Below are 55143 nucleotides of genomic sequence, written 5' to 3' on the forward strand. Positions count from 1 at the left end.
CTCGTGGAACGGCAGGACGACGATCTCGCCGACCCCGCCCGGCAGGGTGTCCGCCGCCCACAGCCGGAACAGCAGGTACGCCGTCGACCGCTCGCTCGGCACCGCCACCGTCCGGCCGGTGAGGTCCAGGCCCGCCTCCCGGGTCAGCACCAGCGGCCCGCAGCCCCGCCCCAGCGCGCCCCCGCAGGGCAGCAGCGCGTACTCGTCGAGGACGTACGGCAGGACGGCGTACGACACCTTCAGCACATCCAGCTCACCGCGCTCGGCCAGGCCGTTGGTGATGTCGATGTCCGCGAACGTGACGTCCAGCGCGGGCGCGCCCGGCACCCGGCCGTGCGCGAGGGCGTCGAAGACGAAGGTGTCGTTCGGGCAGGGGGAGTAAGCGATGTCGAGGCTCATACCGTGTTCCAACTCTCCAGTACGGGTGCGAGCTTCCCGAAGCCCTCCGCCAGGGCTTCCAGCGCGTCGCCGATCCGCCAGGCGGCGCGGTCGCGCGGGCCGACGGGGTTGGAGACGGCCCGGATCTCCAGCACGGGCACCCCGTGCACCGCGGCGGCCTCGGCGACCCCGAAGCCCTCCATCGCCTCGGCGAGCGCGGTGGGGTGACGGTCCTTCAGGAGGGCCGCGCGGGCGGCGGTGCCGGTCACGGTCGAGACGGTGAGCACGGCTCCGGCGCGGGCCCCGGTGGCGGCGACGGCATCTCGTACGAGTGCTTCCGGCGGACGATGGCTGACGGTACCGAAGCCCAGTTCGGTGACCGGCACGAACCCGTCGGCCGTCTCCGCGCCCAGGTCCGCCGCGGTGATCTCGTCGGCGACGACGAGCGACCCGACGGGCGCGTCGGGGAGGAAGCCCCCGGCGATCCCGGCGGAGACGACAAGGCCGTGAGGGGCCGCTGCGAGGGCGGTGGCGGTCGCCGCGGCGGCGCGGGCGGGGCCCACCCCCGCCGCGATCACCTCGACGTCCCTCGCCCCCGCCAACGCGCGAGCCACCGCGTCCCGTTCGACCAGGACCGCGGTGGCTACGAGGATGCGCATGGCGTACGACGGCTCAGGCGTCGGCGTTGACGAGCTTGAAGTTCCAGACGCCCTTGTACTTCTCGCTGGCGCCGCTCTTCGTCTTGTCCTGCTCGACGATGCTGATGTACAGCGTCTTCGGGGCGGCCTGGCCCTGCTGGTCGGCGAAGAGGTCGACGCCCTGGAAGGAGTAGTACGTCTTCTTGTAGACCGTCGTGACCTGCTGGCCGTTGATCCACAGCGCCCAGCCGGTGTCCGCGATCTTCGGGTCGACGCCGATGCGGAGGGTCTCGCTCTGGGCGACCTCGATCGAGTCGGACGCTTTCTTCAGGGCGCACTTGGTGGCCTTCTCCTGGCCGAGGTTGTCACCGTCCTCGTAGCAGGTGGCCTCGGCGCTGATGGAGTTCTTGCCGACCGTCACGGTCGCGCGGGGCGTCGGCTTGTCACAGGCCGACAGGACGAGCAGTCCGGCGGAAACGGCGCCGAGGACGGCGACGGCGCGGCGGCGTCGCACAGCGGCTTGCATCGTGGTCATGGCCGAAGGCTATCGGGCAGGTGCGGCAGTCTCTTTATGCGGGGTACGGCGTGCCCTGTTCGTTACGCCACGCGCGCGCCCGGACGGCCCCCGTGGCGGGCCGAGCTCAGCAGCCCCTTCACCGTCGCCAGCCAGCCCACGGCGATCACCGCGGCGGCCACCGCGAGGCCCAGGGTGCCGTTGAGGGGCATCACGATGCCGACCGCGCCGCCGAACACCCAGGCCATCTGGAGCATCGTCTCCGAGCGGGCGAACGCCGAGGTGCGCACCTGTTCGGGCACGTCCCGCTGGATCAGCGCGTCCAGGGACAGCTTGGCGAGGGCCAGCGAGAAACCGGCGATCGCGGTGAGGACGGCGACGAGGAACGCGCCGAAGAAGACCGCGGCCGTGATCGCCGTGCCCAGCACCACCACCAGGACGGTCACGATGATGATCTCCGGCGCGCGGGAGCGCAGCCCGGCGCCGACCGCCGTGCCGAGCGCGTTGCCCACCCCGGCCGACACGGCCACGATCCCGAGCGAGACGGCCGCGCTCTCCCCGGTCAGGGGGTGCTCGCGCAGCAGGAAGGCGAGGAAGAACGTGAGGAACCCGGACAGCCAGCGCAGGGACGCGTTGGCGGCGAGGGCGTGGGTGACGGCGATACCGACGGTCCGCAGCCCCGGCCGCTTGGCCGACTTCCGGTGGGGTCCGTGCAGATGCTCCTCGTCCGCCGCGAGCAGCGCCACGTCCTCGCCCTTGGCGGAGTCGACCTTGGGGGGCAGCGTGAAGGACAGGAACGTCCCCGCGATGAAGATCACGAAGGCGCCGTAGAGGGGCCAGCGCGGCCCGAGCGCCTGGAGCCCGGCCCCGACGGGCGCGGCGACACCGGTGGCGAGGAGCCCGCCGAGCGTGACCCGGGAGTTGGCCTTGACGAGGGAGAACTTGGGCGGCAGCAGCCGGGGCACCACGGCGCTTCTGACGACCCCGTACGCCTTGGAGGAGACCAGCACCCCCAGCGCCGCCGGATACAGCTCGATGCTGCCCGTGACCACCGCCCCGGACAGCACCAGGGCCAGCAGGGCGCGGGCCAGCATGGCCCCGGCCATGGCGGCGCGGCGCCCATGGGGCAGCCGGTCGAGGAGCGGGCCGATCACCGGGGCCAGGACGGTGAAGGGGGCCATCGTGATGGCGAGGTACAGGGCGACACGCCCGCGTGCCTCGTCGGTGGGGACGGAGAAGAACACGGTCGAGGCGAGCGCGATCGTGATCATCACATCGCCCGCGCCGTTCACACCGTGCAGCTCGATCAGCTTGCCGAGGCCGGATTCCCCCGCCCCGTGGGCGTGTGTGGCCTTGCGGATGCCGCGCGCGGGGCCGGTCACCGGGAAGTGCAGGGCACGCCCGACGGAGCGCAGAGAACCTCGCGTCCGGCCGTTGCCCTTGATCCCGGTGGCCCCATGGGGCGTCTTAGCGGTTGCCACGACGTTCATAGTGCCCCGAGTGAGGCGTTCGTAGTGCGGTTACCGCGCGTATGTCCGTGCTTTCGTGAGGTGCTTTCGTGCCGTGCCGAGTCGGATGGGTGGGGGTAAACGTCCCGTCGGTGTAGGCCGTACGCACGCGAGCAGGTAGCGTGCGTATCTCAGCCATCCCGCAGAATGGATGGACAGGTGCGCCCGAGTGCGAGCGGGCGCGGACGTCGACGCGGCCCTCCGGTCCGCTCCGTCCGCCCCACCGCGCGTTCAGGCAGGCGCACCAGAGAGACGGCGTAGGAGAGAAGCGATACCTGTGAGCGCAGCGACCACGCGAAGCCGCACCCCCGACCGCCTGTGCGCCGAGGCCGTCGACCTCGCCCGCGCCGCAGCCGAGGAGGCGGCGGCGCCCGGCGTAGTCGGCGAGCACACGGGTGCGGTCTCCGAGGGAGACCGGGTCGTCACGCACTTCTTCGAGTGCAAGGAAATGGGTTACCGCGGCTGGCGCTGGGCGGTGACGGTGGCGAGGGCGTCGCGCGCCAAGAACGTGACCCTCGACGAGGTCGTCCTGCTGCCCGGGCCCGACGCCCTCCTGGCCCCGGAATGGGTCCCCTGGAGCGAGCGCCTGCGCCCCGGCGACATGGGCCCCGGCGACCTCCTGCCCACCGACGCCGAGGACCTCCGCCTGGAGCCCGGCTACTCCGGCGAGGACGAGCCGATCCCGAGCTCGGCGGTCTCGGAGGAGATGGCGGAGCTGGTGGAGGCGGAGGACGCGGAGGTGACCGCGGGCACCCCCTCCCACCTCCCGGTGGCCCCCACCCGGGGCACGATCGCCGCGCTCGCCGAGGAACTGGGCATGCGCCGCGCCCGGGTCCTGTCCCGCTACGGCCTGCACAGCGCCGCGGACCGCTGGGAGGAGTCGTTCGGCTCCAAGACCCCCATGGCCCAGGCGGCCCCCGCCACTTGCGTCAGCTGCGGCTTCCTCACCCCCATCGGCGGCTCCCTCGGCCAGGCCTTCGGCGTCTGCGCCAACGAGTTCGCCCCCGCGGACGGCAGGGTGGTCTCCCTCTCCTACGGCTGCGGCGGCCACTCGGAGGCGGCGATCATGCCGAAGCCGCCCCGCCCGGCGCCCCCGGTGATCGACGAGACGAAGGTCGACGCCTTCCCCCTCCGCCCGGCGGCGGACTCGGGTTCGGTCCCCGATGTCTCGGACGAGGCGACGGCGGAGCTGGGGCACTCCTAGGGGCGCCGGCTCAGCTTTCGTAGCGGGGCAGGCCCTCCGTCGAGATGGTCCAGTCGCCGATGGCCGGTGGCGGTGCGGGGGTCGAAGACGTAGACGGGGATGCCCATCAGGGGGTGGTCGCGCATCGGCGCCGGGCCCTCCGAGGTAGGGCGGCATCCTCCCACCGGCTCAGCGGCGCCGCAGTGACGCGTCCAGCAGGGCCGGCGGGGTGTTGAACTTCTCGTGGGCCGCCAGGTCCGTGCCGGGGGCCACGATCGCGTCGATCGCGTCCAGGACGTCGGCCGGCAACACCGTGTCCGCCGCCTCAAGCTGGGACGCCAGGTGTTCCGGCGTACGCGGGCCGATCAGCGCGCTCGTCACCGCCCGGTGCGCGGTCACGAAGCGCAGCGCCAGTTGGATCAGGGTGAGGCCCGCGTCGTCCGCCACCTCGGCCAGCCGTTCCACCGCGGCCAGCCGCGCCTGGTTGTACGGCAGGCTCAGGTCGAAGCGGTCCGGCATGAACGCCGAGCGGTTCGTGGTGACTTCCCGGCCCTCGCGGACCGCGCCCGTGAGCCACCCCGACGCCAGCGGGCTCCACACCAGCACCCCCAGCCCGTACTCCTCAGCCACCGGCAGGACGTCGGCCTCCACACCCCGCTGGAGGACTGAATAGCTGGGCTGCTCGGTGACGTAGCGGGCGAGATGCGCCGAGCGGGACGTCCACTGCGCCTGCACCATCCGGTACGCCGGGAACGTCGACGACCCGAAGTAGCGGATCTTTCCGGCCCGTTGGAGGTCGGTCAGGGCCGACAGGGTCTCCTCGTCGCTGGTCTCCGGGTCCCAGCGGTGGATCTGGTAGAGGTCGACGTGGTCCACGCCCAGGCGGCGCAGACTGTCGTCGAGGGCCTGCGTCAGCCAGCGGCGGGAGGTGCCGCGGTGGTTGGGCCTGTCCTCCGCCATCGGCATGGCCGCCTTCGTGGCCAGTACGACGTCCTCCCGGCGGCCCGCTATCGCCTTGCCGACCATCTCCTCCGACTCCCCGCCGCCGTACCAGTCGGCGGTGTCGATCAGGTTCACGCCCGCCTCCAGTGCCGTGTCGACGAGGGCGGCGGCCTCTTCCTGGGTGGTGCGTCCGATCGCGCCGAAGTTCATGGCGCCGAGCGCCAGGGTGCTGACCTGCACACCGGTGCGGCCCAAGGTGCGGTACTGCATGAGCGTTCCTTCCGACGGAGAAACGGAACCATGTTCCGGATCTGGCATGACGAAACGATACGGAACCATGTTCCGTTTCTGCAAGCGTCCGCCTCCCCATGTCGTACCGTTGGTCCGTGAACGACCCCGACGCCCCCGCCCCGCCCCGGCGGAAAGACGCCCGGCGCAACCAGGAGACGCTCCTCGACGCCGCCGCCACGGTCTTCGTCGCCAAGGGCGTCGACGCGCCCGTGCGGGACATCGCGACCGAGGCCGGGGTCGGGCTCGGCACCATCTACCGGCACTTCCCGACCCGCGCCGACCTCGTCATCGCCGTCTACCGGCATCAGATCGAGGCCTGTGCGGAGGCCGGGCCCACCCTGCTGACCGAAGGGCCCACGCCGTACGCCGCCCTGGTCCGGTGGATCGACCTCTTCGTCGACTTCCTCGTCACCAAGCACGGCCTCGCCGCCGTGCTCCAGCCCGGCAACGCCGACTTCGAGGCGCTGCACACCCACTTCCTCGACCGGCTCGTGCCCGTCTGCGCCGAACTGCTCGACGCCGCGGCCGAGGAGATCGGCTCCGAGGTGACGGCGTACGAGCTGATGCGCGGCGTCGGCAACCTCTGCATCGGCGCGGACACCGACCCCCGCTACGACGCGCGCCGCATGGTCGGGCTCCTCGTCGCGGGCCTGCGCCGGCCGCGAGGCTGACGGGAGATCCCGTCGAGGGCCCAAGACCAACTCGCGGTACCTTCGTCGCACGCAGACGAGGAGAGCCATCGTGAGCAAGTTCGTGCGGCCCGCAGCCGAGGGAGCCGACCCGTTCGGGACCGCCCGTCTCAGGCGGGGCGTGCTCGACGCCTGGGCGACCAGTCCCGCCCGGTTCCGGGAGGACGCGAACGCCGAGGAGGACCTCGTCCTCGGCGGATACCGGGACCGGCTCGTCGTCGAGCTCGCCCAGAACGCCGCCGACGCCGCCGCCAGAGCGGGGGTGCCGGGACGGCTGCGCCTGACCCTGCGCGACGGTGTCCTCGTCGCCGCCAACACCGGTGCCCCGCTGGACGCCGCCGGTGTCGAGTCGCTCTCCACCCTCCGCGCCTCCGCCAAGCGCGACACCCCCGCCGACGCGCCCTCCGAGGGGGCGTCCTCCGCCGGTGCGTCCTCCGTCGGGCGTTTCGGCGTCGGTTTCGCCGCCGTCCTCGCCGTCACCGACGAGCCCGCGGTCGTCGGCCGCCACGGAGGCGTGCGCTGGTCCCTCGCCGAGGCGCGCGACCGCGCCTCCGAGACCGCCCTGCGCAGCCCGGGCCTGGGCGACGAGATCAGGCGGCGCGACGGGCACGTCCCGCTCCTGCGGCTCCCCTTCGCCGCCGAGGGCACCGCCCCCGACGGCTACGACACCGCCGTCATCCTGCCGCTGCGCGACACCGCCGCCGCCGATCTCGCCGAGCGGCTCGTGCACGCCGTCGACGACGCCCTGCTCCTCGCCCTTCCCGGTCTTGAGGAGGTCGTGATCGAGGCGGGCGCCGATGTCCGCACCCTCCGCCGCCGCACCGACGGCGCCTTCGTCGTCGTAGCGGACGCGCGGGACGGTGAAACCGGCGCGACCACCTGGCGGGTCACCTCCGCGCACGGGCCGCTCACCCCCGAGCTGCTCGCCGACCGGCCCGTCGAGGAGCGGCTGCGGCCGCACTGGTCGGTCACCTGGGCCGTGCCGGTGGACGCGGAGGGGGCGCCGGTCCGGCCCCGCACCAGCCCCGTCGTCCACGCCCCCACCCCCAGCGACGAGCCGCTCGGCGTGCCCGCGCTCCTCATCGCCTCCTTCCCCCTCGACCCCACCCGGCGGCACGCCGCGCCCGGTCCGCTGACCGACTTCCTCGTGCAGCGGGCGGCGGACGCCTACGCCGAACTGCTCGCCGCCTGGCGGCCGGTGGGCGTCGGGATCATCGACCTCGTGCCCGGCCCGCTGGGCAAGGGGGAGCTGGACGGAGCGCTGCGGCAGGCCGTGCTGGAGCGGCTGCCGCGCACCGCCTTCCTGCCGCCCGTCCACGAGCCCACCGACGAACTGCCCGAGGCGCTGCGGCCCAGGGAGGCGGAGGTCGTCGAGGGCGCGGGCGCGGACACCGTCCGGGTGCTAGCCGAAGTGCTGCCGACCCTGCTCCCCGCCGGCCTCGAACGCCGCGTGGAACTGCGGACGTTGGGCGTCGCGCGGGTGCCTCTCACCGACGCGATCGACCGGCTCGCCGGCCTGGAGAAGGAGCCGGAGTGGTGGCGGCGGCTCTACGACAGCCTCGCCGGCGTCGACCCCGACCGGCTCTCCGGGCTGCCCGTGCCGCTCGCCGACGGGCGGACGACCATCGGCCCCCGGCAGGTGCTGCTGCCCACGCCCGACAGTGCCGCCGTCGATCCCGAAGTCCTCGCCCGGCTCGGGCTGAAGGTCGCCCACCCGGACGGCGCCCACCCCCTGCTCGAGAAGCTGGGCGCCCTGCCCGCCTCCCCGCGAGCCGTCCTCACGACCCCCCAGGTACGGGCCGCCGTCGCCGCCTCGCTGGACGACGAAGGCCCGCTCGACTGGGAGCAGGACACCCTCGACTCCGAGGAACTCGCCGACACCGTCCTGGCGTTGGTCCGCGACGCGGGCCTCGAACCCGGTGACGAGCCCTGGCTCGGCGCACTGGCCCTTCCCGACGAGGACGGCGAACCCGCCCCCGCCGGTGAACTGGTCTTCCCCGGCAGCCCCTTCCACCAGGTCATCCGGGAGGGCGAACTCGCCACTGTCGACGCCGAGTTGGCGGACCGCTGGGGCGAACAGCCGCTCGCCGCCTGCGGTGTGCTCGCCGGCTTCGCCCTCGTCCGCGCCACCGACGTCGTCCTCGACCCGGATGAACTGGAGCCGCGCGACGGGGACTTCGCAGAACCCGACGACGCCGGACTGCTGGACGCCGTGGACGTGTGGAGCGAGGACGTCCTCGACCGCTTCCCCGACTCACCGGTCCCGCCGGTCGCCACCGAGCTGGTCGCCGTACGGGACCTGGAACTGGTCGACGAGGAGCGCTGGCCCGAGGCCCTCGCGCTGCTCGCCCGTCCGCCGCTGCGGGACGCGCTCACCCAGCAGGTGCGGATCCTGCTGCCGGACGGCACCCATGAAGTCGTACGGCCGTACACCGCATGGTGGTTGCGCGGCCACCCGGTGCTCGACGGCCGCCGCCCGGCGGGTCTGCTGGCGGCGGGCGGCGACCCCCTCCTGCGCGGGCTGTACGACGAGGCCGACGCGACCGGGTTCGACGACGAGCAGGTGCTGCGGGCGCTGGGCGTACGCACGTCCGTCGCCGCGCTGCTCGACGAGCCGGGCGGCGCGGCCGAGCTGCTGGACCGGCTGGCCGACCCCGAGCGGGAGGTCAGCGGGGCCCAACTGCACGCCCTCTACGGGGCCCTGGCCGAACTCGACCCGGAACAGGTGACGCTGCCCGAGGAGTTGCGGGCCGTGGTCGACGGGCATGTGGAGGTCGTGGACGCCGCCGACGCCGTGGTCGTCGACTCGCCCGACCTGCTGCCCTTCACCTACGGGGTGCCGCTGCTGCCGGTGCGGCCGAGCCGGGCCGCCGAGCTGGCCGAGCTGTTCCAGGTGCGGCGGCTGAGCGAGTCGGTGACGGGGTCGGTGGACTCCGAGGGCACCGAGCACGACGTACCGGACTCGGTGCGGGTGCTGCTCGGGGCGCGGACCCCGGCGTCGTACGTCGAGCACGAGGAGCTCGTCGTGGACGGCGTGGAGATCGACTGGCGGCTGACCGGCGACGGGATCCTGCACGCCGCGACCCTGGAAGGGGTCGCCGCCGGGCTGGCCTGGGCGGCGGGGCAGTGGCCCCGGCGGTTCGAGGTGGCGGCGCTGCTGGAGGACCCGTCGCGGACGGAGGAGCTGGCGCGGGATCGCTGGTTCGACTGACGCGGAAGGCGCTGTCCGGCCGGTCTGGAAAATTTCCGAACAAATTTCTTACCGGCCGTACAACCATTCCCATGCGCCGTGAATCTGATCAGCTGAGTCAACAGACTCACCGATCACTCTGGGCCCAGGCGTGCTGACACGACCGTGGGGGACGATCTCCGTCGGGGCCCCTCTTCACGTGGGGAACGCATGCGCATTCGAGTCCTCGGGGCTGCCGTCACCGGCGCCCTGGCCCTGTCCGCCCTCGCCGTGCCGGCCGCCCAGGCCGACACCATCGAAGGCGACACCACGATCTCGAACGTCGTCGTGAACGGCGGCAAGGCGGTCGTCGTCGGCGCGACCACCACCAAGACCGTCTCCGTGACCTTCAAGGTCACGGACGCCTCGGGCGTCAAGGACGCCATGGCCATCCTGTGGCACGGCTCGGACTTCGACAGCTCCGACAGCGGCGCCGTGGCCACCAGCAACGACGGCTACGCCACCTGCACCGCGACCAGCTCCACCACCGCGAACTGCAAGGCCAGCTACGAGTTCGAGCCGCAGTACAACGCCGTCAACTCGGTCGCCGGCACCTGGAAGGTCTGGGGCATCGCCTCCGGCAAGGACGCCGACTACGTCCAGAAGGACAACGTCAAGACCTTCCAGGTCCAGCGTCTGTCCAAGCTGACGGTCAACGCCTCCCCGGAGCCCGTGAAGAAGGGCAAGACCATCACGGTCACCGGCAAGCTGACCCGCGCCAACTGGGACGCCGCGAAGTACTCCGGCTACTCCGCCCAGTCGGTGAAGCTGCAGTTCCGTAAGAAGGGCTCCAGCACCTACACGACCGTGAAGACCATCAAGTCCAGCTCCACGGGCGGTCTGAGCACCACGGTCACCGCGTCGGCCGACGGCTACTACCGCTACAGCTTCGCGGGCACCTCGACCACCCCGGCGGTCTCCGCCACGGGTGACTACATCGACGTGCAGTAAGCACCCCTCGCACCACTCTCTTTCCTTTCTCACCTGAGGAAACACATGCGTATTCGCGCCACCGTGGCCGCCGTCTCCGGCGCCCTGGCCCTGTCCGCCCTGGCCGTCCCGGCCGCGCAGGCGGACGGCTCGTCGTACAGCAAGGACGACCTCGTCAAGGCCGCGCAGTCCGCGCGCCAGGCCGCGGACGGCAAGTCCGCGTACGCCGCCGCCGACGACGGCGTTCCGTACACCCTCGACCTGTCCTTCTCCAACGTGAAGGTCAACAAGGGCAAGCCGATCGTCGCCGGCATCGCCAACCAGGTCACCGTGCCGGTCACCTACACCGTCACGCACGCCGAGGACATCGACCTCAACGCCTCGGACTTCGTGTTCGACGTCGAGATCTACCGCGGCACCTACGACGAGCCGAAGAACATCCTGTGGGGCGACGACTGGCCGACGTGCACGCAGACCTCGGCGACCACCGACAGCTGCACCGGCACGATCGACGTCTACCCGGGCGACGAGCTGGTCAACGCCGACGCCGCCACGTGGAAGGCGATCGGCTACGCCATCGACTGGAACGACCAGGACCCGATGTCCGACGACATCGACTGGAGCAAGGTCGGCTACGTCGACCAGGACGCGCTGACCACCACCAAGCTCCAGCGCTACTCCAAGCTCACGGTCAACGCCTCCCCGGAGCCGGTCACCAAGGGCAAGACCATCACGGTCACGGGCAAGCTGACCCGCGCCAACTGGGAGACCCACAAGTACGCCGGGTACACCGGCCAGTCGGTGAAGCTTCAGTTCCGCAAGAAGGGCTCCACCACCTACAGCACCGTCAAGACCATCACGACGAACTCGACGGGCAACCTGAGCACCACCGTCAAGGCGTCGGCCGACGGTTACTTCCGCTACTCCTTCGCGGGCACCTCGACCACCCCGGCGGTCTCCGCCGCGGGTGACTTCGTCGACGTGAAGTAGACAGTACTTTCAGTGCTTTCCACGCAGGCCGGTCCCGGGAGCCATCCGGGGCCGGCCTTCGCGTTTCCGTCATGCGCACCCCATACGACGATCAAGCACCGCGCAGGGAACGACAAAGTCGGCAAAGTTCGCACCGGCTCCTACAACTCCCCCCGGCGGCAGTGGATCTGATCCCCTGAGTCAACAGACTCCTAGATCGACTCTCCCTCTGGGGAACGCACATGCGCATCAGAGCCACCGTGGCCGTCGTCTCCGGCGCCCTCGCCCTCACCGGCCTCGCCCTTCCGACCGCCCAGGCCGCCGACTCCGGCACCCCGTACACGCTGGACGTCAGCTTCTCCAACTTCAAGATCGCCTCGTCGGTCAAGGTCGGCACCTCCGCCGTCGTCAGTACGAAGGTCACCTACACGCTGACCCACGGCTCGGACGTCGACCCCACCGCGTCGGACTTCTTCACCGACCCGTTCCTCTACCGGGGCACCTTCGGCGCCGACAGCACCCCCCAGCTCTACGGCGACGACGCGGCGACCTGCACGGTCACCTCGGCCACCACCGCCACCTGCACCGGCACCATCGACATCCACCCGGCCGACGGCGACCTGTCCAACGCCGACGCCGGTACCTGGAAGGGCGGCGCCGAGGCCGTCGACTTCAACGGCCAGGACCCCTCCAGCGGCAGCCTCGACCTCAGCAAGGTCGGCTACAAGGACCAGGGCGACCTCGCCTCCATCAAGGTGCTGCGCCTGGCCAAGCTCACCGTCAACGCCTCGCCCGAGCCGGTCAGGAAGGGCAGGACCATCACGGTCACCGGCAAGCTGACCCGCGCCAACTGGGACGCCGGCACCTACTCGGGCTACTCCGCCCAGTACGTGAAGCTCCAGTACCGCAAGGCGGGCACGACCACGTACACGACCGTGAAGACCATCAAGACCAGCTCCACGGGCGCCCTCAGCACCACGGTCACCGCGTCGGCCGACGGCTACTACCGCTACAGCTTCGCGGGCAGCGCGACGACGTCCTCGGTGAACGCCACCGGCGATTACATCGACGTCCAGTAGGCAGTAGCCCTCTTCTACGCGGGCACGCGGCGGTCGACCCATTTCCACGTCACTTCCAGGGCGGCCGCCGCCACCACGGAGATGCCCACCGCTATCCACGGCATCGTCACCCCGACGAGCCTCAGCGCGAAGAAGTCCTGGAGCCACGGGACGGCGAGGACCAGCAGGAACCCCGCGCCCATCGACGCCACCAGGACCACCCGCCACCAGGTGTACGGCCGGGCGATGATGGCCAGCACCCACATCGAGATCAGGAACAGGGTGAGGGTCGCCACGCTCGTCTCGGCGTCCAGGGAGTCCTTCCCCGTGTAGTGGTGCCGGGCGATCAGATACGTCACGAAGGTCGCCACCCCCGCGACCACCCCGCCCGGGATCGAGTACCGCATCACCCGCCGTACGAAGTGCGGTTGAGCCCGTTCGGTGTTGGGGGCCAGGGCCAGGAAGAACGCCGGGACGCCGATCGTCAGGGTGGAGAGCAGGGTCAAGTGGCGGGGCAGGAAGGGGTATTCGACCTGCCAGCACACCACCAGCAGCGCCAGCAGCACCGAGTACACCGTCTTCACCAGGAACAGCGTCGCCACCCGCGTGATGTTCCCGATGACCCGGCGCCCCTCCGCCACCACGTCCGGCAGCGTGGCGAAGCTGTTGTTCAGGAGCACGATCTGGGCGACCGCCCGGGTCGCCTCCGACCCCGAGCCCATCGAGACGCCGATGTCGGCGTCCTTCAGCGCCAGGACGTCGTTCACGCCGTCGCCCGTCATCGCGACCGTGTGCCCGTGGGACTGCAACGCCCCCACCATGTCCCGCTTCTGCTGCGGGGTGACCCGCCCGAACACCGTGCCCTCGTCGAGGGCGTTCGCCATCTCGTCCGGGTCGGAGGGGAGGCGGCGCGCGTCGATCGTCGTCCCCTTCAGGCCCAGCTTTCCGGCCACCGCCCCCACCGACACCGCGTTGTCACCGGAGATGACCTTGGCGCGGACGTCCTGCTCGGCGAAGTAGCGCAGGGTGTCGGCCGCGTCGGGGCGCAGCCGCTGCTCCAGTACGACGAGGGCGGCGGCAACGGCTCCGCGGGCGACCTCCGGATCGTCGAGGTCGCCCGTGGCCCGGGCCAGCAGCAGGACGCGCAGACCCTGTTCGTTGAGCCGCTCGGTCTCGGCCAGCGCCGGGTCGTCGGCGCCCAGCAGCACGTCCGGCGCTCCCAGCAGCCAGGTGCTCGACTCCCCGTTGCCCTCGCTGAAGCTGGCGCCGCTGTACTTGCGGGCGGAGGAAAAGGGGAGCGACTCGGTGCAGCGCCATTCCTCGGCGTCGGGGTAGGCGTCGATGATCGCCTGGAGGGACGCGTTCGGGCGCGGGTCGGACTCCCCGAGGGCGCCGAGCACCTTGCGTACGTACGTCTCGTCGCTGCCGCCCAGGGCGTGCAGCTCGGTGACGTCCATGCCGCCCTCGGTGAGCGTGCCGGTCTTGTCGAGGCAGACGGTGTCGATGCGGGCGAGGCCCTCGATGGCCGGAAGTTCCTGGACGAGGCACTGTTTTCGGCCAAGCCGGATCACGCCGATCGCGAAGGCGACGGAGGTGAGCAGGACCAGGCCCTCGGGGACCATCGGGACGATGCCGCCGACCGTGCGGGCGATGGACTCCTTCAGGTCGTGGCTCTTGACGACCAGTTGGGTGATGACCAGGCCGATCGCGGCCGGGATCATCATCCACGTCACGTACTTGAGGATCGTGGAGATACCCGTCCGCAGCTCGGAGTGGACGAGGGTGAACCGGGACGCCTCCTCGGCGAGTTGGGCGGCGTACGCCTCGCGCCCCACCTTGGTGGCCCGGAACGCGCCCCCGCCCGCGACGACGAAGCTGCCGGACATGACCGGGTCCCCGGGCCGTTTGACGACCGGGTCGGCCTCGCCGGTGAGCAGTGACTCGTCGATCTCCAGGCCGTCGGCCTCGACGCACACCCCGTCGACGACGGCCTTGTCGCCGGGTCCGATCTCGATCAGGTCGTCGAGGACGATCTCCGACGTACTGACCTCCAGGGACTCGCCGCCCCGTCGGACCGTCGGCTTCGCCTCGCCGATCACGGCGAGGGAGTCGAGGGTCTTCTTCGCCCGCCACTCCTGGATGATGCCGATGCCGGTGTTGGCGATGATCACGTACCCGAACAGGCTGTCCTGGAAGGGCGCGACGAACAGCATGACCAGCCAGAGCACGCCGATGATCGCGTTGAACCGGGTGAAGACGTTCGCGCGGACGATCTCGGCGAGCGACCGGCTGCTGCGCACCGGTACGTCGTTGACCGCCCCGCGTGCCACCCGCTCGGCCACCTCGGCGGTGGTCAGCCCGCTGTCGGCCTCGGGGGCGGGCACAGGCACGGGGTGCACGGGGTCGAGTTCGGCGCCCGCGTCGATGTGCGTCATGCATTCGACGGTACGTGCGGTTTTGCGGCTTCACCCGCCGAGTGGGCGGAAGTTCCGACCTGGGGAGGAGAGTCGGCGGGGCCGAGTGGTGCCCAGGTAGTACGGCCCTACTCGGCTTCCCGTAGAGTCCCGGCGGCCTCGGCCCGTTTGATGGCGGCGTCGCGCCTGCGGACGTAGTAGATGCCGATCAGCCCGAGGCCCGCGCCGGCCAGGCAGGTCCACACCCACCAGGCGTGTCCGCGGTCGTCGAACCAGCCGTAGAAGGGGAGCTGGACGAGGAAGAGGACGAACCAGAGGATCGTGCCGCCGATGATCGTCGGCACGATCGGGCCCTCCAGGGGCTCCGGTGCTTCGTGCTGCGGGGTCCACTTCGCCATGGGCACAGCTTACGAGGCGATCGCGGCGCGGCCGGAGGGGTGGGCGGGCACGCCGGTCTACGCGCGGAGATAGGCATCCCGGCTCTCATATGTTCATACTGAAACTGTTTGCGTCTGTCCACTTCTCATCGTAGGAACATCCAATGTCGACCGCCCTTGACCGTTACTTCAGGATCTCGGAGCGGGGCAGCACCCTGCCCCGGGAGATCCGCGGCGGTTTCGCCACCTTCTTCGCGATGGCCTACATCATCGTGCTCAACCCGATCATCCTGGGCAGCGCGAAGGACATGTACGGGCACCAGCTCGACAACGGCCAGCTCGTCACCGCGACCTGTGTCACCGCGGCCTTCACCACGCTCCTCATGGGCGTCATCGGCAACGTGCCGATCGCGCTGGCCGCCGGTCTCGGCGTGAACTCGGTCGTCGCCCTCCAGCTGGCGCCCCGGATGTCGTGGCCGGACGCCATGGGCATGGTGGTCCTGGCGGGCTTCATCGTGATGCTGCTGGTCGCGACCGGTCTGCGCGAGCGCGTCATGAACGCGGTGCCCTTCGGCCTGCGCAAGGCCATCAGCATCGGTATCGGCCTGTTCATCATGCTGATCGGGCTCGTCGACTCCGGCTTCGTCTCCCGCATCCCGGACGCCGCGCACACCACCGTCCCGCTCCAGCTCGGCGCCGACGGCCACCTCAACGGCTGGCCGGTCCTGATCTTCATCCTCGGCGCGCTGCTCACCCTCGCGCTCATCGTCCGCAAGGTCCCCGGCGCGATCCTGATCTCGATCGTCGCCATGACCGTCCTCGCGATGATCATCGACGCCGTCGCCACCATCCCGTCCTGGGGTCTGACGACGCCCGAGTGGCCCGGCAACCCGGTCGCCACCCCCGACTTCGGTCTCATCGGCGAGGTCAGCCTGTTCGGCGGCTTCGACAAGGTCGGAGTGCTGACCGGCATCCTCTTCGTCTTCACCGTGCTGCTGTCGTGCTTCTTCGACGCGATGGGCACGATCATGGGCGTCAGCGACGAGGCCAAGCTGACCGACGCCCAGGGCCAGATGCCCGGCATCAACAAGGTCCTCTTCGTCGACGGCCTCGCCGTCGCGGCGGGCGGCGCGAGCTCCTCCTCCGCCACCACGGCGTTCGTGGAGTCCACGGCCGGCGTCGGCGAGGGTGCCCGCACCGGCTTCGCGAACCTCGTCACCGGCGGCCTCTTCACCGTGGCGCTGTTCCTCACGCCCGTCGCCACGATGGTCCCGTCCCAGGCGGCCACCCCGGCGCTGCTCGCGGTCGGCTTCATGATCCTGGCCAACTCGGTCAAGGAGATCGACTGGGCCGACTACACGATCGCCATCCCGGCCTTCATCACGATGGTGATGATGCCGTTCACCTACTCCATCACCAACGGCATCGGCATGGGCTTCATCACCTTCGTGGTGCTGCGCCTGTCGGCGGGCCGCGGCAAGGAGATCCCGGTCGCGATGTACGTCGTCTCCGCCGTCTTCGCCTTCTACTACCTGATGCCGGCGCTGGGTCTGACGTAAGGCTCTCTCACGTCAGTCCGTAGAACTTCTCCGTCTCCTCGACGGCGGTCTGGAACCGCTCGTCGAAGTCGTCCCGAATGAGCGTCTGGACCACATAGTCCTGGACGCTCATTCCCCTTTTGGCCGCATGGTCCCGGAGCCGGTCGAGCAGCTCCCCGTCTATCCGCAGGCTGAGCACGCTGGTCCCCATGAGTACGAGGGTCGCCGCACAGAACTGACCGGTGTGTCACTTTCCGGAACCGGCTCACTCGTACGGGTGATGAAGGGGTTCAGTGAGGGGAGTCACGGGCATCTGGGCCTGATTCGCCTGGTCCTTAGTCAGGGTAATGAGTTAACCTAAAGAACATGCCGGACCTTACCCATGGCGACGACGTAGCCGCCGTGAACTCCCTCCGCTCCGCCGTGATGCGACTGTCACGCCGACTCAAGCACCAGCGGGTCGACGAGTCGCTGAGCCCTACCGAGATGTCGGTCCTGGGCACCCTCTCCATCTGCGGCAAGGCCACCCCGGGCGAACTCGCCCGCAAGGAGCACGTACAGCCGCCGTCGATGACCCGCATCGTGGCACTGCTGGAGGCCAAGGGCCTGGTCCGGCTTGAGCCACACCCCGAGGACCGCCGCCAGAAGGTCGTCACGAAGACGGAGCAGGCGGAGGCGATGCTCGCCGAGAGCCGCGCCAAGCGCAACGCCTTCCTGGCCGCCCTGGTCGACGGTCTCGACGAGGACGAGTGGGCGAAACTGCGCGCCGCCGCCCCCGTGCTGGAGAAGCTCGCACACCTGTGATCCGTCTTGAGGAGGCGAACCCTTTTGAGTTCGGGACCCGGAGCAGACTCCGCCCCCGCACCGTCCACTCCGACCCTTGAGGACCCTGGCAAGTCCTCGATGTTCAGCTCGCTCAGGAACCGCAACTACCGCCTCTTCTTCCTGGGGCAGGTCGTCTCCAACACCGGTACCTGGATGCAGCGCATCGCCCAGGACTGGCTCGTCCTCAGCCTCACCGGCTCCGCGACCGCCGTCGGTGTCACGACGGCACTCCAGTTCCTGCCGATGCTCCTCTTCGGCCTCTACGGCGGCGTACTCGTCGACCGTCTCCCCAAGCGCCCCACCCTCCTGGTCACCCAGTCGGCGATGGCCCTCACCGGCCTGGCGCTCGCCTTCCTCACCCTGACCGGCCACGTCGAGGTCTGGCACGTCTACGTCGCCGCCTTCGCCGTCGGCCTCGCCACCGTCGTCGACAACCCGGCCCGGCAGACCTTCGTCTCCGAGATGGTCGGCCCCGACCAGCTCCAGAACGCCGTCAGCCTCAACTCCGCGAACTTCCAGTCGGCCCGCCTGATCGGCCCGGCCGTCGCCGGTCTGATGATCACGGGCGTCGGCACCGGCTGGGCGTTCCTGGCGAACGGCCTCAGCTTCATCGCGCCGATCGCCGGCCTGCTGCTGATGCGCGCCCGCGACCTGCACGCCGTGCATCGCGCCCCGCGCGGCAAGGGCCAGCTGCGGGAGGGGTTGCGGTATGTGGCCGGGCGCCCGGACCTGATCTGGACGATCGTGCTCGTCGGCTTCGTGTCGACCTTCGGCTTCAACTTCCCCGTGTACCTGTCCGCCTTCGCCGACGACGTCTTCCACGCCGGCGCCGGCTCCTACAGCCTCTTCAACACCGTCATGGCGATCGGCTCCCTCGCGGGCGCCCTCCTCGCCGCCCGCCGCGGCACCGCCCGGCTGCGGGTGCTGGTGGTGGGCGCGGTGGCCTTCGGCGCGCTGGAGATGGTGGCGTCCGTCGCCCCGTCCCTGTGGCTGTTCGCCCTGCTGATGATGCCGATCGGCATGTTCGGCATGACGGTCAACGTCACCGCCAACAGCAGCGTCCAGCTGAGCACCGACCCGGCCATGCGCGGCCGGGTGATGTCCCTCTACATGATGGTGTTCATGGGCGGCGCCCCGCTGGGCGCCCCGATCGCGGGCTGGATCACCGACGCGTACGGAGTGCGGGCGGGCATGGCGGTGGGCGGCGCGATCGCCGCCGCCGCCGCGATCGTCATCGGCCTGGCCCTGGCCCGGCTCGGCAACCTGCGGCTGTCGGTCGGCTGGAACCACGGCCACCCGCACGTCCGCTTCGTGCCGCGCGAGGCGGCGGAGCAGTTGGCCACGGCGGCGTAGCTGCTGCCCGCCGCTGGCTCGGGGGGTCAGACCCTCCGGGCCAGCAACTGCCCCGGCCACCGCTGCTCGCCGACCGTGAAGGCCTCGACGCGGCTGAAGCCGTTGTTCTCGTAGTAGCGGACGAGCTTGCCGTCGTCGCCCGCGTAGCAGTCCACGCGGAGCAGTCCGACCCCTGCCCGCCGGGTCTCCTTGGCGGCGTGCTCGATGAGGGCGCTCCCCGCCCCCTGGCCCTTGAAGCGGCGCTCCGAGGCCAACCAGTGGATGTACCGCTCGGGTTCGCCGGGCGCCGGGAGATGGGCCAGATAGGCGCCGGGCGCGTCGGTGAGGCTGAGGGTGGCGGCCGGTACGCCGTCCACCTCGGCGATGTAGGTGACGCCGTCGTCCATGTACCGGGTGACGGACTCCACGGTCTTCGGGCTCTCCGACAGCGGCTTCGACCCCCACTGCCCGGTCCGCCCCTGTGCGACCAGCCACTCCACACAGCTGTCCAGCATGCCGAGTATCGCGGGGATGTCGTCGTGGTCGCCGTTCCTGATGGTGATCGCCATGACGGCAGCGTAGATCTTTGCCAAGGTGAGCGACATGAGACTTTTCGCCGCCGTGCTGCCGCCGGAGGACGTGGCCGAGGAACTGGCCGCCGAGTTGGATGCGTTGAAGCGGCTGCCGGGGGCGGATGCGCTGCGCTGGACCGGGCGGCCCGGGTGGCACTTCACGCTGGCGTTCTACGGCGAGGTCGACGACGACGTCGTACCGGAACTGTCGGCCCGGCTGGAGCGCGCGGCGGGGCGTACGGAGGCTTTCTCGCTGGGCCTGCGTCGGGGCGGGCAGTTCGGGCGGGGTCGGGCCCTGTGGATCGGGGCGGACGGCGACATGGCGGCGCTGCGGCTGCTGGCGGAGCGGGCGGAGGCGGCCGGGCGCAAGGCGGGCGTCGACATGGGGGAGCACCGGCGGTACAAGGCCCATCTGACCGTGGCGCGGAGTCGGTCGGAGGTGGATGTGCGGCCGTACGTCACGGCGCTGGCCGGCTTCGAGGGGCGGCGGTGGACCGTGGGTGAGCTGGCGCTCGTGCGGAGCAGCCTGCCGAGGTCGGGGGTGCCGGGGGAGCAGCCTCGGTATGAGGTGGTCGGTCGGTGGGGGTTCGGGGCGGCCGGTTAGGCTCGGGGGTGTGGACCCGAAGACCCGGAACCGGATCATGGCCGTTGTGCTGGTGCTGATGTTTGGCGTTGTCGCGTTGGCGGCGGCGCTCGGTAAGTAGTGCGGGGCGGGGCCGGGGAACTGCGGGTTTGGTTTTGGCTGCGGGCCGGATGTGGCTGGTCGCGCAGTTCCCCGCGCCCCTGAGGGGCGATTGCCCTAACCGGTGATTACCAGGCGAAGGCCTCGGGGGACGGGCCCGGGCCCGGGAAGATCTCGTTGAGGTCGGTCAGGAGTTCTTCGCTCAGTTCCAGCTCTGTGGCGCGGATCGCTGAGGCGAGCTGGTCTGCGGTGCGCGGGCCGACGATCGGGCCCGTGACGCCGGGGCGGGTGAGGAGCCAGGCCAGGGCCGTCTCGCCGGGTTCCAGGCCGTGCTTGTCGAGGAGATCCTCGTACGACTGGATCTGCGCGCGCACGGCCGGGTTCGTGAGCGCCTCCGCCGTACGGCCGGACGTGCGGCGACCGCCCGCGACCTCCTTCTTGATGACCCCGCCCAGCATGCCGCCGTGCAGCGGCGACCAGGGGATTACGCCGAGGCCGTACTCCTGGGCGGCCGGGATGACCTCCATCTCGGCGCGACGCTCGGAGAGGTTGTAGAGGCACTGCTCGCTGACGAGGCCGATGGTGCCGCCGCGGCGGGCGGCGATCTCGTTGGCCTGGGCGATCTTGTAACCCGGGAAGTTGGAGGAACCGGCGTAGAGGATCTTGCCCTGCTGGATCAGGACGTCGATCGCCTGCCAGATCTCCTCGAAGGGGGTGGCACGGTCGACGTGGTGGAACTGGTAGACGTCGATGTGATCGGTCCGGAGCCGCTTGAGCGACGCGTCGACGGCACGGCGGATGTTCAGCGCCGAGAGTTTGTCGTGGTTGGGCCAGGCCTCACCGTCGGCGGCCATGTTGCCGTAGACCTTGGTGGCGAGGACGGTCGCGTCGCGGTGGGCGGGGTTCTTGGCGAACCAGTTGCCGATGATCTCTTCGGTACGGCCCTTGTTCTCGCCCCAGCCGTAGACGTTGGCGGTGTCGAAGAAGTTGATGCCCGCGTTCAGCGCCGCGTCCATGATGGCGTGGCTGTCGGCTTCGTCTGTCTGCGGGCCGAAGTTCATGGTGCCGAGGACGAGCCGGCTGACCTTGAGTCCCGTGCGTCCGAGCTGCGTGTACTTCATGACTTCTTAGCCAACGGCGTGGAGTGCGCTCTAGGCAAGCGACTTCAGGAAGGTGGACCAGGTGGTGGGGGTGAGGTGGAGGTGGGGGGCGTGGGGTTCGGGGGTTTTTGAGTCGCGGAGGTGGATGGTGGTGGGGGTGAGGGCCACTTCGAGGCACTCGCCGCCCTGGCCGCTGCTGTAGCTGCTCTTGAACCAGTTCAGGTCCGTGCTCATAGGCTGCCTGCCACCTCGCTGATCAACTGAGCGGACTCCTCGGGATTGAGGGCCTGCGCTCGCAGAATGCCATACCGTGCGAACATCTGGCCCAGCTCCGGCTGTTGGCTGACGAAGTAGCCGTTGTTGGGGCCCTCGACGTAGGTGATGCGGTCGGGTTCGTCGGTCTCCAGCAGGATCATGGGGCCGTCGAGACCGGCGTGGTCCTCGCGGTGGGTCGGCATCACCTGGATCTCGATGTTGCGGCGCCTGCCGACGTCGAGGATGTGGCCCAACTGCTCTTTGAGTACCTGGTCGCCGCCGAGCGGGCGCCTGAGGATGTGCTCCTCCAGCACGAAGGCGACGACCGGGGTGGGCTTGCGTTCCAAGGCCTGTTGCCGGTCGAGGCGGGCGGTGAGCCGGGCCTCGATCTCCTCGTCGTCCAGGGACGGACGGTGAACCTCGAAGGTGGCCCGTGCGTAGTGCTGCGTCTGGAGCAGGCCCGGGATCACGTGGTTGGCGTACATGTAGATCGCGCTGGCCCTCGCCTCCAGCGCCGCGTAGTCCTCGAACCAGGACGGGAACCTGCTGACCCTCAGCTTCATCCCAGCCGCGATCAGTGCACCTTGTGCACCCAGCGCCTCGTCCGCGATCTCGATCAGCTGGCCCTTGGGTGCCCGCTCGGCCCTTTCCACCATGGCCACTTGGGACTTGGAGTACCCGACGCGATGGGCGAGTGACTCCTGTGTCATCCCGGCCCGCTCTCGAAAGAACCTCAGCAACGAGCCGAACATCTCCAGGTTCCCCGACCCTTGATCGCCTGCGTGCACAACCGCCTCCCCAAGTGCACAGCCCTGCACCACCCTTGAGTACCCCTGGTCACAGTATGTGAGCGCCCGCCACGATTTGCGGCATGAACGAGAGAATCGACGCCCCCTGGATCCCGCGCTGGATCCCCGACGCCGGTCACGCACTACGCCTCGCCGGCGTGCACTTCGACGCCGTCCGTATGCGGGAACCGCTGGCCGAGCGCGTCGCCTCCGAGCTGCTGCGCTGTACGGACTTCGACGCGGGCCCGATCGTCAGGGAGTCGACCGGCGACCGGAACATGTACTTCCTGTTGCCCCCGCAAACCGGCGGTGGCTATGCATGGCCACCCGGGGTGAGGGTGCTGACGCGCAGTCACGGAGGGATGGCCTACGTGGGTGTGCCCGCGCTCACTACTTAGTCCCGGGGGAAATCGTCGGTCTTGAGGACGAGGTCGGCCGGGGTGCAGGTCAGATCGACCTCGTAGCCGAAGGAGTATGTGAGCTGGTTGGCGTAGTCGGAACCGCTGTCCCCCTCCTTGGGCTGGGTGTAGAGGTGGCACTGGCCTTCGTAGGGATCCACGATGAGATAGGCGGCGACTCCGGCTTCCGCATATGCGGACTTTTTAGCGTGGTAGTCGTTCTCGGCAGTGCCCTTGGAGATGACCTCGGCGACAAACTCGACGTCCTCATAGCGCCAACCGCGCTCGTGGCTCCACACCGCCTCATCCTGTAGTTTCGCCACGTCAGGGCAGAAGCCGTTCTGGTGTCCGGGGAAATCGATGCGGACGTCGGAGAGGACCATCACATCCATGCCGAACCTGTCTTCCAGGGCTCGGACGATTCGGCGAATGATCTGCCAGTGCGTGCTCCGTTGCGGCGTCATGAAGACGGCTCCCCCGACAATTTCGACTCGGTAGCCTTCGAGGAAGTGGTCTCGCCCGAGCGCTTTGAACATTACGTCCAGGGCATTCCTGTCGCCGCTCTCAGCCATCTCGATCCTGTCGGTCTCTACGACGGTCATCGTGGCGCTCCTCCCCGGCTGCCCCACGGACAGGTGCAGCCGCGCAGTACAACGATACGCACGGTGATCGAGGTACGCCGATATTCAGTCAGTCTGTTCCGGCCTCGTACGTCTGTCCCCATCCCCACGCCTGGTACATCGCCTCCGCGAACGCCCCCGCGATCTTGTGCTCACCGTCGGCGTTCGGATGCGTCCCGTCGTACGTGTCGACCGTGAAGTCGTACGACTCCGGCGGCGACGCCAGCAGCAGCGGCGAGCGCGGCTCGTCGAGGTCGGCAACCGCCTTCGCGAGCAGCTCGTTGAAGAGGGTGACCTGGGCGGCGAAGTCGGCGTCCTCCTGGACGCGGACGTTCGTGAGGACGGGGAGGACGACCATTCGGACCCGCGGGTTCGCTTCCCTCGCCGCCGCGACGAACGCGCGCGCGTTCTCCGCCGTCTGCTCCGCGTTCGTATAGAAGCCCAGGTCGATCAGGCCGAGCGAGACGAGCAACACATTCGCCCGGCACGACCGCACCGCCTCCCCGATCAGCGGCGTCATGTGCAGCCACCCCTCGCCCCAGCCCGCCAGATGGGCGCTCGGGAAGTCCGGGTCGGCGTACTCGTACGACGTCGGCGCGTCCGTCGCCTTGTCGTGCAGGGTCTCGCGCGGGCCCACCACGGCGAACGGGCCGCCGTACGTATCGCGCAGGTGCTGCCACATCCGGTAACGCCATGTGTGTTCGCCCGCGCTTCCGATCGTCATGGAGTCGCCGACGGGCATGAACCTGAGCATCCGCTCATGATGAACGATCACGGCGAGAGGTGGGGTGTGACAGTCACCACGTGATCACCATCCCTCCCCATCCCGGGATGGCAAGCTTGACCGCATGCGTGCGCTACTGGGTGTCGTCGGAGCCTCCGCCCTGCTCCTTCTCATGGGCGCGGCCCCCGCCGCCGTCGCCGCCGACGGGGACGGCAAGGGTGACAAGGACTTCACCATCGAGGACTCCCGCATCACCGAGTCCAGCGGCCTCGCCGCCTCCCACCAGCACCCCGGCATCTACTGGACCCACAACGACCAGGACACCGGCAGCTACATCTACGCCGTGGACAGCGCCACCGGGAAGACCGTCGCCCGCGTCACCCTCGCCGGGGTCGGGCAGCAGCGGGACGTCGAGGCCATCGCCATCGGGCCCGACAACCAGATCTACGTCGGGGACATCGGCGACAACGACGGTGTGAGCTGGCCGTACGTCTGGATCTATCAGCTTCCCGAGCCGAAGCACCTCACCGACCAGACCGTCCGCGCCAAGCAGTACGTCGTGAAGTACACCGACGGCTCCCGGGACGCCGAGTCGATGATCGTCCATCCCAAGACGGGGCGCGTCTACATCATCGACAAGCAGGAGGACGGCGGGCATCTCTACGAAGGACCCGCCAAGCTCTCCACGTCCGGCACGAACGTCTTCGAGCCCGTCAAGTCCGTCGACCTCTGGGCCACCGACGCCGCCTTCTCGCCGGACGGTCAACAGCTCGCCGTACGCGGGTACTTCGGCGGCATCTGGTACGACTGGAACGGCGGAGACCTGAAGCGGAAGGGGCGGCTGAGCGTGCCCCTCGGGCAGGGGGAGTCCGTCACCTACTCCGCGGACGGCACGAAGCTCATGCTCGGGAGTGAGGGCGAGGGGAGCGAAGTGGTGGCGCAGGACGCGCCCGGTGACGGCGGATCGTCCAAGTCGCCTTCGGGTGGCGGTAGTTCGGCCTCAGGTGAGGGGGATGGCGGCGGCAACGGCACCGTCAAGGTCGGCGCCCTCGCCGTCGCGGCCGTGGTCGCCGTCGTCCTCGGGTTCCGGAGGCTGCTGCGCCCGCGACGCTGAATCGTCGTTGCGTCCGATGTCTTGACGTGTCCATGTGGCTTGACTTCCATATGAGGTGCGGGTGTGGGAGCGCTCCCACTCGGTTCCGGGCCCGTATCCCCTAGAGAAGGCAGCGACATGTTCCGCACCTTGCGAAGAGCGCTGTGCGCGGCGGCGCTTCTGTTACCGCTCCTGGTCGGTGTGCAGCCCGCGGCCCAGGCGGCCGCGGCCGACGCCGGTGCCGGGTACTGGCACACCAGCGGGCGGCAGATCCTGGACGCGAACGGGCAGGCGGTCCGGGTCGCCGGGATCAACTGGTTCGGCTTCGAGACCGGCAACTACGTCGTCCACGGCCTCTGGTCCCGCGACTACAAGTCCATGATCGACCAGATGAAATCGCTGGGCTACAACACCATCCGTATCCCGTACAGCGACGACATCTTCAAGTCGGGAACCGTCCCCGCCAGCATCGACTTCAGCAGCGGCAAGAACGCCGACCTCCAGGGGCTCAACTCCCTCGGCGTACTGGACAAGATCGTCGCGTACGCCGGACAGGACGGGCTCAAGGTCATCCTCGACCGGCACCGCCCGGACTCCGGTGGCCAGTCCGCGCTCTGGTACACGAGCGCCGTGCCGGAGTCGACGTGGATCGCCAACCTCAAGGCCCTGGCCACCCGTTATCTCGGCAAGGACACCGTCGTCGGCATCGACCTGCACAACGAGCCGCACGACCCGGCCTGTTGGGGCTGCGGCGACACGGCCACCGACTGGCGGCTCGCCGCCCAGCGGGCCGGCAACGCGGTGCTCTCCGTCAACCCCGACCTGCTGATCTTCGTCGAGGGCGTGCAGACCTTCAACGGTGTCTCCGGCTGGTGGGGCGGCAACCTGATGGGCGTCGGCCAGTACCCGGTGAACCTGAACGTCGCCAACCGGGTCGTCTACTCCGCCCACGACTACGCCACGAGCGTCGCCCAGCAGAGCTGGTTCAGCGATCCGTCCTTCCCCGCGAACATGCCGGGGATCTGGGACAAGTACTGGGGTTACATCTTCAAGCAGAACATCGCCCCGGTGTGGGTGGGGGAGTTCGGGACGACGCTCCAGTCGACCGTGGACCAGAAGTGGCTGGCGGCGCTGGTCTCGTATCTGCGGCCGACCTCGACCTACGGGTCGGACTCCTTCCACTGGACCTTCTGGTCGTGGAACCCCAACTCCGGTGACACGGGCGGGATCCTGAAGGACGACTGGCAGACCGTGGACACGGTGAAGGACGGGTATCTGGCGAGCATCAAGGCGCCGGGCTTCCCGAGTGGCGGGGGCGGTCCCACGGACCCCGGCGATCCGGGCGGGGGCACGGCGGCCTGCACCGCCGCCTACACCGTCAGCAGTGACTGGGGCAGTGGCTTCAACGCCGAGGTGAAGGTCACCAACTCCGGTACCACCGCGATCGGTTCCTGGAAGGTGACCTGGACCTGGAGCGGGTCCCAGAAGGTCACCAACATGTGGAACGCGTCCTACACCCAGTCCGGGGCGACGGTCACCGCGACCAACGCCGCGCACAACGGGGCGGTGGCCGTCGGTGGTTCGGCGAGCTTCGGGTTCGGCGGTGCGCCCGGGGGCGGGGGTGTGCCGACGGTGAGCTGCACGGCGAGCTGAGCGGTGGGGCGCCCGGCGCGGGGTGTGCCGGGCGCCCTCACCGTCGTACGGGATGAGGGTCGGCATCGGCCTCGGCGCGTTCGTCGAACTCCTGGCGGGCCGCCCGGATGGTGTCGATGTTGGCCTGTGACCAGTCGGTGATGTGCTGGATCAGGGTGCCCATCTCCCGGCCGAGGGCGGTGAGTTGGTACTCCACGCGTGGCGGGACGGTCGGGTGGACCGTGCGGGTCAGCAGGCCCTCGCGTTCCAGGGAGCGCAGGGTCGAGGTCAGGACCTTCTGGGTCACGCCGTCCAGGCGGCGGCGCAGCTCGGTGAAGCGCATCGGGCGGCCGTCCTCCAGGGCCACCAGTACCAGCATGGTCCACTTGCTCGCGATCACCTCCAGCACGGCGCGGGTGGGGCAGTCGCGCAGGAAGACGTCCACGCCGCCGTGTTCTCTGAGGTCGAAGCCGGTATCCATGAGGAACCTCGATACCAGAGAAGTGCCTTCTTCCGCGCGGGGATCGCGGCGGCCGAGGATGAGGGCATGAACCGCGTGAACCGTATGCATGCCATCGTCCAGTCCGCCTTCGGTGGTCCCGACGTCCTCGCCTACGCCGAGACCGACGTGCCCGAGCCCGGGCCCGGAGAGGTGCTCGTGCGGGTCGGGGGTGCCGGGGTGAACCCCGGGGACACGGTGTTGCGGTCCGGGCGGGTGCCGGAGCTGGTGACCCTGCCGTGGACGCCGGGGAACGACGTCGCCGGGGTCGTGGCGGGCGTCGGGCCCGGGGTGAGCCGGTTCGGGGTGGGGGACGAGGTGTACGGGCTGCTGCCGCTCTCCCCGCGCGGGGCGTACGCCGAGTACACCGCCGTACCGGCCGCCGTGCTGGCCCCGAAGCCCAAGAACCTCGGCCTGCCGCAGGCCGCCGCCGTGCCCCTGGTCGCGGTCACCGCCTGGACGGCCCTGTCCGTGTTGGCCCGGGTGCGGCCCGGCGACCGGGTGTTGATCCACGCGGCGGCCGGCGGGGTGGGGCATGTCGCGGTGCAGCTGGCGAAGGAGCTGGGCGCGTACGTCATCGGCACGGCACGGGAGGCCAAGCACGCCTGGCTGCGCGAGCTCGGCGCCGACGAGGTGATCGACTACACGGCCGTGGACTTCCGGGACGCGGTGGCGCCGGTGGACGTGGTTCTTGACCTGGTCGGGGGCGAGTACGGGGAGCGTTCGCTGGAGGTGCTGCGGCCGGGTGGGCTGCTCGTGGGGGCGGCGATCGACCCGGGGGTCGATGAGGGGCGGGCCGCCGAGCGCGGGCTGCGCTATGTGTGGGTGACCGCCGAACCCTCGGGTGAGCTGCTGGCCGGGATCACCGAGCGGATCGAGGCGGGGCGGCTGCGGGTGAGTGTCGAGCGGAGCTATCCACTGGCGGAGGCCGCCGACGCCCACCGGGCGATCGAGGAGAAGCGGACGACCGGCAAGCTCGTGCTGGTGCCGTGAGGACGGACGAGGGCGCCCGGCTTCCTGCCGGGCGCCCTCGTCGTCGTATCGCTTCAGGCGGTTACAGCTTCTCGATCACGTAGTCGATGCACCGCGTCAGCGCCTCGACGTCCGCCGGGTCGATCGCCGGGAACATCGCGACACGGAGCTGGTTGCGGCCGAGCTTGCGGTAGGGCTCGGTGTCGACGATGCCGTTGGCGCGCAGGACCTTGGCGATCGCGGCCGCGTCGATCTCGTCGGCGAAGTCGATCGTGCCGATGACCTGCGAGCGCTTGGCGGCGTCGGTGACGAACGGCGTCGCGTGCTTCGACTCCTCCGCCCAGGTGTACAGACGGGTGGACGAGTCCTTCGTACGGGCCGTCGACCACGCCAGGCCGCCCTGGCCGTTGATCCACTCCAGCTGCTGGTTCAGCAGGAAGAGGGTGGCGAGGGCCGGGGTGTTGTACGTCTGGTTCTTGCGGGAGTTGTCGATCGCGGTGGGCAGCGAGAAGAACTCCGGGACGTGGCGGCCGGACGCGTGGACGCGCTCGGCGCGCTCGATCGCGGCCGGGGAGAAGACGCCGATCCACAGGCCGCCGTCGGAGGCGAAGGACTTCTGCGGGGCGAAGTAGTAGACGTCGGTCTCGGCGATGTCGACCGGGAGGCCACCGGCGCCGGAGGTGGCGTCGACCAGGACCAGCGAGCCCTCGTCGGCACCGGCCACGCGCTTGATCGGGGCGGCGACACCCGTGGAGGTCTCGTTGTGGGTGAAGGCGTAGACGTCCACGCCCGCCTCGGCCTGCGGCTCCGGGTGCGTGCCCGGGTCGGAGGCGATGACGGTGGGCTCGGCCAGCCACGGGGCGAGCTTGGCCGCCTTGGCGAACTTCGAGCTGAACTCGCCGAAGTTCAGGTGCTGCGACTTGTTCTCGATCAGACCGTGGGTCGCGACGTCCCAGAACGCGGTGGAGCCGCCGTTGCCGAGGATCACCTCGTAGCCCTCGGGGAGCGAGAACAGCTCGGAGATCCCCTCGCGCACCTTGCCGACCAGGTTCTTGACCGGGGCCTGGCGGTGGGAGGTGCCGAGCAGGGAGGTACCGGTCGCGGCGAGGGCGTCCAGCGCCTCGACACGCACCTTGGAGGGGCCCGCGCCGAAACGTCCGTCGGCGGGCTTGATGTCAGCGGGAATCTGGATCTCAGCCACGAGCCGGAGGGTATCTCCTCGGCGAAACGGGATGGAAACCCGTCCGTTCGATGAGACGACTCCTCCGGCCCGTGGACTTGTGGGGATCTACGGTGCCATCAGTCGCACCGGCAGCTCGAACAGGTCGTTCTGGGTGACCACCGGCTTGTTGCGGAGTTCCGCCGCCGGGACCGCCAGGTCGAGGGCGGGGAAGCGGGCGTAGAGGGCCGGGAGGGCCACGCCGGCCTCCAGGCGGGAGAGGGCGGCGCCGGGGCAGACGTGCGGGCCGTGGCCGAAGCTGATGTGACGGTTCGGGGAGGTCCGGGTGATGTCGAACTCGCCCGCCGTGGGGCCGTGGGCCTGCTCGTCGCGGCCGATCGCGGCGTACGAGACGATCAGCGCGTCGCCCGCCGGGAGGACCTTGTCGCCGACCTGGACGTCCTCCGTCGCGAAACGGATCAGGACGTGGGAGGTGGGGGTGGAGTGGCGGAGCGTTTCTTCGACGACCGAGGACCAGTCGACCTCGCCCGCGAGGACCAGGGCGCGCTGGACCGGGTGGAGTGACAGCTGGAGCACCGCGTTGACGATGAGCGAGATCGTCGTCTCATGGCCGGCCGCGACCATCAGCTGGAGGGTGGAGACGATCTCCTCGTCGGTGAGGTGGTCGCCGTTCTCGGAGGCCTGGATGAGGGCCGAGGTGAGGTCGTCGCCGGGCTCGGCGCGCTTGGCGGCCACCGTCTCCGCCATGATGCCCGCCAGCTCCATCAGCGTGGCGATGACCTCCTGGGGCGGCGTCTGCGTCGAGAAGAACTTCTCGAACAGCTCCTTCAGACGGGGGAGCTTCGACTCGGCCAGGCCCATCAGGTCGGCGATGACGTACATGGGCAGCGGGTAGGCGAAGGACGCCTTGAGGTCGACGGTGTCGCCCTCCAGGCCGTCCAGGAGCTTCTCGGTGAGCGCCGTGATCCGCTCCCGCATCTCCTCCACCCGGCGCGGGGTGAGCGCCTGGGCGACCAGCGTGCGCATCCGGCGATGGTCGGCGCCGTCGACGGTGAGCATCGAGCGGCCCGGGTTGGCGAGGCCGATGAGCGGCCAGTCCGCGGGGATCTCGCCGCGCTGCCAGGCACCCCAGACGTTGATGTCCTTCACCAGGCGGGGGTCGGTGAGCAGCGCCTTCGCCTCGGCGTGGTGGGTGACCGCCCAGACGGGGACGCCGCCGGGCAGCTCCACGGCGGCCAGCGGCCCGGCCGCGCGCAGCCGCGCGCTCTCGCCGTCGAGGTCGGCGACGAAGGGGTCGAGGGCTATGCGGGGCTGGGCAGGGGCGGGGGTCTGTTTCGGCTCGGGGGTCTGTTCCGGGTCGGTGGTCATAGGGGTGTCTCCAGACGGACGGCGTGAGGGAGGGCAGGGGTGGGGCTCAGCGCGCCGGTACCGGCGTGAAGCGGACCGGCAGTGCGGACAGGCCGCGCAGCCAGGGCGAGGGGCGGCGCGTCAGGGCGTCGGCGGGGACCGCGAGGTCGATGTCGGGCAGCCGGTCCAGGACGACCTCGATGCCGGTCCGCGCGATCACCTCGGCGACCTCCTGCGCGGGGAACGGGCACCGGTGCTCGCCGTGTCCGAAGGAGAAGTGGGCGCTGTTGCCGCCGGTGAGCGTGGAGCCGTCGGTGCGGACCTGCGGGTCGGAGTTGGCGCCCTGGAGGCCGAGCAGCAGCAGGTCGCCGGCGCGGACCCGGCGCCCGCCGAGCTGGGTGTCGCGGGACGCCCAGCGCCCGGCCACGTTCTGGGTCGGAGTGTCCTCCCACAGGACCTCGTTCATCGCGTCGGCGACGCTGTTGCGGCCGCCGAACAGGGAGGCCGCGAACCGTCCGTCGGTCAGCATCAGCCGCAGCGAGTTGCCGATCCAGTCGGCGGTGGGCTGGTGCCCGGCCGCCATCATCACCATCAGGTCCTGGGCGATCTCCTCGTCCGTGAACCCGCTGGGGTGGGCGAGCATGCGGGAGACGACGTCGTCCGCGGGTTCGGCGCGCCGGTCGGCGAGGAGCTGGAACATCGACGTGGCCAGATGGGTCTGGCCCGCGATGGCCCGCTCCCGGCCGTCGATCATGTCGTTGAGGGCGGTGACCAGGCCCGGCCCCTCCTCGTCGGAGAAGCCGTAGAGCCGGGCCAGGACCCGTACCGGCAGGAGCATCGCGTAGTTGCCGATGATGTCCGTCTCGCCCTCGGCGCACACCGCGTCGATCAGCTCGTCGGCGAACCGCTCGGCGTAGGAGCGCAGTTCGGAGGGGCTCACCGCCTCCAGCGCCTCGCTGATCATCGCGGCACGCTCACGGTGGCGCTCGCCGACGGTGTAGAGGATCGACGGCTGCTTGCGGCCGATCATCGGCAGCAGCGGCCAGTCGTCGGGGATGCGGTCCCACTGGTTCCACAGCTCGGAGTCCCGGCTGAACAGCACCGGATCGCCGGTGACCTGATGCAGCTCGCGGTAGCCGAGCACCAGCCAGGCCGGTATGTCGCCGTCGAGCACGACCGGCGTCACGGCGCCGTGGTCGCGCCGCATCTCCCGGTACAGCTGCGCCGGTTCGGTCTGGAACCTGGGGCCGCCGAGGGGCACGGGAGCGGTCACCGGGTCAACTCCTGTTCGAGGACGGGGACTTGGTTGGCGTAGGTGTTCTTCACATGCTCGACCAGGGTGATCAGCACCTGCTTGCCGGAGGCCCGGGAGCGGGCGTCGCAGTCGAGCAGCGGGATGTGCGGGTCGAGGTCGAGGGCCTCACGGATCTGCTGCGGGGCGTAGGCGGGGCCGCCGAAGTCGTTGCAGGCCACGATGAACGGGGTGCCGTGGTGTTCGAGCCGGTCGATGGCGTACCAACTGTCGTCGATCCGGCGGGTGTCGACGAGGACGACCGCGCCGAGGGTCCCGGAGAACAGCCGGTCCCACAGGAACCAGAACCGCTCCTGGCCGGGGGCGCCGAAGAGGTACAGCACGTTGCGGGCGTCGAGCGTGATCCGGCCGAAGTCGAAGGCGACGGTGGTCGCCTTCTTGTCCCGGACCTCGCTGATGTCGTCGACGTGCTCGCCGGCCCGGGTCATCGTCTCCTCGGTGTTGAGGGGACGTATCTCGCTGACCGAACGGACGAGAGTGGTCTTGCCGACGCCGAAACCGCCGACGACGACGATCTTGAGGCCGTTGTCGGCGGTGGCACCCAGAGGGGTGCGAGCGGCTGCCTCGGAGGCTGCTTCAGAGGTTGCGGAGTCCAACGAGCACCTGTTCCAGGACGTCGGGATCGGGGACGGCGGCTTTACGGGGGTGGCGGGCGCTGACGCGGCCCGCCGCGAGGAGGTCGCCGAGCAGGATCTTGGTGATGCTCACCGGCAGCTTCAGCTCGGCCGCCAACTCGACGACCGCGGTCGGCAGTTGGGCCAGCCTCAGGATCGCCGCGTGCTCCGACTGCATGCCGGTGGTCGGATCGCACTCGGCGACCACGAGCGTCACCAGGTCGAAGGGGCTGTCCGGAGTGGCGTGCGCGCGGCCACCGGTGAGGGTGTACAGACGGTCGGGTGAGTCGTCCCTGCCGGGGCGGCTCATGACGTCCGGGGCTGCGCGGTCAGATGGGCGCCGAGCTGTTCGACGAGCTCGCTCATGTTGTGCCCGACGAGACCGGCGTCCGCCTCCTCGGTCGTGACGACGGCCAGATGAGCGCCCTCACCGGCCTCGACGATGAAGAGGACGCCGCCGTAGAACTCGGTCATCGCCGACCGCACGCCACCGGTGCCGTCCCCGAACTCCACGGAGGCGCCCTGCGACAGGGCCTGGATGCCGGCGGCGATCGCGGCGAGCTGGTCGGCCTGGTCGACGGTGAGCTCCGGCGTCCGGCACAACTTCAGTCCGTCCCGAGAGAGGACGAGCGCGTGCCGCGCGCCCGGGGTGCGCTCCAGGAGGCCCTCGATGAGCCAGGTGAGCTTCTCGTCGGCGGTGGTCGTGCCGGTCATGACGTGGGGTCGCCTTCCGGAGTGGGGTGTGCGATGGAGGGGGTGGACGGTTCGGGAGTCTCTTCGCGGGTCTTCTCGCGGGTCTTCTCGCGGGTTCCTTCGGCCGGAGTGGCGGGGTCGCTCTGATCGGAGAGGGAGCCGCGCACGGCTTGCCGGAAGCTGCTGAAGCGGATGGCACGGGTGGGCGTGTCGTCGGTGGGGGCGTCGGGCGCGCCGGGGGCGGTGCTCGCGGTGGGCCTGGCGTGCCCGCCGTTCCCGGTCGCGTCGGTGGACCCGGCGGTCTCGGCGGCCCGCGCGCGGAGCCGTTCCCGCTGCTCCCGCTCGGCCTCGGCGAGGGCGCGGCCCCGGCGGCGCTTGGGGAGGCCGTCGGGGAGCCCTTCGGAGCGAGGCTCGGACCGGCTCTCGGCACGGCCTGTGGGCAGGTCGTCGGGGAGGGTGGCGGCGCTGTGGGCGGGTGACTCGTGGGTGGGGACCGGGTCGGGGACGGGGGCCGACGGCGCGTGCGGTGCCGGGTCCGTCTCCGTGCGCGGGTCCGGTGCGGCGGCGGCGCCGTCGCCCGCTGCCTCCGTCGTCCCTTCCGCCGCCTGCGCGGCCTCCGCCTGCGGAAGCGTCAGCGCTCCCGGGGGGCGGGCGGCCAGTTGTTCCGGTACGAGGATGTCCTGCGGTACGAGGACCAGGACGCCGGTGCCGCCACGGGCCGAGGGACGGAAGGAGACCGTGAGCCCGTACTTGCGGGACAGGCGGCCCACGACGGCGAGGCCGAGACGCGTGCCGGTGAGACCGCCGAGCTCGGCGTCGTCGCCGGACACGGCCCGTTCGGCGCGCCGGAGTTGGACGTCGCCCATGACCAGGCCGCTGTCCTCGACGGAGACGATGACACCGGCCGGGACCTCCTCGACGTACACGTGTACCTCGGCGGTCGGCGGGGAGAAGTTCGCGGCGTTGTCGAGGAGTTCGGCGAGCGCGTGCATCACGCCCTCGGCGGCGTGCCCGGCGACGGCGGCCTCGCAGGCGGAGTGCACCCGCACCCGCCGGTAGCCGCTGATGCGGCCCATCGCGCCGCGCAGGATCGACTCCATGGCGATGGGCCGGGCCCAACGGCGGCCGGAGCGCGCGCCGGTGAGGACGGCGACGGAGTCGGCGAGCCGGCCGGCCTGGGCGGTGCGGTGGTCGAGGTGGAGGAGGTCGGCGAGGACGTCCTCGTCGTCGTGCCGCTCCTCCATGGCGCGCAGGTCGGCGAGCATCCCGGTGGCCAGCGCCTGCATCCGGCTCGCCGCGTTGGCGGTGGCGGACAGGGCGGTGGACCGTTCCTGCTCGGCGCGCCGGGCGCGCTCGGTCAGCCGGGCGTTGGCGGCGGTGAGCCGGGCGCGCTGGTCCTCCAGCTCGGCGGTGAGCCGGGCGCGTTCCTCGGCGAGCTCGGTGGTGTGCCGGGCCCGCTCATGGGTGAGTTCCTCGGTCAGCTGCACCCGTTCCTGGTCGAACTCCGTGCTCTGCCGGGCCCGGTCCTGCAACAGCCGCCCGGCGTCGAGGGTGACGGCTTCCAGGCGGCGGCGGGTGATCCGGGCGTTCTGCAGGGCGTGGACGGCCACGGCGACGGCCGTGGTCAGCAACAGGGCGCCGATGCCGGTGCCGAGGGCGAGCGGGACGCGCTCCGACTCCGGCGCCCGGGCCACCGCGCCGGCGACCGCGAGCGCGGCGAGCACGGCGGTGAGCAGCGGGGCGGGCAGCAGGGTACGGGCGGTGGGTCGTTCGCCGGGCAGGCTGGGGGCGGTCATGAGTCGGGTCCTTGGTAGGGGGCCGCTGTCTGTTCCTGGGCGAGAAGCGACACCTGTCGCTCAATAAGCGGTCACTATATGAGAGTTGGTGATCAAATTGGGAAGGTTCTGGAGGCGTTCACAGGTTCCGGTGACGCGGGGTGACGGCGCCTCAGGTGGCGCACGGTGACGGTCGGGGTGCCGTCACTGTCAGTGGTCGGATGCATGCTTGAGCCATGACGGATCTCGAGTCGGCGCTGCGGGCGGCCGTCCGGGGTGAGGTCGGGTTCGACGTCACGTCCCGGGCGCTGATGACCATGGACGCGTCCAACTACCGAAGGGTCCCGCTGGGTGTCGTGGCGCCCCTGGACGCCGACGACGTGGCGGCGGCCCTGGAGGTGTGCCGGGAGCGCGACGTGCCGGTGGTGCCGCGCGGCGGCGGTACCTCGATCGCCGGTCAGGCCACCGGCACCGGGGTGGTGCTGGACTTCACCCGCCACATGAACCGCCTGCTCTCCCTGGACCCCGGGTCCCGTACGGCCGTCGTCCAGCCGGGCCTCGTCCTGGACCGCCTCCAGGACGCCGCCGCCCCGCACGGCCTGCGGTTCGGCCCCGACCCCTCCACCCACAGCCGCTGCACACTCGGCGGGATGATCGGCAACAACTCCTGCGGGTCGCACTCGGTGGCCTGGGGCACGACCGCGGACAGCGTCCGGGAACTGGACGTGATCACCGCGCGCGGGCGGCGGCTGAAACTCGGGCAGGACTGGGCCGGCGCCCCGGACGGCCTGCGCGACCTGGTGTCGGGCGACCTGGCCCGGCTGCGCACCGGCTTCCCCGTACTCCCGCGCCGCATCTCGGGTTACGCGCTGGACGCGCTGCTGCCGGAGAACGGCGCCGACGTCGCCCGCGCCTTCTGCGGCAGCGAGGGCACCTTGGGGGTGCTCACGCAGGCGGTCGTAAAGCTGGTGGAGGCGCCCCGCGCGCGTGCGCTGGCCGTGCTGGGGTATGTGGACGAGGGCGCGGCCGCCGAGGCCGCCGCAGGGCTGCTGCCCCACCACCCCCTGACCGTGGAGGGCATGGCGGCCGACCTGGTGCCCTCGGTGGCCGCGCTGCCGCGGGGCGGGGCCTGGCTGTTCGTGGAGACGGGCGGCGACACCGAGGCCGAGGCACGCGCACGTGCGCGGACGATCGTGCGGGCGGCGGACGTCGTGGACGCGCTGGTGGTGACCGACCCGGCGGACCAGCGGGCGTTGTGGCGCATCCGCGAGGACGCGTCCGGCACGGCGACGCGCATGCGGGACGGCTCCGAGGCCTGGCCAGGCTGGGAGGACTGCGCGGTGCCGCCACCCCGACTGGGCGCGTATCTACGGGACTTCAGGAGCCTGCTCACCGAGCACGGGCTGCGCGGGACGCCGTACGGCCACTTCGGTGACGGCTGCATCCACGTCCGCATCGACTTCGACCTGCTGACCGACCGGGGCGTCGCCGGTTTCCGCCGCTTCTCGGAGGAGCTCGCCGACCTGGTGGTGGCGCACGGCGGCTCGCTGTCCGGGGAACACGGCGACGGACAGGCGCGGGCCGAGTTGCTGCCGCGGATGTACGGCGCCGAGCTGGTGTCCCTCTTCGAGCGGGCGAAGGGGATCTGGGACCCCGACGACCTCCTCAACCCCGGCATGCTGGTCCGCCCGGCGCCGCTGGACGCCAACCTCCGCTTCTCCGTCCTCCCGCGCGAGCCGGTCGACGTGGCCTTCGGCTACCCCGCCGACGCCGGTGACTTCTCGGCGGCGGTCCGCCGCTGCGTGGGTGTCGCCAAGTGCCGTACGACATCCGTGGCGGGAGCGGGCGTCATGTGCCCGTCCTTCCGGGCGACCGGCGAGGAGGCGCACTCCACGCGCGGGCGTGCCCGGCTGCTGCACGAGATGCTGGCGGGCGAGGTGGTCACCGACGGCTGGCGTTCGGAGGAGGTGCGCGAGGCGCTCGACCTGTGTCTGTCCTGCAAGGGATGCCGGTCGGACTGCCCGGTCGAGGTGGACATGGCCACGTACAAGGCGGAGTTCCTCCACCACCACTACGCGGGGCGCCGCAGGCCGGCCGCCCACTACACGATGGGCCGCCTCCCGGTCTGGCTGCGGGCGGCGGCCCGCACGCGCACGGCCCGGCTGGTGAACGCCCTGGCGGCCGTAGGCCCGTTGGCGTGGGTGGCGAAGCGGCTGGGCGGGATCGCGCCGGAGCGGCGGATCCCGCGGTTGGCGGGGGAGACGTTCACGCGGTGGTGGGCGAGGCGGGCCCGGGGGCGTACGGCCACCGGTCCTTCAGCGGTGCTGTGGCCGGACACCTTCACCGAGCACCTCTCGCCGCAGGTGGGCCGGGCGGCGGTGCGGGTCCTTGAGGCAGCGGGCGTGACGCTGCTCCTCCCGCCCACCCTGCACCCCTCACCCGCCTTCGCCCCGCTCACGGCCCGTCGCGGCCGGGTCTGCTGCGGGCTGACGTACGTCTCCACCGGCCAGCTCGACCGCGCCCGTACGGTCATGCGCCGCACCCTCGACCTGATGGCACCGGTGCTGGCGACGGACCTGCCGGTCGTCGTCCTGGAGCCCAGCTGCGCGGCGGCCCTCCGCACGGACCTGCCCGAACTCCTCCATGACGACCCGCGCGCGGCCGTGCTGTCGTCCCGGGTCCTCACCTTCGCCGAGGCGCTGGAACGCCTGGCCCCCGGCTGGACGCCGCCACGGCTGAACCGCCCGACGACCGGCCAGACCCACTGCCACCAGCACGCGGTCCTGGGCGACACGGCCGACCGCCGGCTGCGTGAAGCGGCCGGCCTGGAAGGGGACTTGGCCGGAGGCTGCTGCGGCCTCGCGGGCAACTTCGGCTTCGAAGCCGGGCACTTCGAGGTGTCGCGGGCCTGCGCGGAGGACCAGCTGCTGCCGGCGGTGCGCGACGCGCCCGACGGCGCGGTGGTCCTGGCGGACGGCTACTCCTGCCGGACCCAGCTGGAACAGCTGGCCGGGGTGCGGGGCCGGCACCTGGCGGAGGTGTTGGCGGAGGGGCTCGCCGTTGATGATCTATAGCCTGGTGGGCTCGTACGCCGCCTCAAGGAGTCCGCGCATGCCCCTCCGCGTCCGCCCCCTCTCCCGCCCCGACCACCTCGCCTTCATCGCCGCCCGCCCCTCCGCCAGTCACACCCAGATCCCCGCCTGGGGCGAGGTGAAGCCGGACTGGCGGGCGGAGAGTCTGGGGTGGTTCGACGAGGAAGGGCGGCTGGTGGGGGCGGGGCTGGTGCTGTACCGGCCGGTGCCGAAGCTGAAGAAGTACCTCGCCTATCTGCCCGAGGGGCCGGTCATCGACTGGTACGACGCCGATCTCGGCGAGCGCTGGCTGGAGCCGATGCTCGCCCACCTCAGGCGGCAGGGCGCGTTCTCGGTGAAGATGGGGCCGCCCGTCGTCGTGCGCCGCTGGAGCGCCGACGCGGTGAAGGCCGCGATCGCCGACCCGGCCGCCCGGCGGCTGCGGGACGCCGAGGCGACCTCGTACGAACCCCGTGCCCTCGACGTCGCCGACCGGCTGCGGCGGGCCGGCTGGCAGCAGACGGAGCCGGGCGGCGAGGACGGCTTCGCCGCCGGACAGCCCCGGTACGTGTTCCAGGTGCCGTTCGCCGGACGGCCCCTGGACGAGATCCACCGCGGCCTCAACCAGCAGTGGCGGCGCAACATCAAGAAGGCCGAGAAGGCGGGCGTGGAGGTCGTCCGGGGCGGCCCCGAGGATCTCCCGGCGTTCTACGCCCTCTACACCGAGACCGCCGACCGCGACCGCTTCATCCCGCGCCCGCTCGCCTACTTCCAGCGCATGTGGACCGTACTCAACGCGGAACACCCCGACCGTATGCGGCTCTACCTCGCCCGCCACGACGGCGACCTCCTCGCCGCGGCCACGATGCTCACCGTCGGGGAGCACGTCTGGTACTCCTACGGCGCCTCCACCGCCCACAAGCGCGAGGTCCAGCCCAACAACGCCATGCAGTGGCGGATGATGACCGACGCCCACGCGCTCGGCGCCGCCGTCTACGACCTGCGCGGCATCACCGACACCCTGGAGGACTCCAACCACCTCCTCGGCCTGCTCCGGTTCAAGGTCGGCACGGGCGGTCAGGCCATCGAGTACCTGGGGGAGTGGGACTTCCCGATCAACCGGCTGCTGCACAAGGCGCTGGACCTGTACATGGCGCGGCGCTAGCGGGCCGGGCTCTCGCGGGTCAGTGGCAAAAGGGGTTCACGTTCCTGACTGAGTCCATTACTCTGGACTTGACAGTACACCGCGATGAACGAATCGCGTGCCGAACCCCTGGAAGGCCCCGTGACCACCCCCAGCACCGCCGCCGCCTCGCCTTCGGTAACCCCGGTTGCCCAGCCGCCCGCGGGCACCCCGCAGCGCCGGCGCTCGCTCGGCTCCATCGGCATGGTGCTGTCCGCGGGCGTCTCCGTGCAGTTCGGCGGTGCCCTCGCGGCGAGCCTGATGCCCCGGGCCGGGGCGCTCGGCGTGGTCACGCTGCGGCTGCTGGCCGCGGCGGTCGTGCTCCTGGTGGTGTGCCGGCCGCGGGTGCGCGGACACAGCCGCGCCGACTGGGCCACGGTGATCGTCTTCGGCCTCACGATGGCCGGGATGAACGGCCTGTTCTACCAGTCCATCGCGCGCATCCCGCTCGGCCCGGCGGTCGCCCTGGAGGTCCTCGGCCCGCTCGCCCTCTCGGTCCTCGCCTCCCGCCGTGCGATCAACCTGGTCTGGGCCGGGCTCGCCCTCGCCGGTGTCATGCTCCTCAGTGGCGGCGGCTTCGGCAGCCTCGACGTCGTCGGCGTCCTCTTCGCCCTGGGCGCGGGCGCGATGTGGGCGGCGTACATCGTCTTCAGCGCCCGTACCGGCCGCCGCTTCCCGCAGGCCGACGGGCTCGCCCTCGCCATGGTGGTCGCGGCGGTGCTCTTCCTGCCGCTCGGGATCGCCGAGTCCGGCACCAGGCTGCTCGACCCGATGACCCTCGCCCTGGGCTCGGCGGTGGCCGTGCTCTCCTCGGTCCTGCCCTACACCCTCGAACTCAGCGCCCTGCGCCGCCTGCCCGCCTCCACCTTCGCCATCCTCATGAGCCTGGAACCGGCGATCGCCGCCACGGCCGGCTTCCTCGTCCTCAGCCAGGCCCTCTCCACCACGGAGGCCCTCGCCATCGCCCTGGTCATCGCGGCCAGCATGGGGGTGGTGCTGACGCAGACGGGGCGGAGGAAGACGGCTGTGACGCTTCCCGAGGAGCCCTGAGCGGTGCCGGTCAGCCCGAGGCCGCCGTGCCTCCCGGCACCTCCGGTGCGCGCACCATGCGCAGGAACGCCTTCACCCCCGCGATGATCTCCTGGTTGTCGGTGAGGCGGTTCACCGTGGACTCGAACTCGCGGCCCAGCGCGGCGATCCTGCGATCCGCGTCCTCCGCCCGTTCGTAGGCGCTCATGGCCAGCGCGTCCACGGTCCGGCGGAGCTCGGCGAGGGACCGGTACTGTTCCTCGGCCTTCTCCTCCAGGACCCGCGTCCCGGTCTCGGCGCGGTCCATGCGGGCGTTCAGCTCGACCACGTCGTCCCGGGGATACGTGACGTCCTTGAGCAGCGTCCCGAGCCGCCGCCGGAGCTGGCCGAACCAGGCGCCGGCCGGGCGGAAGAACGTACTCAGCAGGAAGAACGCGGCGAACCAGTAGCCCGTGAACGCGCCCGTCACCCAGGTGACCGTGAGGACGACCGTCGACGTCACCACGTGTCCCGCGACCGCAGTCCGCAGCATCGCGCGGGCGATCCGCGTGGCCTCGGCGTCCCGGGCCCGGGAGATCTCCAGGCCCTTCTCCCGGCTCACCGCGATCTCCGCGAGCACGGCATGCGCCCGGAAGTAGAGGTTCCACGGCACGGTCAGCAGAAGCAGCAGCCACAGCAGGCTGAGCACCCCGGCCCCGGCCCCGAACACCACGTCCGCCGGCGCCCCCGCCAGATACGCGACGACCAGCGCGACCCCCGCCGCGACCACGGCCCCGACCCCCGCCAGAAACCTGCCCATGCCCCACCTTCCAGGTCGGATCCCCATCGGTGTCCATGGTTCCCGCGCGGCCCCGCGGTGGCATGAGTAGCCGTACTCAGTCGTGCTCGGCCGACACCTCCCCAAAAACAATGCAAGCACGCTTGCTTGTTTATGGAACGGGTGTCATCCTCGCTGCCATGGCAGACCCCACGCCCGTCATCGACGACCTCTGCGCGGAGAGCGAGGAACTCGACCTGATCGTGGCCGAGTTGAGCAAGGAGCAGTGGTCGGCGCCGACCCCCGCCCCCGGCTGGACCGTCGCCCACCAGATCGCCCACCTCGCCTGGACCGACCACTCCTCCCTGCTCGCCGTGACCGACCAGGCGGCCTTCTCCCGCGAGGTCGAGAAGGCGCTGGCCGCACCGGGCGACTTCGTCGACAACGGTGCCGAGGAGGGCGCGGGAAAGCCCCCGGAGCGGCTGCTCGCCTATTGGCGGGCGGGGCGCGAGGACCTGGCCGACGCTCTGCGAAGCGCCCCGGACGGCGCCCGTTTTCCCTGGTACGGCCCGCCCATGTCCACCGCCTCCATGGCCACCGCCCGCCTGATGGAGACCTGGGCGCACGGTCTGGACGTGGCGGAGGCGCTGGGCGTCACCCGCGCCCCCACCGACCGGCTGCGGCACATCGTCCGACTCGGCGTCCGCACCCGCGACTTCGCCTTCGGCGTGCACGGGCTGACCCCACCGTTCGAGGAGTTCCGCATCGAACTGACCGCCCCCTCCGGCGAGTTGTGGGTCTACGGCCCACAGGGCGCCACCGACCGCGTCACCGGCCCCGCCCTCGACTTCTGCCTCCTGGTCACCCAGCGCGCCCACCGCAGCGACCTCGCCCTGACCGCCGAGGGCGAGAACGCCGACCGCTGGCTGGACATCGCCCAGGCCTTCGCGGGCCCACCGGGAGACGGGCGCGCACCCAAGGGGGCCGGAAAGTGACCCTGCGCATCGGCAACGCCTCCGGCTTCTACGGCGACCGGTTCGACGCCCTGCGCGAGATGCTCACCGGCGGCGAACTCGACGTCCTCACCGGCGACTACCTCGCCGAGCTGACCATGCTCATCCTGGGCCGCGACCGGCTGAAGGACCCCGGCGCCGGATACGCCCGCACCTTCCTGCGGCAGTTGGAGGAATGCCTCGGCCTCGCCCAGGAGCGGGGCGTACGGATCGTCGCCAATGCCGGTGGCCTCAACCCGGCCGGACTCGCCACCCGGGTGCGGGAGTTGGCCGACCGGCTCGGCATCGCCGTCCGCGTCGCCCATGTCGAGGGCGACGATCTGACCGCCGCCCACCCCGGCAGCCTCGCCGCCCACGCCTACCTCGGCGGCTTCGGTATCGCGGAGTGCCTGCGCGCCGGCGCCGACGTGGTGGTGACCGGGCGGGTGACGGACGCGGCCCTGGTCACCGGGCCCGCCGTCGCGCACTTCGGCTGGCGGCCGACGGACCACGACCGACTCGCCGGCGCGGTCGTCGCCGGACACGTCCTGGAGTGCGGGACGCAGGCCACCGGCGGCAACTACGCCTTCTTCGCCGACCGTTCCCACGACCTCCGCCGCCCCGGCTTCCCCCTCGCCGAACTCCACGAGGACGGCACCGCCGTCATCACCAAACACCCCGGCACGGGCGGCTTCGTCGACGTCGGCACGGTCACCGCACAGCTCCTGTACGAGACCCAGGGCGCCCGGTACGCCGGACCCGACGTCACCGCCCGCCTCGACACCGTTTGCCTCACCCAGGACGGCCCCGACCGCGTCCGGATCTCCGGCGTCCGCGGCGAGGCCCCGCCCCCCACCCTCAAAGTCGGCCTCAACAAGCTCGGCGGCTTCCGCAACGAGGTCGTCTTCGTGCTGACCGGCCTCGACATCGAGGCCAAGGCGGCGCTCGTGCGGGCCCAGATGGAGCCGGTGCTGGGCAAGGTCGCCTCCGTGCACTGGGAGTCGGCCCGCACCGACCGCGCCGACGCCGACACCGAGGAGACCGCCAGCTCCCTGCTGAGACTGGTCGTACGGGATCCGGAACAGGACGCGGTGGGGCGGGCGTTGAGCGGCGCCGCCATCGAGCTGGCCCTCGCCAGCTACCCCGGCTTCCATGTGCTCGCACCACCCGGAAAGGGCGCGCCCTACGGGGTCTTCGAGGACGTGTACGTCCCCCAGGGCGCCGTCGACCAGGTGGCGGTCCTCGACGACGGCCGCCGTGTCCCCGTGGCGCCGGCCCAGGACACCCTCGTACTCGAAGATCCCGCGGAACCTGAGCTGCCCGCACCCCTTTCGCAGGGACCCACTCGACGCGCCCCGCTCGGCCTCGTCGCCGGCGCCCGGAGCGGGGACAAGGGCGGCAACGCCAACGTGGGCGTGTGGGTCCGGACCGACGAGGCCTGGCGCTGGCTGGCGCACACGCTCACCGTCGACCGCTTCCGCGAACTCCTGCCGGAGACCGCCGACTTGAACGTCACCCGGCACCCGCTCCCCAATCTCCGCGCGCTGAACTTCGTCGTCGAGGGCATCCTCGGCGCCGGTGTCGCCGCCCAGCACCGTTTCGACCCGCAGGCCAAGGCGCTCGGCGAATGGCTGCGCTCGCGCCACATGGACATCCCGGAGGCACTGCTGTGACCGTCCTGTCGTCCGCGCTGGACGTGAAAGGCGCCGACTACCGCGCCCACCGCGAGGCCATGCTCACCAAGCTGGACGAGCTGACCGCCGAGCACGCCAAGGCGCTCGCGGGCGGCGGCGAGAAGTACGTCGCCCGCCACCGGAAGCGCGGCAAGCTGCTCGCCCGCGAACGCATCGAGCTGCTCCTCGACCCGGACACGCCCTTCCTGGAGCTGTCCCCGCTGGCCGCGTGGGGCAGCGAGTACCAGGTCGGTGCCTCGCTCGTCACCGGCATCGGGGTGGTGGAGGGCGTGGAGTGCCTGATCACCGCCAACGATCCGACCGTGCGCGGCGGCGCGAGCAACCCGTGGAGCCTGAAGAAGGCGCTCCGGGCGAACGACATCGCTCTCGCCAACCGGCTCCCCTGCATCAGCCTGGTGGAGTCGGGAGGTGCCGACCTGCCGTCCCAGAAGGAGATCTTCATCCCCGGGGGCGCCATCTTCCGCGACCTGACCCGTCTCTCCGCCGCCGGAATCCCGACCGTCGCCGTCGTCTTCGGCAACTCCACGGCGGGCGGGGCCTACATCCCCGGCATGTCCGACCACGTGATCATGGTCAAGGAGCGGGCCAAGGTGTTCCTCGGCGGTCCGCCCCTCGTCAAGATGGCCACCGGCGAGGAGAGCGACGACGAGTCGCTGGGCGGCGCGGAGATGCACGCGCGCGTGTCCGGGCTCGCCGACTACTTCGCCGTCGACGAGCAGGACGCCCTGCGCCAGGCGCGCCGCGTGGTCGCCCGCCTCAACCACCGCAAGGCGTACGCCGCTCCGCCCCTCGCCGAGCCGCCCAAGTACGCGGCCGACGAACTCCTCGGCATCGTCCCCGGCGACCTGAAGACCCCCTTCGACCCGCGCGAGGTCATCGCCCGGATCGTCGACGCCTCCGACTTCGACGAGTTCAAACCGCTCTACGGCACCAGCCTCACCACCGGCTGGGCGACCCTGCACGGCTATCCGGTGGGCGTGCTGGCGAACGCCCAGGGGGTGCTGTTCTCCGCGGAGTCGCAGAAGGCCGCCCAGTTCATCCAGCTCGCCAACCAGCGCGACATCCCCCTCCTCTTCCTCCACAACACCACCGGCTACATGGTCGGCAAGGAGTACGAGCAGGGCGGAATCATCAAGCACGGCGCGATGATGATCAACGCCGTGTCCAACTCGAAGGTCCCGCACCTCTCGGTGCTCATGGGCGCCTCCTACGGTGCCGGGCACTACGGCATGTGCGGCCGCGCCTACGACCCGCGCTTCCTCTTCGCCTGGCCCAGCGCCAAGTCCGCCGTGATGGGCCCCCAGCAACTCGCGGGCGTCCTCTCGATCGTCGCCCGGCAGTCGGCGGCGGCGAAGGGCCGGCCGTACGACGACGACGCCGACGCGGCCCTGCGGGCCATGGTGGAGCAGCAGATCGAGTCCGAGTCGCTGCCGATGTTCCTCTCCGGCCGCCTCTACGACGACGGCGTCATCGACCCACGCGACACCCGAACGGTCCTCGGCCTGTGCCTGTCCGCCGTCCACACGGCGCCGTACGAAGGTGCGCGCGGCGGCTTCGGCGTCTTCCGGATGTGAGGGATCCCCAGTGACTTCCATGATCACTTCTGTCCTCGTCGCGAACCGCGGCGAGATCGCCTGCCGGATCTTCCGCACCTGCGCCGAGCTGGGCATCCGAACGGTCGCCGTGCACTCCGACCCGGACGCGAACGCCCTCCACGCGCGCGTGGCCGACACGGCGGTACGACTCCCGGGGGCGACGCCCGCCGAGACGTATCTGCGCGGCGACCTGATCGTGAAGGCCGCCGTCGCCGCCGGCGCGGACGCCGTGCACCCCGGCTACGGCTTCCTCTCCGAGAACGCCGACTTCGCCCGCGCCGTCCTGGACGCCGGGCTGGCGTGGATCGGCCCGCCCCCGGAGGCCATCGAGGCGATGGCGTCCAAGACACGCGCGAAGGAGCTGATGGGGCTCCGGCCGCTGGGGGAGGTCGGCGCGTCCGACCTGCCGGTGCTCGTGAAGGCGGCCGCGGGCGGCGGGGGGCGCGGAATGCGGATCGTGCGCCGCCTGGAGGATCTGAGCCCCGCGCTGGAGAGCGCACGCGCCGAGGCCGCGAGCGCCTTCGGGGACGGCGAGGTGTTCGTCGAGCCGTACGTCGAGAACGGCCGCCACGTGGAGGTGCAGCTCCTCGCCGACAGCCACGGCACCGTCTGGGCGCTCGGCACCCGCGACTGCTCCCTGCAACGCCGGCACCAGAAGGTCATCGAGGAGGCACCGGCACCCGGGCTCACCCCGGAGCTCGAAGAAGAGCTGCGCACGCTGGCCGTACGCGCAGCGCGCGCCGTCTCCTACGTCGGCGCGGGCACCGTCGAGTTCCTCGTCGCCGACGACACGGCGCATTTCCTGGAGATGAACACCCGCCTCCAGGTCGAGCACCCCGTGACGGAGGCGGTCTTCGACGTGGACCTGGTCGCACTCCAGATCGCCGTGGCAGAGGGCCGGCCTCTCCCCGAGTCACCTCCACACGCACGTGGCCACGCCGTCGAGGCCCGCCTCTACGCCGAGGACCCGGCAGCCGCCTGGGCCCCCCAGACCGGCACCCTGCACCGCCTGACCGTCCCCGGCGTCCGCCTCGACACCGGCTACGAGGACGGCGACGAGATCGGCGTCCACTACGACCCCATGCTCGCCAAGGCCGTCGCCCACGCCCCCACCCGCGCGGAGGCGATCCGCAAACTGGCGGGCGCGCTGGAGCGGGCGACGATCCACGGCCCGACGACCAACAGGTCCCTGTTGGTGAACTCCCTGCGCCACGAGGAGTTCACCACGGCCGCGATGACCACGGCGTTCTACGACCGCCACCTGACGTCCCTGACCACCCACGCCCCCGACCCGCACGCCCCACTGGCCGCCGCCCTCGCCGACGCCCACGGCCGCTCCCGCTTCGGCGGTGGCTGGCGGAACGTGCCGTCACAGGCCCAGGTGAAGCGGTACGAGGTGGCGGGCGAGGAGATCGAGGTCCGGTACCGCTGGGGACGGGAGGGCCTGGAGGCGGACGGGGTGCGAGTGGTGCACGCCGACGCGGGTCTGGTCGTACTCGAAGTGGACGGCGTACAGCGCCGGTACGAGGTGTCGAGGTACGCCGACGAGGTGTACGTGAACGCGGTCGCCCTGAAGGCCCTGCCCCGCTTCCCCGACCCGAAGGCGCAACTGGCCCCGGGCTCCCTGGTGGCCCCCATGCCGGGAACGGTCGTCAGGATCGCCGACGGCCTGGAGGTCGGAGCAAAGGTGGAGGCCGGTGAACCGATCGTGTGGCTCGAAGCGATGAAGATGCAACACCGCATTTCCGCCCCGGTCACAGGAACGCTGACCTCGCTGACCGCAGTACCTGGCCACCAGGTAGCGGTCGGAATGCTGCTGGCGGTTGTGGAACCCACCTAGGGGCGCGGGGAACTGCGCGACCAGCCACGAACAACCCGCACCCGGGAAGGAATCCCATGCCACCCACGATCGAATCCGAAGAACACAAAGCCCTCCGAGCCGCCGTATCCGCCCTCGGCAAACGCCACGGCCGCACCTTCGACCGAGAAGCCCTCTGGAGCGAAGCCGCCAAACTCGGCTACCTGGGCGTCAATCTCCCCGAAGAGTACGGAGGCGGGGGCGGCGGAGTATCCGAGCTGTCCATCGTCCTCGAAGAACTCGGCGCGGCGGGCTGCCCCCTGCTGATGATGGTCGTCTCACCCGCCATCTGCGGCACGGTCATCGCCCGCTTCGGCACCGAAGCCCAGAAGCGGGAATGGCTCCCCGCCCTCGCCGACGGCACCCGCACCATGGCCTTCGGCATCACCGAACCCGACGCCGGCTCCAACTCCCACCGCATCACCACCACGGCCCGCCGCGACCCGGCATCAGGAGACTGGCTGCTCACCGGCCGCAAGGTCTTCATCTCCGGCGTCGACATCGCCGACGCCACCCTCGTCGTCGGCCGCACCGAGGACTCCCGCACCGGACGCCTCAAGCCCTGCCTGTTCATCGTCCCCAGGGACGCCGAAGGGTTCCACCGTCGGCAGATCGACATGGAACTCCAGGCCGCCGAGAAGCAGTTCGAGCTGACGCTGGACGACGTACGGCTCCCCGCGGACGCGCTCGTCGGCGACGAGGACGCCGGCCTCCTCCAACTCTTCGCCGGCCTCAACCCCGAGCGCATCATGACCGCCGCGTTCGCCATCGGCATGGGCCGCTACGCACTCGCGCAGGCGATCACCTACGCCCGCGACCGCACCGTGTGGAACACCCCCATCGGCGCCCACCAAGCCATCGCCCACCCCCTCGCACAGGCGCACATCGACCTGGAGCTGGCCCGGCTGATGATGCAGAAGGCGGCCCATCTCTACGACGCCGGGGACGACGCCGGCGCGGGCGAGGCGGCGAACATGGCCAAGTACGCGGCGGGCGAGGCCTGCGTCAAGGCCGTCGACCAGGCCGTGCACACCCTCGGCGGCAACGGCCTCACGCGCGAGTTCGGCCTCGCCTCGTTGATAACAGCCGCGCGCGTGGCTCGTATTGCTCCGGTGAGCCGGGAGATGATTCTCAACTACGTCTCCCACCAGACCCTGGGCCTGCCCAAGTCGTACTAAGCCGCCCACCAGGCCGTCTTGGAGGAACCATGTTCCGCAGCGCGTACGCAGACGTCCCCACCGTCGAACTCCCCATCCACGAGGCCGTGCTGGGCCGCGCCGCCGAGTTCGGCGACACCCCCGCCCTGATCGACGGCACCGACGGCACCACCCTCACGTACGCCCAACTGGACGCCTTCCACCGCCGCGTGGCCGCGGGACTGGCCGAGACGGGAGTGCGCAAGGGGGACGTGCTCGCCCTGCACAGCCCGAACACGATCGCCTTCCCCACCGCGTTCTACGCGGCCACGCGCGCGGGCGCCTCCGTCACCACCGTGCACCCGCTGGCCACCGCGGAGGAGTTCGCCAAACAGCTCACCGACTCGGCGGCCCGCTGGATCGTCACCGTCTCACCCCTCCTCGGCACGGCCCGCAGGGCGGCCGAACTCTCCGGCGGCATCGAGGAGATCCTCGTCTGCGACAGCGCCCCCGGACACCGCTCCCTCCTCGACATGCTCGGCACCACGGCCCCCGAGCCCCAGGTCACCATCGACCCGGTCGAGGACGTGGCCGCGCTGCCGTACTCCTCCGGCACCACCGGCGTCCCCAAGGGCGTGATGCTCACGCACTCCCAGATCGCCACCAACCTCGCCCAGCTGGAACCGCTGATGCCGGCGAAACCCGGCGACCGCATCCTCGCCGTCCTGCCCTTCTTCCACATCTACGGCCTGACCGCCCTGATGAACGCGCCGCTCCGGCAGGGCGCCACCGTCGTCGTCCTGCCCCGCTTCGACCTGGAGGGCTACCTCACGGCCATCCAGAACCACCGCATCACCGACCTGTTCGTGGCCCCGCCGATCGTCCTCGCCCTCGCCAAGCATCCGCTGGTCGCGCAGTACGACCTGTCATCCCTGCGGCACATCGTCAGCGCCGCCGCGCCCCTCGACGCCCAACTCGCCGCCGCCTGCTCCCGGCGCCTGAACCTGCCGCCGGTCGGCCAGGCGTACGGCATGACCGAACTGTCGCCCGGCACCCATGTCGTCCCCCTGGACGCCATGCGCGAGGCCCCCGCCGGCACGGTCGGCCGCCTCGTCCCCGGCACCGAGATGCGCATCGTCTCCCTCGACGACCCCGGCAAGGACCTCGGCGCCGGCGAGGCCGGCGAGATCCTCATCCGCGGCCCCCAGGTCATGAAGGGCTACCTCGGCCGCCCCGACGCCACCGCCGCCATGATCGACACCGACGGCTGGCTGCACACCGGCGACGTCGGCCATGTCGACACCGACGGCTGGCTGTTCATCGTCGACCGCGTCAAGGAACTCATCAAGTACAAGGGCTTCCAGGTCGCCCCCGCCGAACTCGAAGCCCTGCTCCTCACCCACCCCGGCATCGCCGACGCCGCCGTCATCGGCGTCTACAACGACGACAACAACGAGGTCCCGCACGCCTACGTGGTCCGCCAGCCCACCGCCGCCGACCTCTCCGAAGGAGAGGTCATGATGTACGTCGCCGAACGCGTCGCCCCCTACAAACGCGTCCGCCACGTCACCTTCATCGACGACGTCCCAAGGGCCGCCTCCGGCAAGATCCTGCGCCGCCGACTGAGGGAGCTCGCATGACCCTGATCGACCGCACCCGCACGCGAGGCGTCGAGACCCTCACCCTCGACTCCCCGCACAACCGCAACGCCCTGTCGGCCGCGCTGGTCGGCGAGCTGACGGACGCGCTGACCGACTGCGACAAGGACGGCGACGTCCGCGCGGTCGTCCTCACCCACACCGGCAACACCTTCAGCGCGGGCGCCGACCTCAAGGACCCGCCCCACCCCGACGCCTTGGTCGGCCTGCTCCGCCAGATCGTCGCCGTACCGAAACCCGTCCTCGCGCGCGTCACCGGCCACGTCCGCGCCGGCGGCCTCGGACTGCTCGCCGCCTGCGACATCGGGGCGGCGTCCACCGCGGCGACCTTCGCCTTCACGGAGGTACGGATCGGGGTCGCCCCCGCCGTCATCTCCCTCCCGCTCCTGCCCCGCACCGACCCGCGCGCCCTCGCCCGCTACTACCTCACCGGCGAACGCCTCGACGCCGCCGAGGCCACCCGCATCGGCCTGCTCACCACGACGGGCGACGACGTGGACGCCGTACTCGAACCCATCCTCGAAGGACTGCGCAAAGCCGCCCCCGAGGCCCTGGCCGAGACGAAACGGCTGCTCACGGTTAGGGTGCTGGAAGCCTTCGACCGGGACGCGGCCGACCTCACCGCGCTCTCGGCCCGCCTGTTCGCCTCCGCGCAGGCCCGCGAAGGCATGACGGCCTTTCTAGAACGACGGGACCCCACATGGGCGCTGTGAGCACGGTCGGCGACCGTACCGACCGTTCCCCGGGCGACCGCACCCCCAAACAGGACCGCAGCCGGGCCACCCGGCAGCGGCTCCTCGAAGCCGCCGTGGCCTGCCTCGCCGAACACGGCTGGGCGGGCTCCACGGTCTCCGTCGTCGCCGAACGCGCGGGCGTCTCCCGAGGCGCCGCCCAACACCACTTCCCCACCCGCGAGGACCTCTTCACGGCAGCGGTGGAGTACGTCGCCGAGGAACGCTCCGAAGCGATCCGCGCCCTGTTCCCGCAAGGCGCCGCGGCCGGCGACCGCCGAGCCGTCGTCTCCGCCCTCGTCGACCTCTACACCGGCCCGCTCTTCCGGGCCGCCCTCCACCTGTGGGTCGCCGCCTCCAACGAGGAGCAACTACGCCCTCAAGTGACGGAGTTGGAGGCCCGGGTCGGCCGCGAGACCCACCGCATCGCGGTGGACCTGCTGGACGCGGACGAGTCGAGGCCGGGCGTACGGGAGACGGTCCAGGGCCTGCTGGACATGGCCCGCGGCCTGGGCCTGGCCAACCTCCTCACCGACGACAAGGGCCGCCGCGAGAAGGTGGTCGCGCAATGGACGGCGCTGCTGGAGACAGCGCTCAGGGCCGCCTGAGCAGCGGAAGCTCAGGGACTGAGCCGCTCCACCCGCCAGCTCCCGTCCGCCTGCGCCACGTATCGCAACCGGTCGTGCAGCCGGTTCTCCCGCCCCTGCCAGAACTCCACCGCCTGCGGAGCCACCCGGAAACCACCCCAGTGCGGCGGCACCGGCACCTGCTCACCCTCCGGATAACGGGCCGCCAACCCGGCGTACGACGCCTCCAGATCCGCCCGCGTCCCGATCACCGACGACTGCTCGCTCGCCCACGCGCCCAACTGCGAACCGTGCGGCCGGGTACGGAAGTACGCGGCGGTCTCGTCCCGCCCCGTGCGCCGCGCGACACCCGTGACGATCACCTGGCGCGCCATCGGATGCCACGGGAAGAGCAGCGAGACGTACGGGTTCGCGGCGAGATCACGCGCCTTGCGCGAGTCGTAGTTCGTATAGAAGACGAACCCCCGCTCGTCGAACTGCTTCAGCAGCACCGTCCGCGCGCTCGGCCGCCCCTCCGCGTCCGCCGTCGACACCACCATCGCGTTCGGTTCGAACAGATGGGCCTCCGTCGCGGCCTGCTTGAACCAGCGCGCGAACTGCTCCACCGGAGTGGCGGCCAGCTCACCCTGGGAGAGCCCCTCGGCCCGGTACTGCTTACGCATCGAGGCGGGGTCGGGAGCGGTCTCGGGAGCGGTCTCGGCCCCTCGGGAGACGGCGTCTGCGTCGGTCACGTGGTCATCTTGCCGTATCGAACGTCACTCCACGGAAGGTGGCACTGAGTGCCGCGAACCCTGCCCAAGGGTGGCACTCGGGGATATGGTGCAGATGCCACCCCCGTGGGGTGACCGCCGACCCAACGGGGCATCACTGGGATGACCGCCCAGGACCGCGAGCCCCGCACAGGCCGTGGATCCGTCGGCGTCACCCGTCGCACACATCATGAGGAGCCGCCTGATGTCCGACTTCGTACCTGGCCTCGAAGGAGTCGTCGCGTTCGAGACGGAGATCGCCGAACCGGACAAGGAGGGCGGCGCACTCCGCTACCGGGGCGTCGACATCGAGGATCTCGTCGGGCACGTCTCGTTCGGCAACGTCTGGGGCCTGCTCGTCGACGGCGCCTTCCGCCCCGGCCTGCCGCCCGCGGAACCCTTCCCGATCCCCGTCCACTCCGGCGACATCCGAGTCGACGTCCAGTCCGCGCTGGCGATGCTGGCCCCGGTATGGGGCCTGCGGCCCCTCCTCGACATCGACGAGGCCCAGGCCCGCGAAGACCTCGCCCGCGCCGCCGTCATGGCCCTGTCCTACGTCGCCCAGTCCGCCCGCGGCCAGGGCCGCCCCATGGTCCCGCAGAGCGAGATCGACAAGGCCCAGTCCGTCGTCGAACGCTTCATGATCCGCTGGCGCGGCGAACCCGACCCCAAGCATGTCGCGGCGGTCGACGCGTACTGGACCTCAGCCGCCGAACACGGCATGAACGCGTCCACCTTCACGGCCCGGGTCATCGCCTCCACCGGCGCGGACGTGGCCGCGGCCCTGTCGGGTGCGGTGGGCGCCATGTCGGGCCCGCTGCACGGCGGCGCCCCCTCCCGCGTGCTCCACATGATCGAGGAGATCGAGCGCACCGGCGACGCCGAGGCGTACGTCAAGCAGGCCCTCGACAAGGGCGAACGCCTGATGGGCTTCGGCCACCGGGTGTACCGCGCCGAGGACCCCCGCGCGCGCGTGCTGCGGCGTACGGCGCGTGAACTGGGCGCGCCGCGCTTCGAGGTCGCCGAGGCGCTGGAGAAGGCGGCCCTGGCGGAACTCCACGCCCGCCGCCCCGACCGCGTCCTGGCCACGAACGTCGAGTTCTGGGCGGCGATCGTGCTGGACTTCGCCGAGGTCCCGGCGCACATGTTCACATCCATGTTCACGTGCGCCCGCACCGCCGGCTGGTCCGCGCACATCCTGGAACAGAAGCGGACGGGGCGCCTGGTCCGGCCCTCGGCTCGCTATGTGGGGCCGGGAGTGCGCAGCCCTCAGGACATCGAGGGGTACGGGAACATCGCCGCCCAGTGAGATGACTGGCTGAGGGGCGCGCCGTTCACGCCGGAGTCAAGAGGCTCCCGTGATGGCGCTCCGCCACCAGCGGATGCGCCCGCAACTTGCCCTTCAGCTCGTTGTAGCCGTACTCGGCGAAGAGGGGGTTGGCGGGGTCGTCGGAGACACCGGGCGCGGCGGAGGCGTACGCGAACGGCAGCGGCTCCACCCGCCCGTCCAGCCGCGGGTTGTAGAAGAACGGCACGGAGAACCGCTCGGTGGCGCCGGGCGGGGAGACGACGCGGTGGTTGGTGGCGACCAGATACCCCTTGGTCGCCACCTCCAACAGCTCCCCGAGATTGACGACGAAGGCCCCCTCCAACGGCGGCACGTCATGGAAGAGCCCGTCCTCACGCTGCACCTGGAGGCCACCCACCTGGTCCTGAAGGAGCAGGGTGAGGAACCCGTAGTCCTTGTGCGCGCCAACCCCCTGATCGGCGCCGTCACCGGCACTCCCCGGATACCGCACGAGCTTGAGATGCGGATGAGCGCGCTCCCCGAAGATCGGGTCGTAGAAGTCCGCCGGCGCCCCGATGGAGGCGAGCAGCTCGTGCAGCAGCCGCTCGGCGACGGAACTGAGCCGCTCGACCCAGGCGAGCGCGGCGGTCCGCAGCTCGGGCAGCGATTCGGGCCACTGGTTGGGCCCCTCCAGCCACCAGTACGCCGGCTCACCGGCCCCGGGTATCCGCGCCGCCCGCTCGGCCCCGATGTCCAGCTGATCCCGCCAGTCCCGACTGCCCCCGGTGCGCTCGTCACCGGTGCGGGTGTACCCCCGGAAGTGGGGCGAGTGCACGTTGTCGATGGCCAGCCGCTCCCGCTCGGGCAGTGCGAAGAACCTCCGCATGGCGGAGAGCAGGGAGTCGGTCTCGGCCTGGCTGATCCCATGCCCGACGAGCTGGAAGAACCCCACGTCATGGGCGGCACTGTGCAACTGGGCATGCAGCAGCGCAAGGGCCTGCGGACCGCGGTCGGCGGCCGAGAGATCGATGATCGGGAGCTGCTGGTACGACGGATTCGTCGACACGTTGGTCATGGTGCGTCCGCAAAGGGTGAGAGGGAGAAACGCGGCAGCGGATGGCTGCGCAGAGGGGCTGGAGGCTCAGATGGAGCGTCGACAGCCCATGCTCGTGACGCGGACGTAGTCCACGTGGCGGCGTCGAACGAGCGAAAGCATGGGGTCAGGGTACTGCGTGCCGCAAGAATCGCGGGTGGCGCAGGTCACTCGCGTAAATCCTGCGCTCCCTGACAACGCAGACGACCCGCGAACTCGGGTCCCCCCGCCTCAGCGGGGGAGCCGGCCGGACGTACCGGCGAGCTCGCGGGTCGGGTGACTGCTTGGGATTGGGCCGGCTGCACACGTCTGTCGCGTGCTGGTCCGGCACCGCACAAAATGTGGTGACGGGCCGCTAGCCCGCAGCCACCTCTTCCGTCCGGTATGAATACATCTGCCGAACCACCTCCCTTCTGAAGTAGCAGCAGCCTAAGAAGCCGTCGGCGCCCGATCAACCTCTTTTTTTGAATCGCTCCGCCCGCCCAGGGCTCAGAGGATGCTCCTGCGCCCCTCCTCGAAGTAGTGCCCCTCCGCCAGGTCCGCGAGCAGGCCGGGCTGTTCCGGCTTCCAGCCGAGGCGCTGTTGGGTCAGGGTGCTGGAGGCGCGGAGGTCCATGGCGGCGAAGTGGGCGATCCAGCCGAAGTGGGCGGT

Annotated in this window: 53 protein-coding genes (2 of these 53 running past the window's edge); 26 read left to right on the forward strand and 27 right to left on the reverse strand. The window is 71.0% G+C overall.

Going from position 1 to position 55143, the window contains the following annotated elements:
* The 4 genes from ACIHIX_RS33620 to ACIHIX_RS33635 form a co-directional block, all read right to left on the reverse strand.
* Positions 1-399, reverse strand: the 5' end (the start) of a protein-coding gene (locus tag ACIHIX_RS33620) for a 1,4-dihydroxy-6-naphthoate synthase (protein ID WP_399962865.1). The gene continues 441 nt to the left of window position 1, outside the view; 399 of the gene's 840 nt are visible here — the first part of the coding sequence; the start codon lies at positions 397-399; its stop codon lies beyond the left edge, outside the window.
* Positions 396-1037 carry a futalosine hydrolase gene (locus ACIHIX_RS33625; protein ID WP_399962867.1) on the reverse strand — a complete coding sequence of 214 codons (642 nt, stop codon included), beginning with the start codon at positions 1035-1037 and terminating at the stop codon, positions 396-398. The genes ACIHIX_RS33620 and ACIHIX_RS33625 overlap by 4 nt, the downstream gene beginning before the upstream one ends.
* 13 nt (positions 1038-1050) lie before the next feature.
* Positions 1051-1551 carry a hypothetical protein gene (locus ACIHIX_RS33630; protein ID WP_399962868.1) on the reverse strand — a complete coding sequence of 167 codons (501 nt, stop codon included), beginning with the start codon at positions 1549-1551 and terminating at the stop codon, positions 1051-1053.
* 62 nt (positions 1552-1613) lie between these two features.
* Positions 1614-3011: an MFS transporter gene (locus ACIHIX_RS33635; RefSeq protein WP_399962870.1), complete on the reverse strand. Its 1398-nt coding sequence runs from the start codon at positions 3009-3011 to the stop codon at positions 1614-1616.
* A 304-nt stretch (positions 3012-3315) separates the two neighbouring features.
* Here ACIHIX_RS33635 and ACIHIX_RS33640 point away from each other — a divergent pair, with 304 nt between their 5' ends.
* Complete coding sequence (locus ACIHIX_RS33640) at positions 3316-4242, forward strand: DUF3027 domain-containing protein (RefSeq protein WP_399962872.1); 927 nt, start codon at positions 3316-3318, stop codon at positions 4240-4242.
* On the opposite strand, the gene ACIHIX_RS33645 is transcribed toward ACIHIX_RS33640, so the two are convergent.
* Both ACIHIX_RS33645 and ACIHIX_RS33650 read right to left on the reverse strand, forming a co-directional pair.
* Positions 4239-4367, reverse strand: coding sequence for a hypothetical protein (locus ACIHIX_RS33645; RefSeq protein WP_399962874.1), 129 nt, complete (start codon positions 4365-4367; stop codon positions 4239-4241). The two genes, ACIHIX_RS33640 and ACIHIX_RS33645, sit on opposite strands and share 4 nt — an antisense overlap.
* Positions 4368-4410: 43 nt before the next feature.
* Positions 4411-5433 carry an aldo/keto reductase gene (locus ACIHIX_RS33650; protein WP_399962876.1) on the reverse strand — a complete coding sequence of 341 codons (1023 nt, stop codon included), beginning with the start codon at positions 5431-5433 and terminating at the stop codon, positions 4411-4413.
* Between the two features lie 116 nt (positions 5434-5549).
* Here ACIHIX_RS33650 and ACIHIX_RS33655 point away from each other — a divergent pair, with 116 nt between their 5' ends.
* The 5 genes from ACIHIX_RS33655 to ACIHIX_RS33675 all read left to right on the forward strand — a co-directional run bounded on the left by ACIHIX_RS33655 (position 5550) and on the right by ACIHIX_RS33675 (position 12350).
* Positions 5550-6125, forward strand: coding sequence for a TetR/AcrR family transcriptional regulator (locus ACIHIX_RS33655; protein ID WP_399962878.1), 576 nt, complete (start codon positions 5550-5552; stop codon positions 6123-6125).
* 70 nt (positions 6126-6195) lie between these two features.
* Complete coding sequence (locus ACIHIX_RS33660) at positions 6196-9354, forward strand: sacsin N-terminal ATP-binding-like domain-containing protein (protein ID WP_399962879.1); 3159 nt, start codon at positions 6196-6198, stop codon at positions 9352-9354.
* Positions 9355-9543: 189 nt separating this feature from the next.
* The gene (locus ACIHIX_RS33665) at positions 9544-10323 is read left to right on the forward strand and encodes a DUF5707 domain-containing protein (RefSeq protein WP_399962881.1); all 780 of its coding nucleotides are present in this window, start codon (positions 9544-9546) and stop codon (positions 10321-10323) included.
* Positions 10324-10368: 45 nt separating this feature from the next.
* Complete coding sequence (locus ACIHIX_RS33670) at positions 10369-11292, forward strand: hypothetical protein (protein WP_399962883.1); 924 nt, start codon at positions 10369-10371, stop codon at positions 11290-11292.
* Between the two features lie 221 nt (positions 11293-11513).
* Positions 11514-12350, forward strand: a complete 837-nt coding sequence (locus ACIHIX_RS33675; RefSeq protein ID WP_399962885.1) for a hypothetical protein — start codon at positions 11514-11516, stop codon at positions 12348-12350.
* A gap of 14 nt (positions 12351-12364) precedes the next feature.
* On the opposite strand, the gene ACIHIX_RS33680 is transcribed toward ACIHIX_RS33675, so the two are convergent.
* Positions 12365-14764, reverse strand: a complete 2400-nt coding sequence (locus tag ACIHIX_RS33680) for a cation-translocating P-type ATPase (protein ID WP_399962889.1) — start codon at positions 14762-14764, stop codon at positions 12365-12367.
* A gap of 107 nt (positions 14765-14871) precedes the next feature.
* Positions 14872-15141 carry a DUF2530 domain-containing protein gene (locus ACIHIX_RS33685; RefSeq protein WP_097265608.1) on the reverse strand — a complete coding sequence of 90 codons (270 nt, stop codon included), beginning with the start codon at positions 15139-15141 and terminating at the stop codon, positions 14872-14874.
* Between the two features lie 143 nt (positions 15142-15284).
* On the opposite strand from ACIHIX_RS33685, the gene ACIHIX_RS33690 reads away from it, so the two are divergent.
* A complete protein-coding gene (locus tag ACIHIX_RS33690) occupies positions 15285-16679 on the forward strand; it encodes an NCS2 family permease (RefSeq protein ID WP_399962892.1) in 1395 nt (464 codons plus the stop codon).
* A gap of 7 nt (positions 16680-16686) precedes the next feature.
* Here the strand turns inward: ACIHIX_RS33690 and ACIHIX_RS33695 are convergent, their stop codons facing one another.
* Positions 16687-16869 (reverse strand): ribbon-helix-helix protein, CopG family, encoded by a 183-nt coding sequence (locus ACIHIX_RS33695; RefSeq protein WP_266399294.1) that lies wholly within the window; start codon positions 16867-16869, stop codon positions 16687-16689.
* 155 nt (positions 16870-17024) lie between these two features.
* Between ACIHIX_RS33695 and ACIHIX_RS33700 the strand changes: the two genes are divergently transcribed.
* Together ACIHIX_RS33700 and ACIHIX_RS33705 are read left to right on the forward strand one after the other, a co-directional pair.
* Positions 17025-17462: a MarR family transcriptional regulator gene (locus ACIHIX_RS33700; protein ID WP_329337819.1), complete on the forward strand. Its 438-nt coding sequence runs from the start codon at positions 17025-17027 to the stop codon at positions 17460-17462.
* Positions 17463-17486: 24 nt separating this feature from the next.
* A complete protein-coding gene (locus ACIHIX_RS33705; protein WP_399962895.1) occupies positions 17487-18836 on the forward strand; it encodes an MFS transporter in 1350 nt (449 codons plus the stop codon).
* 26 nt (positions 18837-18862) lie between these two features.
* On the opposite strand, the gene ACIHIX_RS33710 is transcribed toward ACIHIX_RS33705, so the two are convergent.
* Positions 18863-19384, reverse strand: coding sequence for a GNAT family N-acetyltransferase (locus ACIHIX_RS33710; RefSeq protein ID WP_399962897.1), 522 nt, complete (start codon positions 19382-19384; stop codon positions 18863-18865).
* Positions 19385-19418: 34 nt separating this feature from the next.
* Here ACIHIX_RS33710 and thpR point away from each other — a divergent pair, with 34 nt between their 5' ends.
* The gene (thpR, locus tag ACIHIX_RS33715) at positions 19419-19991 is read left to right on the forward strand and encodes an RNA 2',3'-cyclic phosphodiesterase (protein WP_399962899.1); all 573 of its coding nucleotides are present in this window, start codon (positions 19419-19421) and stop codon (positions 19989-19991) included.
* Positions 19992-20197: 206 nt separating this feature from the next.
* Here thpR and ACIHIX_RS33720 read toward each other — a convergent pair whose 3' ends face one another.
* Genes ACIHIX_RS33720 through ACIHIX_RS33730 form a run of 3 tightly spaced genes read right to left on the reverse strand, consistent with a single transcriptional unit; the run spans position 20198 to position 22176 of the window.
* Positions 20198-21190 carry an aldo/keto reductase gene (locus ACIHIX_RS33720; protein ID WP_399962901.1) on the reverse strand — a complete coding sequence of 331 codons (993 nt, stop codon included), beginning with the start codon at positions 21188-21190 and terminating at the stop codon, positions 20198-20200.
* 30 nt (positions 21191-21220) lie between these two features.
* Positions 21221-21403 carry a DUF397 domain-containing protein gene (locus ACIHIX_RS33725; protein ID WP_399962903.1) on the reverse strand — a complete coding sequence of 61 codons (183 nt, stop codon included), beginning with the start codon at positions 21401-21403 and terminating at the stop codon, positions 21221-21223.
* On the reverse strand, positions 21400-22176 hold the full coding sequence (locus tag ACIHIX_RS33730) for a Scr1 family TA system antitoxin-like transcriptional regulator (RefSeq protein ID WP_399963002.1): 777 nt from the start codon (positions 22174-22176) through the stop codon (positions 21400-21402). Before ACIHIX_RS33730 ends, ACIHIX_RS33725 begins: the two co-directional genes overlap by 4 nt.
* A gap of 119 nt (positions 22177-22295) precedes the next feature.
* Here ACIHIX_RS33730 and ACIHIX_RS33735 point away from each other — a divergent pair, with 119 nt between their 5' ends.
* Complete coding sequence (locus ACIHIX_RS33735) at positions 22296-22610, forward strand: hypothetical protein (protein ID WP_399962905.1); 315 nt, start codon at positions 22296-22298, stop codon at positions 22608-22610.
* Here the strand turns inward: ACIHIX_RS33735 and ACIHIX_RS33740 are convergent.
* Together ACIHIX_RS33740 and ACIHIX_RS33745 are read right to left on the reverse strand one after the other, a co-directional pair.
* Positions 22607-23212, reverse strand: a complete 606-nt coding sequence (locus tag ACIHIX_RS33740) for a Uma2 family endonuclease (RefSeq protein WP_399962907.1) — start codon at positions 23210-23212, stop codon at positions 22607-22609. The genes ACIHIX_RS33735 and ACIHIX_RS33740 overlap by 4 nt on opposite strands.
* 88 nt (positions 23213-23300) lie before the next feature.
* Entirely contained in the window at positions 23301-23984 is a 684-nt protein-coding gene (locus ACIHIX_RS33745; protein WP_399962909.1) for an SGNH/GDSL hydrolase family protein, read from the reverse strand.
* Between the two features lie 94 nt (positions 23985-24078).
* Between ACIHIX_RS33745 and ACIHIX_RS33750 the strand changes: the two genes are divergently transcribed.
* Together ACIHIX_RS33750 and ACIHIX_RS33755 are read left to right on the forward strand one after the other, a co-directional pair.
* On the forward strand, positions 24079-25068 hold the full coding sequence (locus tag ACIHIX_RS33750; protein ID WP_399962911.1) for a WD40 repeat domain-containing protein: 990 nt from the start codon (positions 24079-24081) through the stop codon (positions 25066-25068).
* Between the two features lie 117 nt (positions 25069-25185).
* The gene (locus ACIHIX_RS33755) at positions 25186-26700 is read left to right on the forward strand and encodes a cellulase family glycosylhydrolase (protein ID WP_399962912.1); all 1515 of its coding nucleotides are present in this window, start codon (positions 25186-25188) and stop codon (positions 26698-26700) included.
* Positions 26701-26737: 37 nt separating this feature from the next.
* On the opposite strand, the gene ACIHIX_RS33760 is transcribed toward ACIHIX_RS33755, so the two are convergent.
* Positions 26738-27160 carry a winged helix-turn-helix transcriptional regulator gene (locus ACIHIX_RS33760; RefSeq protein ID WP_399962914.1) on the reverse strand — a complete coding sequence of 141 codons (423 nt, stop codon included), beginning with the start codon at positions 27158-27160 and terminating at the stop codon, positions 26738-26740.
* Between the two features lie 66 nt (positions 27161-27226).
* Between ACIHIX_RS33760 and ACIHIX_RS33765 the strand changes: the two genes are divergently transcribed.
* Positions 27227-28171, forward strand: coding sequence for an NADP-dependent oxidoreductase (locus tag ACIHIX_RS33765; protein ID WP_399962916.1), 945 nt, complete (start codon positions 27227-27229; stop codon positions 28169-28171).
* 61 nt (positions 28172-28232) lie between these two features.
* Here ACIHIX_RS33765 and serC read toward each other — a convergent pair whose 3' ends face one another.
* From serC to ACIHIX_RS33800, 7 genes are all read right to left on the reverse strand, one after another.
* Positions 28233-29351 (reverse strand): phosphoserine transaminase, encoded by a 1119-nt coding sequence (gene serC / locus ACIHIX_RS33770; RefSeq protein WP_399962918.1) that lies wholly within the window; start codon positions 29349-29351, stop codon positions 28233-28235.
* A gap of 87 nt (positions 29352-29438) precedes the next feature.
* Entirely contained in the window at positions 29439-30698 is a 1260-nt protein-coding gene (locus ACIHIX_RS33775; protein ID WP_399962919.1) for a cytochrome P450, read from the reverse strand.
* Positions 30699-30744: 46 nt separating this feature from the next.
* Entirely contained in the window at positions 30745-31950 is a 1206-nt protein-coding gene (locus ACIHIX_RS33780) for a cytochrome P450 (protein ID WP_399962921.1), read from the reverse strand.
* Positions 31947-32585 carry a GTP-binding protein gene (locus tag ACIHIX_RS33785; RefSeq protein ID WP_399962923.1) on the reverse strand — a complete coding sequence of 213 codons (639 nt, stop codon included), beginning with the start codon at positions 32583-32585 and terminating at the stop codon, positions 31947-31949. Before ACIHIX_RS33785 ends, ACIHIX_RS33780 begins: the two co-directional genes overlap by 4 nt.
* A complete protein-coding gene (locus ACIHIX_RS33790; RefSeq protein WP_399962924.1) occupies positions 32566-32913 on the reverse strand; it encodes a DUF742 domain-containing protein in 348 nt (115 codons plus the stop codon). Before ACIHIX_RS33790 ends, ACIHIX_RS33785 begins: the two co-directional genes overlap by 20 nt.
* Complete coding sequence (locus ACIHIX_RS33795; protein WP_399962926.1) at positions 32910-33317, reverse strand: roadblock/LC7 domain-containing protein; 408 nt, start codon at positions 33315-33317, stop codon at positions 32910-32912. Before ACIHIX_RS33795 ends, ACIHIX_RS33790 begins: the two co-directional genes overlap by 4 nt.
* Positions 33314-35092, reverse strand: coding sequence for an ATP-binding protein (locus ACIHIX_RS33800; protein ID WP_399962928.1), 1779 nt, complete (start codon positions 35090-35092; stop codon positions 33314-33316). Before ACIHIX_RS33800 ends, ACIHIX_RS33795 begins: the two co-directional genes overlap by 4 nt.
* A 215-nt stretch (positions 35093-35307) precedes the next feature.
* On the opposite strand from ACIHIX_RS33800, the gene ACIHIX_RS33805 reads away from it, so the two are divergent.
* The 3 genes from ACIHIX_RS33805 to ACIHIX_RS33815 all read left to right on the forward strand — a co-directional run bounded on the left by ACIHIX_RS33805 (position 35308) and on the right by ACIHIX_RS33815 (position 40375).
* Positions 35308-38145, forward strand: a complete 2838-nt coding sequence (locus ACIHIX_RS33805) for an FAD-binding and (Fe-S)-binding domain-containing protein (RefSeq protein ID WP_399962930.1) — start codon at positions 35308-35310, stop codon at positions 38143-38145.
* Between the two features lie 37 nt (positions 38146-38182).
* On the forward strand, positions 38183-39307 hold the full coding sequence (locus ACIHIX_RS33810; RefSeq protein WP_399962932.1) for a lipid II:glycine glycyltransferase FemX: 1125 nt from the start codon (positions 38183-38185) through the stop codon (positions 39305-39307).
* Between the two features lie 84 nt (positions 39308-39391).
* On the forward strand, positions 39392-40375 hold the full coding sequence (locus ACIHIX_RS33815; RefSeq protein ID WP_399962934.1) for an EamA family transporter: 984 nt from the start codon (positions 39392-39394) through the stop codon (positions 40373-40375).
* 10 nt (positions 40376-40385) lie between these two features.
* On the opposite strand, the gene ACIHIX_RS33820 is transcribed toward ACIHIX_RS33815, so the two are convergent.
* The gene (locus tag ACIHIX_RS33820) at positions 40386-41153 is read right to left on the reverse strand and encodes a hypothetical protein (protein WP_399962936.1); all 768 of its coding nucleotides are present in this window, start codon (positions 41151-41153) and stop codon (positions 40386-40388) included.
* A 158-nt stretch (positions 41154-41311) separates the two neighbouring features.
* Between ACIHIX_RS33820 and ACIHIX_RS33825 the strand changes: the two genes are divergently transcribed.
* From ACIHIX_RS33825 to ACIHIX_RS33860, 8 genes are read left to right on the forward strand one after another with little or no spacing between them, the layout of a single operon-like run.
* Positions 41312-42106, forward strand: a complete 795-nt coding sequence (locus ACIHIX_RS33825) for a TIGR03084 family metal-binding protein (RefSeq protein WP_399962937.1) — start codon at positions 41312-41314, stop codon at positions 42104-42106.
* Positions 42103-43776, forward strand: coding sequence for an acyclic terpene utilization AtuA family protein (locus tag ACIHIX_RS33830; RefSeq protein ID WP_399962939.1), 1674 nt, complete (start codon positions 42103-42105; stop codon positions 43774-43776). The genes ACIHIX_RS33825 and ACIHIX_RS33830 overlap by 4 nt, the downstream gene beginning before the upstream one ends.
* Positions 43773-45371 (forward strand): acyl-CoA carboxylase subunit beta, encoded by a 1599-nt coding sequence (locus ACIHIX_RS33835; RefSeq protein WP_399962941.1) that lies wholly within the window; start codon positions 43773-43775, stop codon positions 45369-45371. The genes ACIHIX_RS33830 and ACIHIX_RS33835 overlap by 4 nt, the downstream gene beginning before the upstream one ends.
* Positions 45372-45390: 19 nt before the next feature.
* A complete protein-coding gene (locus tag ACIHIX_RS33840) occupies positions 45391-47232 on the forward strand; it encodes a biotin carboxylase N-terminal domain-containing protein (protein ID WP_399962943.1) in 1842 nt (613 codons plus the stop codon).
* A 56-nt stretch (positions 47233-47288) separates the two neighbouring features.
* Entirely contained in the window at positions 47289-48428 is a 1140-nt protein-coding gene (locus ACIHIX_RS33845; RefSeq protein ID WP_399962944.1) for an acyl-CoA dehydrogenase family protein, read from the forward strand.
* Positions 48429-48457: 29 nt separating this feature from the next.
* The gene (locus ACIHIX_RS33850) at positions 48458-50026 is read left to right on the forward strand and encodes a 4-coumarate--CoA ligase family protein (protein WP_399962946.1); all 1569 of its coding nucleotides are present in this window, start codon (positions 48458-48460) and stop codon (positions 50024-50026) included.
* Positions 50023-50757, forward strand: a complete 735-nt coding sequence (locus ACIHIX_RS33855) for an enoyl-CoA hydratase family protein (protein WP_399962948.1) — start codon at positions 50023-50025, stop codon at positions 50755-50757. Before ACIHIX_RS33850 ends, ACIHIX_RS33855 begins: the two co-directional genes overlap by 4 nt.
* A complete protein-coding gene (locus tag ACIHIX_RS33860) occupies positions 50745-51383 on the forward strand; it encodes a TetR/AcrR family transcriptional regulator (RefSeq protein WP_399962950.1) in 639 nt (212 codons plus the stop codon). Before ACIHIX_RS33855 ends, ACIHIX_RS33860 begins: the two co-directional genes overlap by 13 nt.
* A gap of 11 nt (positions 51384-51394) precedes the next feature.
* On the opposite strand, the gene pdxH is transcribed toward ACIHIX_RS33860, so the two are convergent.
* The gene (gene pdxH / locus ACIHIX_RS33865; RefSeq protein WP_399962951.1) at positions 51395-52093 is read right to left on the reverse strand and encodes a pyridoxamine 5'-phosphate oxidase; all 699 of its coding nucleotides are present in this window, start codon (positions 52091-52093) and stop codon (positions 51395-51397) included.
* A 223-nt stretch (positions 52094-52316) separates the two neighbouring features.
* Between pdxH and ACIHIX_RS33870 the strand changes: the two genes are divergently transcribed.
* Positions 52317-53420 carry a citrate synthase 2 gene (locus ACIHIX_RS33870; RefSeq protein ID WP_399962953.1) on the forward strand — a complete coding sequence of 368 codons (1104 nt, stop codon included), beginning with the start codon at positions 52317-52319 and terminating at the stop codon, positions 53418-53420.
* 25 nt (positions 53421-53445) lie between these two features.
* Here ACIHIX_RS33870 and ACIHIX_RS33875 read toward each other — a convergent pair whose 3' ends face one another.
* Together ACIHIX_RS33875 and ACIHIX_RS33880 are read right to left on the reverse strand one after the other, a co-directional pair.
* The gene (locus tag ACIHIX_RS33875; protein ID WP_399962955.1) at positions 53446-54474 is read right to left on the reverse strand and encodes an isopenicillin N synthase family dioxygenase; all 1029 of its coding nucleotides are present in this window, start codon (positions 54472-54474) and stop codon (positions 53446-53448) included.
* Positions 54475-54981: 507 nt separating this feature from the next.
* On the reverse strand, positions 54982-55143 hold the 3' portion of the coding sequence (locus ACIHIX_RS33880) for an SDR family oxidoreductase (RefSeq protein WP_399962957.1). 750 nt of this gene lie beyond the right edge of the window; only the last 162 of its 912 coding nucleotides appear in the window; the start codon falls outside the window, past its right edge; the stop codon is at positions 54982-54984.

The sequence above is a fragment of the Streptomyces sp. NPDC051913 genome (assembly GCF_044593635.1).
In the GTDB taxonomy this organism is placed as follows: Bacteria; Actinomycetota; Actinomycetes; order Streptomycetales; family Streptomycetaceae; genus Streptomyces.

What these genes read in the sequence shown, in the direction of transcription:
- ACIHIX_RS33740 (WP_399962907.1), bottom strand. Translation starts at nt 23,212, where the DNA reads ATGACCGTCGTAGAGACCGACAGGATCGAGATGGCTGAGAGCGGCGAC.
- ACIHIX_RS33790 (WP_399962924.1), bottom strand. Translation starts at nt 32,913, where the DNA reads ATGAGCCGCCCCGGCAGGGACGACTCACCCGACCGTCTGTACACCCTC.
- ACIHIX_RS33800 (WP_399962928.1), bottom strand. Translation starts at nt 35,092, where the DNA reads ATGACCGCCCCCAGCCTGCCCGGCGAACGACCCACCGCCCGTACCCTG.
- ACIHIX_RS33670 (WP_399962883.1), top strand. Translation starts at nt 10,369, where the DNA reads ATGCGTATTCGCGCCACCGTGGCCGCCGTCTCCGGCGCCCTGGCCCTG.
- ACIHIX_RS33630 (WP_399962868.1), bottom strand. Translation starts at nt 1,551, where the DNA reads ATGACCACGATGCAAGCCGCTGTGCGACGCCGCCGCGCCGTCGCCGTC.
- ACIHIX_RS33750 (WP_399962911.1), top strand. Translation starts at nt 24,079, where the DNA reads ATGCGTGCGCTACTGGGTGTCGTCGGAGCCTCCGCCCTGCTCCTTCTC.
- ACIHIX_RS33735 (WP_399962905.1), top strand. Translation starts at nt 22,296, where the DNA reads ATGAACGAGAGAATCGACGCCCCCTGGATCCCGCGCTGGATCCCCGAC.
- ACIHIX_RS33805 (WP_399962930.1), top strand. Translation starts at nt 35,308, where the DNA reads ATGACGGATCTCGAGTCGGCGCTGCGGGCGGCCGTCCGGGGTGAGGTC.
- ACIHIX_RS33675 (WP_399962885.1), top strand. Translation starts at nt 11,514, where the DNA reads ATGCGCATCAGAGCCACCGTGGCCGTCGTCTCCGGCGCCCTCGCCCTC.
- ACIHIX_RS33840 (WP_399962943.1), top strand. Translation starts at nt 45,391, where the DNA reads ATGATCACTTCTGTCCTCGTCGCGAACCGCGGCGAGATCGCCTGCCGG.
- ACIHIX_RS33760 (WP_399962914.1), bottom strand. Translation starts at nt 27,160, where the DNA reads ATGGATACCGGCTTCGACCTCAGAGAACACGGCGGCGTGGACGTCTTC.
- ACIHIX_RS33690 (WP_399962892.1), top strand. Translation starts at nt 15,285, where the DNA reads ATGTCGACCGCCCTTGACCGTTACTTCAGGATCTCGGAGCGGGGCAGC.
- ACIHIX_RS33730 (WP_399963002.1), bottom strand. Translation starts at nt 22,176, where the DNA reads ATGTTCGGCTCGTTGCTGAGGTTCTTTCGAGAGCGGGCCGGGATGACA.
- ACIHIX_RS33625 (WP_399962867.1), bottom strand. Translation starts at nt 1,037, where the DNA reads ATGCGCATCCTCGTAGCCACCGCGGTCCTGGTCGAACGGGACGCGGTG.
- ACIHIX_RS33685 (WP_097265608.1), bottom strand. Translation starts at nt 15,141, where the DNA reads ATGGCGAAGTGGACCCCGCAGCACGAAGCACCGGAGCCCCTGGAGGGC.
- ACIHIX_RS33820 (WP_399962936.1), bottom strand. Translation starts at nt 41,153, where the DNA reads ATGGGCAGGTTTCTGGCGGGGGTCGGGGCCGTGGTCGCGGCGGGGGTC.
- ACIHIX_RS33810 (WP_399962932.1), top strand. Translation starts at nt 38,183, where the DNA reads ATGCCCCTCCGCGTCCGCCCCCTCTCCCGCCCCGACCACCTCGCCTTC.
- ACIHIX_RS33850 (WP_399962946.1), top strand. Translation starts at nt 48,458, where the DNA reads ATGTTCCGCAGCGCGTACGCAGACGTCCCCACCGTCGAACTCCCCATC.
- ACIHIX_RS33775 (WP_399962919.1), bottom strand. Translation starts at nt 30,698, where the DNA reads ATGACCACCGACCCGGAACAGACCCCCGAGCCGAAACAGACCCCCGCC.
- ACIHIX_RS33650 (WP_399962876.1), bottom strand. Translation starts at nt 5,433, where the DNA reads ATGCAGTACCGCACCTTGGGCCGCACCGGTGTGCAGGTCAGCACCCTG.
- ACIHIX_RS33870 (WP_399962953.1), top strand. Translation starts at nt 52,317, where the DNA reads ATGTCCGACTTCGTACCTGGCCTCGAAGGAGTCGTCGCGTTCGAGACG.
- ACIHIX_RS33845 (WP_399962944.1), top strand. Translation starts at nt 47,289, where the DNA reads ATGCCACCCACGATCGAATCCGAAGAACACAAAGCCCTCCGAGCCGCC.
- ACIHIX_RS33795 (WP_399962926.1), bottom strand. Translation starts at nt 33,317, where the DNA reads ATGACCGGCACGACCACCGCCGACGAGAAGCTCACCTGGCTCATCGAG.
- ACIHIX_RS33855 (WP_399962948.1), top strand. Translation starts at nt 50,023, where the DNA reads ATGACCCTGATCGACCGCACCCGCACGCGAGGCGTCGAGACCCTCACC.
- ACIHIX_RS33680 (WP_399962889.1), bottom strand. Translation starts at nt 14,764, where the DNA reads ATGACGCACATCGACGCGGGCGCCGAACTCGACCCCGTGCACCCCGTG.
- ACIHIX_RS33755 (WP_399962912.1), top strand. Translation starts at nt 25,186, where the DNA reads ATGTTCCGCACCTTGCGAAGAGCGCTGTGCGCGGCGGCGCTTCTGTTA.
- ACIHIX_RS33725 (WP_399962903.1), bottom strand. Translation starts at nt 21,403, where the DNA reads ATGAGCACGGACCTGAACTGGTTCAAGAGCAGCTACAGCAGCGGCCAG.
- ACIHIX_RS33815 (WP_399962934.1), top strand. Translation starts at nt 39,392, where the DNA reads ATGAACGAATCGCGTGCCGAACCCCTGGAAGGCCCCGTGACCACCCCC.
- ACIHIX_RS33875 (WP_399962955.1), bottom strand. Translation starts at nt 54,474, where the DNA reads ATGACCAACGTGTCGACGAATCCGTCGTACCAGCAGCTCCCGATCATC.
- ACIHIX_RS33765 (WP_399962916.1), top strand. Translation starts at nt 27,227, where the DNA reads ATGAACCGCGTGAACCGTATGCATGCCATCGTCCAGTCCGCCTTCGGT.
- ACIHIX_RS33700 (WP_329337819.1), top strand. Translation starts at nt 17,025, where the DNA reads ATGCCGGACCTTACCCATGGCGACGACGTAGCCGCCGTGAACTCCCTC.
- ACIHIX_RS33720 (WP_399962901.1), bottom strand. Translation starts at nt 21,190, where the DNA reads ATGAAGTACACGCAGCTCGGACGCACGGGACTCAAGGTCAGCCGGCTC.
- ACIHIX_RS33695 (WP_266399294.1), bottom strand. Translation starts at nt 16,869, where the DNA reads ATGGGGACCAGCGTGCTCAGCCTGCGGATAGACGGGGAGCTGCTCGAC.
- ACIHIX_RS33745 (WP_399962909.1), bottom strand. Translation starts at nt 23,984, where the DNA reads ATGCTCAGGTTCATGCCCGTCGGCGACTCCATGACGATCGGAAGCGCG.
- ACIHIX_RS33645 (WP_399962874.1), bottom strand. Translation starts at nt 4,367, where the DNA reads ATGCGCGACCACCCCCTGATGGGCATCCCCGTCTACGTCTTCGACCCC.
- thpR (WP_399962899.1), top strand. Translation starts at nt 19,419, where the DNA reads ATGAGACTTTTCGCCGCCGTGCTGCCGCCGGAGGACGTGGCCGAGGAA.
- ACIHIX_RS33665 (WP_399962881.1), top strand. Translation starts at nt 9,544, where the DNA reads ATGCGCATTCGAGTCCTCGGGGCTGCCGTCACCGGCGCCCTGGCCCTG.
- ACIHIX_RS33860 (WP_399962950.1), top strand. Translation starts at nt 50,745, where the DNA reads ATGGGCGCTGTGAGCACGGTCGGCGACCGTACCGACCGTTCCCCGGGC.
- ACIHIX_RS33710 (WP_399962897.1), bottom strand. Translation starts at nt 19,384, where the DNA reads ATGGCGATCACCATCAGGAACGGCGACCACGACGACATCCCCGCGATA.
- ACIHIX_RS33825 (WP_399962937.1), top strand. Translation starts at nt 41,312, where the DNA reads ATGGCAGACCCCACGCCCGTCATCGACGACCTCTGCGCGGAGAGCGAG.